The following is a 47,450-nucleotide window of genomic DNA, read 5'->3' as shown; positions in this document are numbered from 1 at the left end:
CCTGCAATCGCCTGAACGCGCGGCGCAGCGCCAGGCCCGCGCCGGCCGGCTGGCCGAGGCGCGCAGCGGCCACGACCTGCTCGAACAGCGCCTGCAAGCCGCGCAGGCGGCGCTGGCAGCGCTGCGCCCCGAGCTGCTGGAACAGGATGCGCTGCGGTTTGAAAAGTCCGCTGCAATCGAGCGCGATGCGCAGCACAAGCGCCATAGCGACATCCAGCAACTGCTGGGCAAGCTGGAGCAGGCCGGCGCGCAGGGCCTGGGCGAACGGCTGTCCGAGGCGCAAGCCGCCTGCGAACGCCTGCAACGCCGCCGCGATGAATTCCTGCGCCGCGCGCAGGCGCTGGACCTCCTGTCTACCTTGCTGGCCGGCAAGCGCGATGCCGCTACCCAACGCCTGCAAGCCCCGCTGGCGCGCCGCCTGGGCCACTACCTGGGCCTGCTGTTCCCGGATTCCGCGCTGCGGCTGGACGACGCGCTGCTGCCTGCGGCCTTGCAACGCGCAGGCGCGGAAGACCCGCTGGATGCGCTCAGCTTCGGCACCCGCGAACAGCTGGGCATTCTGGCGCGCTTTGCCTACGCCGACCTGCTGCGCGAGGCAGGCCGACCGACCCTGCTGGTGCTGGACGACGCGCTGGTTCATACCGACGACGCCCGCCGCGACCTGATGAAGCGCGCGCTGTTCGATGCCGCAACGCGCCATCAGGTGCTGATGTTTACCTGCCATGGCGACGCCTGGCGCGACCTGGGCGTAGAGCAGCGGCGCATCGGCGCGATGGAGACCCCGTGAAAGCCCGACAGCAGATCATCGACGGCTTCGACAGCCTCAGCCCGCGGCTGCAGGTGGCCGCGCGCTTTGTCATCGACCATCCCAACGAAGTCGTCATCGGCTCGATGCGCACGCTGGCCGAGCGCGCGGGCGTGCCGCCCGCCACGCTGGTGCGGCTGGCGCAGCAGTTGGGCTATGGCGGCTGGCCCGAATTGAAGTCGGCGTTTGCCGGCGATCTGGGGCTGAACGGGCAGGGCTACGGCGAACGCGCCCGCAGCCTCGCCCAACGCAGCCGCCGGCCGGATTTGCTGGATGACCTGTTCCGCGCGCAGCAGGCGGCGCTGGCGGCCACCGCCGAGCAATGCCTGCCGTCGCTCAAGGCCGCTGCGAAGCTGCTCAAGCAGGCGCGCCAGGTGCACGTGGCGGGCTTTCGCGCCAGCTTTTCCATCGCTCATTCGCTGGTCTACGGCTACCGGTTGTTCCGCAACAGCGTGCACCTGGTCGACGGCCTGGGCGGCAATCTCCAGATGCAGTTGCGCGCCATCGAACCGCGCGACGTGGTGGTCGCCATCAGCTTTGCGCCGTATTCCAGCGAAAGCCTGGCGGTGGCGGATGCGGCGCGCGCAGCGGGGGCATCGCTGATCGCGCTGACCGACAGCGACGCCTCGCCGCTCGCGCGCGCCGCGCAGGTGACGGTGCTGTATTCGGTGGCTGGCGCCTCGTTCTTCCCGTCGGTCACCGCCGCCATGGGCGTGACTGAAGCGCTGCTGGGCTTGCTGGTGGCCGAAGGCGGCGACGACGTGGTGGCGCGCCTGAAGCGCAACGAACAGGACCTGGTGGAATCCGGCGCCTATCTGCCGTTGGGTTCACGCTATTGACCGTTGCCCGTGCAAACCCGGGATTGCGCCGGGTGGGTGGCTTTGTTAAGGTGTTTTGAAACAAACGTTTCTTGTAAATAAATATAGATTCGTTTGTTTCTTTTCGCTGAAGCCACTTTGCTGAAGCCAATTCCGCTGCAACCAAGGACACACCCACAATGAACAAGCCCTGGCGCGTTGCCATCGCAGGGTTCCATATCGAGTCGGTCAGCTTCCTGCCGATCGAAGCCACCAAGGCTGATTTCGACGCCGTTGCGCTGCGCGGCGAACACATCCTGACCGAACTGCGCGGCACCAACACGGTGATCGGCGGCTTCATCCAGGTCTGCGAGGCCCAGGGCATCGAGATGGTCCCGCTGGTGCACACTGCGCTGGGCGCGGTAGGGCCGGCGTCGGACGAGGCCGTGGCCTGCTACGCCGATGAGATCGCGCAGGGCGTGCGGCAGCACGCCGACACGCTCGATGGCGTGCTGCTGTTCCTGCATGGCGCCTGCTGGGCGCCGTCGTATCCCGACCCCGAACGCCATTTCCTGCGGCTTGTGCGCCAGGCCCTGGGGCCGGACAAGCCGCTGATGGTGGCGTTCGACTATCACGGCAACCTGGACGCCGACACGCTCGAGGGCGTCACCGCGCCGTTCGCCTACCGCCGCTCGCCTCACACCGACACCGGCGAAACCGGCGCGCGCGCGGCCGATTGCCTGGCGCGCACGCTGCGCGGCGAGATCGCGCCGGTGTGGGCCATCGCCAAACCCGACGTGCTGGTGCCCAGCATCTTCAGCGCCACCGCCTTGCAGCCGCTCGCGGACATCATCGACGCCGGCAAGCAGCGGGACGCGGCCTGCGCGGGCTACAGCGATACGTCCGTCATGGCGGGCTTTTCCTATGCCGACGCGCACAACACGGGCTTTTCGGTGCTGTGCGTGCGCGACGCCGACCGCGCGGGCGCGCAGGCCGCAGCCGATGCACTGGCCGGGCAGATCCACGCGCAACGCCATGCCTTGTACCGCCCATTGCCGGTGTACGAGATCGACGCGGCGGTCGACCAGGTGCTGGCGCAATTGCGCCGCGAACCGGCCGCCGGGCGGCCCTATGTACTGCTCGAGCATGCCGACCGCATGAACGATTCGACGTACCTGCTGGACGCGTTGCTGCAGCGGGGCGTGACGCGCGCGGCGGTGCCCTTCATCTGGGACGCGGCCGCCGCGCAGCAAGCGGCTCAGGCCGGCGCGGGCCAATGCATCCGGCTGCGGCTGGGCGCGCACAGTTCGGACAAGGCCGGACCCAAGCTCGAGGTCGACGCCCGCGTGCTGTGGGCCGGGCCGAAACAGTACCGGGTATCTGGCGACTACATGCGCGGCATGCCGGTGGACCTGGGCGTCAGCGCCTTGCTGGACGTGAACGGCATCTCGGTCAGCGTGGTCAGCCATTTCGCCTTCGCGGTCGACGGCGATGCCTTCACGCAGTTCGGCCTGCGGCCCGAAGATTTCGACATCATCGTGCTGCGTTCCAAAACCCATTTCCGCGCGTTCTACGAACCCCTGGCGCGCGACATCCTCATCGTCGACACGCCCGACTATGGCGTGGCGGACCTGCGCAAGCTGCCGTACCGGCATGTCGACGTCACGCGCGCCTTTCCGTTCGTCGATGCGCCTCACGCGGGCGCGTTCCCGGCAGGCGATGCGCCAACCGCCAGCGCCGGCCCGGCTTGACGGCAGCCGGCCGCGCCGGTAGCCTGTGCGGGTTCATTCTCGAACGTCCATCGATCCCCATGCCCGACGTCACGCTTCTCGCCGATTCCGCTTTCGCTGCCCGTGCAGCGGGTGCCGGCACGCGTGCCCGCCGTTGGCATGCGGCATCGCCTCCTGTCTTTTCTCCTGTCGTCTGCACGGTCGTTTCGCCGCCGCAGTCGCCGCCCAGGGCTGTCCGGCCGGTCTTTGTCCGGCCCGTGGCATCGCCGCCGGTGGCACCGCCGCGCGCCGTCGTGACGGGTGTATCGGGTGTATCGGGCGCTTATCCGCCGGTTGCTCCGGTCGCGCCTGTGACGCCCGTCACGCCCGTCGTCGGCTGACCGCCGCAGACTTCCCGCTCCCGCCTCGTTGCCCGTTTCATCCGCGCTGATGCGCCGACGCCTGTGCGTCCGCCGCGCGCCTGACGGTGCATGGCCCGCTTGTGTTTCTTGACTTGTGCGTCCGGACTCGTGCGTCCTGACCTATGCGTCCTGAAGCGCCTGCGGGCCGCGGGAGCCTGTTCCCTTCCTGACAGGTAGAACCCTTCATGTCTTTCAATCGCAATACGTGGACCGCCTATGGGTCCACCACCTTGTTCGTGCTGCTGTGGAGCGGCGGCGCGATCTTCGCCAAATGGGGCCTGGCGCATGCCTCGGCCTTCGGCTTCCTGCTGGCGCGCTTCATCCTGGCCCTGGCCGTGCTGTGCGTGCTGGTGCGGCTGCGGCGCGGGCCGCTGCTGCCCGCGCCGGGCACGCGCGGCATCGTCGCGCTGACGGGCCTCTTGTTGATCGGCAGCTACTCCATCTGCTATCTGCTGGCGCTGGATCACGGCATCACGCCGGGCGTGTTGGCCACGCTGCTGGGCGCGCAGCCCATCCTGACCCTGGCGCTGATGGAACGGCGCTATCCGCCCGCGCGGCTGGCGGGCTTGTTCCTGGCGCTGTGCGGCCTGGTGATGGTGGTGTACCAGAGCATCGGCATGGCGCGCTTTTCGGTGGCCGGCATGGTGTTCGCGTTTGCCGCGCTGGCCAGCATGACGGCGGGCGCGATCCTGCAAAAGCGCGTGCGCCAGGCGCCGATGGACGTCATGCCGCTGCAGTACGCCGTCAGTCTGGCGTTGTGCCTGGTGTTCGTGCCGTTCCAGCCGATCCGCGTGGAATGGAACATCGGCTTCATCGTGCCGCTGCTGTGGATGGGCCTGGTGATCTCGGTGGGCGCCACGCTGCTGTTCTACCGCATGATCCAGGCGGGCAACCTCGTCAACGTCACCAGCCTGTTCTACCTGGTGCCGGCCGGCACGGCGGCGCTGGACTACCTGGTGCTGGGCAATCGCCTGTCCGCGCTGAGCCTGGCGGGCATGGCGGCGATCCTGCTGGGATTGATGCTGGTGCTGCGCACGCCGGCGGCGGCTCGGCCTGCGGGCTGAGGTAGTGTGCGGCGCGGTGTCGTCGGACGACATCGCGCCGCGTTTGTCTGCATTCGGCAGGGTCCGGCGCCGCGCGCAAGAGGGGGCGTTACGCGTGTTCGGTCTGTTCCTGGCCCGCCCAGTGGCCGCTGACCAGCTGGGCAGGCCGCTCGCAGGCTTGAACCCGCGCGCACACGGACCATGCATCGAGCCGCACGTTCAGCCCGGCATATACGCCATGTCCGGCGCCGGCTTCGATCCGCCCCTCGGCGCACACGCCTTCGCCTGCGCGGATCGAGCCTTCCGCGCAGATATCCTCGCCCGCGATCAAGCCCCAGCCCGTGGCCAGGTGGCCGCCGCAGCGAATGGTGGCGCCGGCCTGGATGCCGCTGGCCGCGTCGATGTCCTTGCCCGCCTGCACGTCGCCGCCGGCCTTGATGCCCTGGCCGCATTTCAGGGCGCCTTGCACCTGGATGTCCTGGCCGGCCCGCAGGTGGCCCGTCACGGCCAGGTCCTGCCCGGCGCAGATGTCCCACTTGGCGCGCAGGTTGCCGCGGCAATCCAGCGCCGTCGCAACCTCGATGCCCCATTCGGCCGACACGTCGCCGCCCGCGCGCAGATCGCCCGCGCTGGCGATGTTGCCGCCAGCCACGATGTTTTCGCCCGCCACGATCGATTCCCCGGCGCGGATGCCGCCGCCGGTGACGATGCTGCGCCCGGCGCGCACCACGCTGTCCACCGTGATGCCCATGCGCACCTCCAGTGTGCCGGCAAAGACGATGGCGGTGGCGTCCAGCGTGTCCAGCTTGAGCACCGCGTCGGTCGGGCCGAACTGATCCAGCAGCCAGCAGGCGTCGCCCACGCGCCCGTCGGCCACCAGGGCATCCAGGACGGCCTGGTAGTCCCCCTGTCCGTTGTGGTCCCGCAGGAACCATTTGTAGCCCCCGGCGCAGGGGTTCTTGGCTTTGACGAATTTCTTGGTGAGTTGCATGGCGCTAAATGGCGTTCAAGGCGTGACGCCGCCGCCGGACGAAGCCGGCAGGCGGAGTGGAAACGTGGCCAGGCGCCCGGCCAAATGGCAGGGCGGTCGTGCCGGACGGCATTCGGCCAAGGCGCGCGAACCGTCAGACGGTCAGGCGTACCCAGGGCCGGCGGCAGGCCGGTGGCTTAGAGAGAAAGGGAAGGGCGAAGCCGGCCGATCAGCCGGGCTTGGAGCGCGCGTAGGCGGAACGCGCGGCGACTTCCTGCGAGCTCAACAAGGTCGAGCGCAGGGCGCAGAGGGCGCAGGCAGCGGATGAGAGAAGAGAGAATTCAGTTCGCACGGGGCGAATGGTAGCAGAGAGGTGGTGTAAATTCTCAAGCGCTTCGACGGGGCCGGGGACTGGATTATTCGGCCAAGATTGTCTTCAACAGCTTTGGCACTATGGATAGGAACCCCGGACTTGTAACCGGCCTGGAATGCCGGCTTGCTGATGCGCAGATAGTCGACGAGGCCGCCCGTTTGATGGTGTTGGAAGGCTTGGCCGTCTATTGGCCATCAGATTACTGGCCATCGCTCGCCATCTCCTGGCTGGAAGACGGCTTTGCGCTGGATGACGAAATCGCCGGCCTGCTTGAAGCCGCGTCGGCCAACAAGGGCTGGTCTCAGCAAGTCAGGCACAGGGCATTCGCGCTGTGGGTCAAATGGAAGCGGGCGCGGCCTTAGCACGCTCAAGGGCCGCGGCCCCTCTCGACCAGGCCGGTTGGGCCGCCGGCATCCATCAGGATGCTGCGTCAAATGGAATGGAGACAAAGTGGAAAATCATCGTGCGCAATTGGTCCCCGAATTGCTGGTCACCAACCTATCGGCGAGCCTGAAATTCTGGATCGATGTTTGCGGCTTTTCGGTCATGTACAGCCGGGAGGCTGACGGATTTTTCTATCTCGACCGGGCAGGTGCGCAAGTGATGCTTGTCGAAGCACGCGGAGAAAATGGTTGGATCACCGCGCCGCTGGATACGCCATTGGGCAGAGGCATCAACTTCGAGATCAAGGTGGATGCCGTGGCGCCCGTTTTTGCCGCGCTCGAGGCGGCAGGATACCCATTGTTCCGACCCGTCCAGGAGCAGTGGTATCGCAGCGGCGCCATCGAAATCGGCGTTCGCGAATTCCTGGTCCAGGATCCCGATGGCTATCTCCTGCGATTTTCCGCAAGGATAGGAGAACGGCCGCACTAAGGCGGCCGGATTTTTCTTTATCTGCGGTTTTCACCACGTCCCAGCTCTACAGGGAGCTGAGCCTGGCCAGCCAGCCTTAATTCGTCGACTGGATGTTGCGTTCCTTGGCGATGCGTTGGCGCAGCTCCAATTCACGCTTGATCTGCGCCGCGTACTCGGCCGGCGTATTGCCGTCCACCAGCGAACCGCCGTCGGCCAGGCGCTGGATGATCTTCGGATCCTTCAGCGCCTTGACGGTGGCGTCGTGGATGCGGTCGATCACGGCCTGGGGCGTGCCGGCGGGGGCGACCAGGCCGTACCAGGCCATGTTGTCCATTTCCGGCAGGCCGCCTTCCTTGAACGTGGGCACGTCCGGCAGGGTGGGCAGGCGGCTGGGCGCGGCCACGGCCAGGGCGCGCAGCTTGCCGGCCTGGATGTGGGGCATGGACGAGGGCAGGTTGTCGAACTGGGCGTTGACCTGGCCGGCGATCACGTCGTTCAGGGCCGGGCCCGAACCGCGGTAGGGCACGTGCACCATGTCGGTCTGGGTCAGGGACTTGAACAGTTCGCCGTCCAGGTGGCCGATGCCGCCCGCGCCCGACGAGGCATAGCTGTACTTGCCCGGGTTGGCCTTGAGCAGGGCGACGAACTCGGTCAACGACTTGGCGGGTACCGCGGGGTTCACCGTCAGCACGTTAGGCACATTCACCATATTGGTGATGGGCGCGAAATCCTTGAGCGGGTTGTACGGGTTCTTGGGGTTGGTGGCCGGGTTGGTGGCCATGGTGCTGACGGTAGCCACGCCCAGCGTGTAGCCGTCGGGGGTGGAGCGCGCCAGGGCGTCGGCGCCGATCGAGCCGCCGCCGCCGCCGCGGTTTTCCACGACCACGGCCTGGCCAAGCTCGCGGCCCAGGCCTTCGGCCACGACGCGCGCGACGATGTCGGTGGTGCCGCCGGCCGCGAACGGCACGATCAGGCGGATGGGGCGGTTGGGGTAGGCATCGGCGGCCTGTACGGCGGAACTAAAGCAGACGCCTGCGATGGCGGCGGCCAGGACGGCCTTGGCTTGGGACAGCACGGTCAAGAGTCTTCTCCATATTTTTTGAAATCCGAGCCGGCCGGCTTCGATGGCCGGCGTCGGTGAAGCGCGCCTGGCTCGGATTCTGGCCAGGCCGACGCTTCGTGGGCGCCATTCCACACAGTTCCAGCCAGCGGGTCAATCGGGATTCCCCCGCCCGCCGTGGGGGTATTTATCCCGGCTTGCAAGGTCCCCGAAAATAGGGGCCGAAGCCGGAAAAAACGTATGCTGACAAGAACTTGAACGCTATCGGGGCCAGAACGCATGCGCAATGATTGCGCAGCGATCGTGTCGTCTTTAGCCCGGTACGCGCATAAATCTCTGCATAACTTACAAGAATCTGATATTTTTCGGATGAGATTCTTGGCCGGTCTTGCAAGAAAACTATTGCGTTTGTTTCTGTCTGCGCCGTTCAATGGGCGTTGGTTGATGTCCCCACGGGGCAACGTGTAGTGCAGCGACGCACCGGGCCAGGGTTCCGTCCGTTTTTCAATCCCCGGTCTGTTTCGTCTCTCGCTGCTTGCGCTGGCGGGAGGGGGCCCGGACATTCTCGGAACGCCATGTCGCTGATACTGATCCTCGCTCTGCCGTTCGCCGGCAGCCTGTGCGCCGCGCTGCTGCCTTCCAATGCCCGCAATGCCGAGGCCTGGTTGGCGGGCATCATCGCCCTGACGTGCGCGGTTCTGGTGGGCAGCCTCTATCCTCAAGTCGCCAACGGCGGCGTCATCCGCGTGGACATGCCCTGGGCGCCCGCGCTGGGGCTGCAGTTCTCGCTGCGCATGGACGGCTATGCCTGGCTGTTTGCCCTGATCGTCTCGGGCATGGGCGCGCTGGTGGTGCTGTATGCGCGCTACTACATGTCGCCGGAAGACCCGGTGCCGCGCTTTTTCTCGTTTTTCCAGGCTTTCATGGCCGCCATGCTGGGCGTGGTGCTGTCGGGCAACCTGATCCAGCTGGTCATGTTCTGGGAAATGACCAGCCTGGCCTCGTTCATGCTGATCGCCTACTGGCATCACCGGCTGGACGCCCGCCGCGGCGCGCGCATGGCGCTGACGGTCACGGGCGCGGGCGGGCTCTGTCTGCTGGCCGGCGTGCTCATCCTGGGCCATATCGTCGGCAGCTATGACATGGACCGCGTGCTGGCCTCGGGCGACCTGGTGCGCGCCGATCCCTGGTATCCGGCCGTGCTGGTGCTGGTGGCGCTGGGCGCACTGACCAAGAGCGCGCAGTTCCCGTTCCATTTCTGGCTGCCCAACGCCATGGCCGCGCCCACCCCGGTGTCGGCCTACCTGCACTCGGCCACCATGGTGAAGGCCGGGGTGTTCCTGCTGGCGCGCTTCTGGCCGGTGCTGGCCGGCACCGACGAATGGTTCTGGATCATCGGCGGCGCGGGCCTCATCACCCTGGTGCTGGGCGGCTACGCGGCCATTTTCCAGCAGGACATGAAAGGGGTGCTGGCGTATTCCACCATCAGCCACCTGGGCCTGATCACGCTGCTGCTGGGCCTGAACAGCTCGCTGGCGCTGGTGGCGGCGGTGTTCCACATGGTCAACCACGCCACCTTCAAGGCCTCGCTCTTCATGGCGGCCGGCATTGTCGACCACGAAACCGGCACCCGCGACCTGAACCGCCTGTCGGGCCTGTACAAGGCCATGCCGATCACGGCGACCCTGGCGATGGTGGCGGCGGCGTCCATGGCCGGGGTGCCGCTGCTCAACGGCTTCATCTCCAAGGAAATGTTCTTCGCCGAGACCACCTTCGTCAGCGGCGACTGGGTCACGCGCATGGGGCTGCCGCTGGCGGCCACGGTGGCGGGGGCCTTCAGCGTGGCGTATTCGCTGCGCTTCATCCTGCAGGTGTTCTTCGGCCCGCCGGCCACCGACCTGCCGCGCGCCCCGCACGAGCCGCCGCGCTGGATGCTGTTTCCCAGCGCATTGCTGGTGCTGATCTGCCTGCTGGTCGGTATCCTGCCGGGCGTGACCCTGGGGCCGTTCCTGGCCACCGCCGCGCAAAGCATCCTGGGCAACGACATGCCCGAGTACAGCCTGTCGGTCTGGCACGGCGTGAACCTGCCGCTGGTCATGAGCTTCGTGGCCATGACCTCGGGTGTGGTGCTGTACCTGGCGCTGCGCGCGCACCAGCGCGCCAACCCGGGCCGCGTGCCGTTCATCTACCGGCTCGATGGCCGCCGGTCGTTCGAGACGCTGCTGGACGGCTCCAGCGTGGCGGCCGCCTGGCTGCTGCGCTGGCTGGCCTCGTCGCGCCTGCAGGTGCAGATGCTGCTGATCGTGCTGGGCACGCTGTTCGTGGCCTGGCTGCCGCTTAGGGCAGGGGGCTGGCTGGAAGGCACCGGCCGCATGGCGGATGTCGACCCGGCCTTTGCATTGCTGTGGCTGGTCGGCTGCGTCTGCGCCGTAGCCGCCGCCTATCAGGCCAAGTACCACCGCCTGGCGTCGCTGGCCCTGGCTGGCGGCGCGGGCCTGGTCACCTGCCTGACCTTCGTCTGGTTCTCGGCGCCCGACCTGGCGCTGACGCAGCTGTCGGTGGAAGTCGTGACGCTGGTGCTGTTGCTGCTGGGCCTGCGCTGGCTGCCGCGCCGTATCGAGCAGGACGAAGAAGAAGGCCTGGGCGCCACGCTGCGCGCCCGCGGCCGCCGGCTGCGCGACCTGCTGATGGCGACCGCCGCCGGCACCGGCATGGCCGCGCTGGCCTACGCGGTGCTGGTGCGCCCGCAAGGCGACACCATTTCGTCCTATTTCGTCGACCGGGCGCTGCCCGATGGCGGCGGCACCAACGTGGTCAACGTGATCCTGGTCGATTTCCGCGGCTTCGATACCTTTGGCGAAATCACGGTGCTGGGCATCGTGGCCCTGACGGTCTACGCGCTGTTGCGCCGCTTCCGGCCCGCCGCCGAAAGCGCCGACCTGCCGCGCCAGCAGATCGACCAGGACGGCCCCGTGCCGGCCGCGCCCGACATCAAGGCCCTCGTGCCCAAGGGCTCGATGATGGTGCCGACCGTGCTGGTGCGCCTGCTGCTGCCCACGGCCGCGCTGATCTCGGTGTATTTCCTGCTGCGCGGCCACAACCAGCCGGGCGGCGGCTTCGTCGGCGGCCTCATCTTCGCCACCGCCGTGATCCTGCAATACATGGTGGGCGGGGTGTACTGGGTGGAATCGCGCAGCCGCCTGAACCCGCAGAACTGGATCGGCATCGGCCTGCTGTTCGCCGGCGCCGCCGCCGTCACGGCCTGGCTGGCCTACAAACCGTTCCTGGCCGCGCTGGCCTGGGACATCGCTTTGCCGCTGGTGGGCCACGTGCACCTGTCCAGCGTGCTGCTCTTCGACCTGGGCGTCTACATGCTGGTGGTCGGGTCCACCGTGCTGGTGCTGGTGGCGCTGGCTCACCAATCGCTGCGCGCGCAACGCAAGGCGGCCGCCGAAAGCCAGGCAGCCGCCGCACAAACGGGGGAAGCCTGATGGAATTGATTTACGCCGTCGCGATCGGCGTCTTGGCGGGCTCGGGCGTCTGGCTGCTGCTGCGGCCACGGACGTTCCAGTTCATCATGGGCCTGTCGCTGGTCTCCTACGCGGTCAACCTGTTCATCTTCGGCATGGGCCGGCTCAAGTCTGGCCGCCCGCCGGTGATCGACCCGGCCATGATCAAAGATCCTTCCTGGCACGCCGATCCGCTGCCGCAGGCGCTGGTGCTGACGGCTATCGTCATCGGTTTCGCCACCACCGCGCTGTTCCTGGTGGTGCTGCTGGCCTCGCGCGGCTTGACGGGCACTGACCACGTCGATGGACGGGAGTCCCAATCTTGAGTTTCTGGCTTCAACATCTTCCTGTATTGCCCATCATCACGCCGCTGCTGGCCGGCGCCGTGATGCTGCTGCTGGCCGATACCAGCCGCTACACGCGCGGCGCCATCGCCACGGTCTCGACGCTGGCCCAACTGGTCTGGGCCATTGCGCTGCTGGCCGTGGCCGGCGGCGCGGTGCCGGGCGTCTGGCCCGACGGCGTCGGCGTCTACCTGGTGGGCGACTGGCCCGCGCCGTTCGGCATCGTGCTGGTGGTCGACCGCCTGGCCGCCGTCATGCTGACGCTGACCGCGGTGCTGGGCCTGGCCACGCTCACGTATTCGCTGGCCCGCTGGGACCGTGCGGGCGTGCATTTCCATTCGCTGTTCCAGTTCCTCCTGATGGGCCTGAACGGCGCCTTCCTGACCGGCGACCTGTTCAATCTGTTCGTGTTCTTCGAGGTCCTGCTGGCGGCATCCTACGGCCTGCTGCTGCATGGCTCGGGCGTGGCGCGCGTCAGCGCCGGCCTGCAGTACATCGCGGTCAACCTGGTCGCGTCATTCCTGTTGCTGATCAGCATTGCGCTGATCTACGGCGTGACCGGCACGCTCAACATGGCCGACCTGGCACTGCGCGCGGGCAACCTGACCGGCGCCGACCGCATGCTGTTCGAGGCCGGCGCCGCCATCCTGGGCGTGGCCTTCCTGGTCAAGGCCGGAGCGTGGCCGCTGAACTTCTGGCTGGTCAAGGGCTATGGCTCGGCCAGCGCGCCGATCGCGGCCATGTTCTCGATCATGACCAAGGTCGGCATCTACGCGCTGCTGCGCATCGGCTCGCTGCTGCTGCCCACCGGCGCACCGGCTGCGTTCAGCCTGGACTGGATGTTCGCCGCCGGCCTGGCCACGCTGCTGTTCGGCGGCCTGGGCCTGCTCGCCACCCAGCAGCTGGAAAAGATGGTGGGGTACTGCGTCATCGTCTCGGCCGGCACGCTGCTGACCGCGCTGGGCATGCCCGGCGTGACGCTGACCGGGCCGGCGCTGTTCTATCTGATCAGCTCGGTGCTGACCACGGGCGCGTTCTTCCTCTTGGCCGAACTGATCGAACGCACGCGCAGCTTCGGCGCCAACGTGCTGGCGGTCACGCTCGACGCCTTCGACCTGGATGACCCCACCTCGGTCAATCGGTCCGACGACGTGGTGGGCGTGGCCATTCCGGCCGCCATGGCGTTCCTGGGCCTGGCCTTCATCTGTTGCGCCTTGCTCGTGACCGGCCTGCCGCCGCTGTCGGGCTTCGTAGCCAAGTTCTCGCTGCTGTCGGCCGCGGTGTCGGCCGCCAACGAATCGGCGCCGCCCATGGACGCCTGGATCCTCGTGGCAGCGGTGCTGGTGTCCGGCCTGGCCGGGCTGATCGGCCTGGGCCGTACCGGCATCCGCGTGTTCTGGGCCAGCGACGACCGCAGCACGCCGCGCCTGCGCGTGATCGAAGCGGGGCCGGTTGCCATCTTGCTGCTGCTCTGCGTGGGCCTGGCGGCCGGCGCGGGCCCGGTGTCGGCCTACCTGGACGACGCCGCCCGCTCGCTGGACCAACCCACCCGCTACATCGAAGCCGTCATGTCTGCGCAGACGGTGCGCGCCACCCCGGGAGGAAGCTGATGCGCCGCCTTTACTTCCTTTTCCTGCCCGTCTTCCTGTTCGTCCTGTGGCTGGTGCTGAACGAAAGCCTGTCGGCCGGACAGATCGCCCTGGGAATTGCCCTGGCGCTGTGGTTCACCTGGGCGGCCTCGCGCCTGCGCCCCTTGCGCGCCAAGCCGCGGCGCCTGTGGAAGGTGATTCCGCTGTTCCTGCACGTCACGGTGGACATCATCAAGTCCAACATCGCGGTGGCCAAACTCATCCTGAACCCGCGGCGCAATGATTTTTCGCCCGGCTTCATCATGATTCCGCTGACCATGCGCGAGCCCCACGGCCTGGCCATGCTGGCCTGCATCGTCACCTACACGCCGGGCACCGTGTGGGTCGACCTGACCGACGACCATCGTCTCAAGCTGCACGTGCTGGACCTGCAGAACGAAGACGACTGGATCCGCCTGGTGCAAGACCGCTACGAGCGCCCCTTGATGGAGATCTTTGAATGAACGCCATACTGATGAACAACGTCTTGTACCTGGCGGCGTCCTTTGCCCTGGTGTGCTTCGCGCTGGGCATGGTGTTCGCCGCCATCCGACTGTTGCGCGGCCCCACCGCGCAAGACCGCGTGCTGGCGCTGGACACGCTGTATATCAACGGCATGCTGACGATGCTGGTGTTCGGCATCCGTTCGGGCACGTCGGTGTATTTCGATATCGCACTCTTGATTGCGCTGTTCGGCTTTGTCGGGTCCACCGCCATGGCCCGCTTCCTGTTGCGCGGCGAGGTGATCGAGCCATGATCGAAACCCCCATCCCCCTGTGGGCAAGCATTCCGGCCAGCATTCTCCTGGTGCTGGGCGGCCTGCTGGCCTTGACCGGCTCGGCGGGCCTGTTGCGGTTCCGCTCGTTCTACGCCCGCATCCATGCGCCGACGCTGGGCAACACCCTGGGTTGCGGCAGCGTGCTGGCCGCGTCCATCCTGGTGTTTTCGTCGATGGCGGGGCGGCCGGTGTTTCACGAAGTGATCATCACGCTGCTGCTGGTGGTGTCTTCGCCGGTGACGGCAATGCTGCTGATGCGCGCGGCCACCTACCGTAATCGCCTGACCCGCGCGGATGCCGATCTGGACGCGCGCTGATTTTGCGTCGCAGCATCTGATACTTAGGCTTACGTTTATGGCTTGCCTGACATGTCCCCTTTGAGGCATCGTGGGATAGTTGTATCAAGCAAACGGTGTCGGGTCTTTCGAGGCCGCACCGTTCGGGTTCAATCTCTTTAAGGAGCTGACCATGAATGTACGTCCCATGCATACCAAACGCCTTGCGGCATCCCTTTGCGCGGCGGGCCTGATGCTGGCCGCCGGAGCGGTCCAGGCGGCCGACCCGATCGGCCGCGCGGGCATCCAGGCGCAATACGAACAGGATGTGGCGGCTTGCAAGAACGGCAGCACCGGCCAGGACCGTGCCGCGTGCATGCGCGAAGCCGGCGCGGCGCGCCAGGAAGCCAACCGCAAGCAGCTCAGCGACGGCACCGCCGAGCAGCATCAGCAGAACATGATCGACCGCTGCAATCGCTTGCCGGCCGATTCCCGCCAGGACTGCATCACCGGCATGACGCAACCCACCCAGGTGCGCGGCAGCGTGCAGGGCGGCGGCGTGCTGCGTGAAACCGTGATCCAGGTGCCGGCCAATACCGTGCCGCCGGCGCCGCCGGCCCCGGGCATGGCGCCGGCTCCCGGCATGGCCCCCGCCCCGGGCATGGCCCCGCCGCCGCCCGCGCCGATGCGCTGATGAAGACAGCCTGACCGGCTCATAACGGTCTCATGGCATCCCCTTGAGGGCGACAGCCGCCACATTCAGGCAAAATGGCGGCTGTCGCCCTTACTTACGCATATCCATGTCCGACGTCATCGCCCTGATTTTCGACTTCGACGACACGCTGGCCTCGGACAGCACGTCCGGTTTCCTGGACAGCATCGGGGTGGACACGGCGTCCTTCTGGAAAGACCAGGTGGATCCGCTGCTGTCCAAGCAGGACTGGGACCCCGTTCCCGCCTACCTCTACCAGATGATCCAGCTGTCCCGCGAGGGCAAGCACGGCCTGATCACGCAGCAACGCCTGCAGGAATGGGGCGCGCGGCTCGAACTGCACGACGGCGTCACCACGCTGTTCCAGCGCCTGCGCGCGGCCGTGCGGGCCGAGCAGCCGCAGGTGCAGCTTGAGTTCTACCTGATCTCCAGCGGCATCGGCGATGTGGTGCGGTCCACGCCCATTGCGCACGAATTCACCGAAATCTGGGCCTCGGAATTCGTCTACGGCGACGACGGCGGCATCACGTTTCCGCGCCGCATCGTCAGCTTCACCGACAAGACGCGCTACCTGTTCCACATTCAAAAGGGCATCATCGGCCGCGATTTTCGCAACAAGCCGTTCGAGGTCAACCGCAAGGTGCCCGAAGACCGCTTGCGCGTGCCGTTCGACCAGATGGTGTTCGTGGGCGACGGCTATACCGACATTCCGTGTTTCTCGCTGATCCGCCGCGCCGGCGGTTTCGCCTTTGGCGTGTGGGACCCGAAGCACCGCGACAAGCGCAGCCGCGCCTGGGGCTTCATCGAAGAAGGGCGGGTGTCGAACCTGAACCAGGCCCGCTACGACGAAAACGCCGAACTCTACCAATGGCTCGAAGAAGCGGTCACCAGCCTGGCCGGCCGCATCGCGCTGAAGTCGCGGGTGTACCGTGGTTGATCCGCTTGCCATGGCGGCCGAGCCGCCCTGGACCGCGCAGGACGCCCGCTACATGACGCTGGCGCTGGAACAGGCGCAGTCCGCCTATGACATCGGCGAAGTGCCGGTGGGCGCGCTGGTGGTCTCGGCCCAGGGCGACATCCTGGGGCAGGGCTACAACCGCACCATCATCGACCACGACCCCACGGCGCACGCCGAAATCGTCGCCTTGCGCAGCGCCGCGCGCGCGCTTGAAAACTATCGCCTGCCCGGCATCACTGTGTATGTCACGCTGGAACCCTGCGTCATGTGCATCGGGGCGATGCTGCATGCCCGGCTGGCGCGGGTGGTGTTCGGCGCCTACGACCCCAAGACGGGCGCCTGCGGCAGCGTGCTGGACGTGGGCTCGGTGCCCAAACTCAATCATCACACTTCAGTCACCGGCGGCGTGCTGGCCGAACCCTGCGGCGACCTGCTGCGCCGGTTCTTCCGCGAACGCCGCGCCAAGGAATCCATCGCATGAGCAACACCCACGATCACGACCACGAGTGCGGCGACGCCTGCGGCCACGATCACAGCCATGATCACCGCCACAACGTCCCCGACGCCCGCGGCATCTACCTGATTTCGCCATCGTCGGCCGTGCGCGACCCGCACACCGTCGAACTGGCGCGCGAACGCCTTGCGCAGCAGGGCTTCAAGACCGCGCTGGACCGCACCGCGCTGGCCGAGCACCAGCGCTTTGCCGGCACCGATGCCCAGCGCCTGGCCAGCCTGACGCGCGCCACCAAGCAGAAGCTGCCCATCGTCATGGTGACCCGCGGCGGTTACGGCATGGGCCGGCTGCTGCACGCCATCGACTGGAAGGCCATGGCCGACAGCGGCAAGCGCTTCGTCGGCATGAGCGACTTCACCGCCTTCAACCTGGCGCTGCTGGCCCAGACCGGCGCGGTCAGCTACACCGGCGCCACGGCCATCTATGATTTCGGCGGCAAGAAGGTCGACGACCTGACCGAAGCGCTGTTCGGCGAAGTCATGCGCGGCGAACTGGAAATCCTCAGTTTCGAAACCCAGGACGCCGATCCGGTCGATTGCCGCGGCATTCTGTGGGGCGGCAACCTGGCCATGCTGGCGTCCCTGATCGGCACGCCCTACATGCCGAAGATCCGCGGCGGCATCCTGTTCCTGGAAGACGTGGCCGAACACCCCTACCGCATCGAACGCATGCTGATCCAGCTGTGGCAGGCGGGCATCCTGGGCAAGCAGAAGGCCATCGTGCTGGGCCGCTTCTCGGACTACAAGCTGGCGCCGCACGACAAGGGCTACGACCTGCACGAAGTGGTGGCGTGGCTGCGCAAGACGGTCAAGGTGCCGGTGATCACCGGCCTGCCTTACGGCCACGTGGCCACCAAGGCGACCCTGCCGATCGGCCAGAAGGTGGGCATTGCCACCGAAGACGGCCTGGCCCACCTGGTGCTGGACGAACACCACCATTGAGGCGAGCCGGGCACGGCGCCCGGCCCGTCACTTCACATCACTTCTTGAACAGCTTGTCGACCAGCGACTGCGCCTTCTGTTCGCCGCGGCGCTTGGCCTCGGCTTGCTCGGCGGGGCTTTGCGCCGCCTTGCTGCACGCGCTGGCGTGAGTGGGAAAGCGCGAGCCGCATTCCTGCGCCAGCTTGCGCGCACGGTCCCAGCTGTCGGCCTGTCCGTAGAAGCGGATAGCCTCCGGCCAGGCCAGCGCCGCATCCTTGAAGTAGTCGAATCCCTGGTTCATCACCGTCGTGGCTGGGCCGCGCTGGCCGGCGCCCAGCAGCGTGTTGGCGCGCAAGACATAGATCTGCCAGGCGCGGTCGCCTTCGGACTGCAGGTTGCGGTCCAGCAAGGCGCTGGCGCGCGCGCCAGGCTTGCCGGATTCGCCTTGCGCCAGGCTCAGCGTCAGCAAGGGCAGGGCGTGCTGGGCGGTGGGGCCGGACGCGCCCTGCGCCGCAAGCTTGCGGGCCTGGGCAAAGTCCTGCGCCTGCAAGGCTTGCTGGGCCGCATTGACCGCCTGGTAATTCTTCAGGGTGGCGGCGCTGCGGCGTTGCGCACGGGCTTTGTCCCAGGGCGCGGTCGTGGCCGCGGGCCGCGGCTTGCCGGCCATCAGCGGCGTGACCTGGGCCGTCAGCGACGTCAGCCGGGCCTCGGTGCTGGGGTGGCTGACCGTGAGCTTTTTCCAGAAGTCGTCCAGGCCATTGCGCAGGTCTTCGCCCGCCCCGGCCATGCCGGCGCTCAGCGAGGCCTGCATTTCGGTCAGCGGCGCGATGGTGTTGCCCTTGGCGGCGGCCTGCTTGCGGGTGTCCTGCGCGGCCGCCTGCTTGACCTGTTCGACCATGCGCTTGCGCGAGGCTTCCTGCAGTGTGGCGTTGTCGGCCTCCCAGGTAGCCTGCCGTTCCAGGAAAGCCTTGAAGCCCTGCGTGTACGAGTAGCCCAGCCGCAGGCTGACGGTGGCGCCGAAGCGGTCGGCGTTTTCTTCCTGCTGGCGGCTCCAGGCGGGAATCAGCACATCTTTGCCCAGCGTGTACGAGGCAATCACGCTGTCGACCGGGCTCCAGCCGGCAGCGCTGCCGGCTTTCTGCGCCAGCGCGACGCCCACCGCGGCCAGCGTGGCGACCTGGTCGGTGGTGGCGTTGGCGGATTCCAGCTGGTGGTAGTCCAGGTAGACATGGCCGAATTCGTGGGACAGGATCGCGACGATCTCGTCTTCGGATTCGGCCGACTGCAGCCAGCCGATAGACAGATAGATGTTGCCCGCGCCGGTGCTCTGGGCATCCAGGGCCGGCAAGGCGGTGATGTAGACGCGGCCGGGCCAGTCGGGTACGCCCGCGGCTTCCTTGATGCGGCCCAGCAGGCCGTTCAGGTAGGCCTGCATGTCGGGCATGGACACCAGGCCCATCTGCGCGGCGCGTTGGTTGCGCGCATCGCGTTCGGCATCCGGCCACTGGCGGCCCGTGGGCGGCGGCGGCAGTTCGCCGGTCTTGACGGAAAACGTGCTGCCGCCGGGCAGATTGGCGCAGCCGGCCAGGGCCAGCGCCAACGTCAGGGGAGCGAGCCGCAAGGCGTGTCGGGTAGGCATCGGCATGTCAGCGGCAGGCGTTCTCGCCCGCGCCGGCGGTGGACCCCGTGGGGCCGGGCACGCGCTTGATCACCGGTCCGCACTGGGCCGCAGAATTGCGCGACACGCGCACCTGCATGCTGTCCACCCAATAGTCGCCGCCGTCCACCTTGACGCGGTAGAACTCTTCGCGGGTTTCCAGCACGGGCCAGGGCATGCCTTGCCCGTCGGACTTGGCCGCGGGGGTCGTGCCGCCCGGCTGGGCATAGAGCGGCAAGGGCTTGATGCTGGCGCCGACGATCTGGTCGGCCGCGATGGCCGGCGTGGCAGAGACAGCCAGCACCGCCGCGGTGGCGGCGATCAGGGAGGAAAGCGAGGTCATGCGGGGCTACTCCTGGTGAAGTTTGGCGGAAGGTTCCTGCTGGGGGGCGGGCGGGGGCGCAGCGGGCCGGTCCCCGGGTTTGCCGATAAGAAATTCGGTGATCTTGTTGGTCCAGCCCAGCCAGTGCGCGGCCAGGGCCAGGATCGCCAGGTCGACGATGGGCAGCGTGCCGACATCCACATAGGCCTGGGCGATCAGCACGATGAGCATGACGGCCAGCGACGACAGCAGGATGGTGCCGAGCTTGCGCAGCGCCAGGGCCAGCACGATCACGAGCTTGCCGCCGGCTTTGCGGGCGAGCCAGCGGCGCGACGCCCGATCCGCCGCCGCGCGGGCCAGCAGGCGGGCGCGCGCCGGAAGGCTTGGCGCCGCGGCCAGCGCCGCGAGCGGGGCCGGCAGGAGGGCAGCGGCGCCATCCGGGTTCGTCGCTTCGAAGTTCCACTGCGTCGGCGCCACCAGCCACTGTCTGGCGCGGGCGCTGCGTTCGCGCAGGCGCCGGGCCAGCCACTGGGCCAGCCAATGCAGGAAATGCGCGGCCATTACAACCGGAATGCCCAGCAGCCACAGGATGTTCGGCCAGATATCCCATTCCACCGCGCGCTTGTAGCGGTCCTGGTAGGTCAGCAGGTTGTCCAGCGCCATGGCGTGCATGAACACGCCGGGAATGACGTCATGCACGGGCGACAGCACCGTGTCGTTGAAGCCGCTCAGCGCGCCGCCGATCATGACGTAGCGGCCGCGAAGCAGGTCGTCCAGACGGGCCTCGTCGGCGTCCGCGGCCCGCAGTTCGGACAAGGCCAGCGTGCGGGTGTAGGGGCACACCGGCATGTCCGCATCGGCCTGGCCCAGCAGTCTGCGCAGATAGGCAGGCAGCATTTCGCCGATGCCGCCGCGGGCCAGGCGGCAGTCGGGCGTGAAGCGGCGCTGGTCCAGGTTGTTCACGCCCCAGGTCAGGGCCATGGCGTCGCGCGTCCGGGGCAGGGCGATGCCTGCCGCGTCCTGCGCGATGGCCAGGGCGGCGCTGCGCGTGTCGGGGTCGGACCAGAGCGGGTAGCTCCAGACCAGCCGGTCGACCTTGCTGGGCGCATAACGCACATCCACGAGCGTGAAACAAGGCGCTTGCCCGACCGGGTTGACCAGCCCTGACCGCACCCGCAGCGCGCCGTCAGCGCCGGGCAGGGCCGCCAGGAACACCGGCACGCCCGCATCGCGCAGCTCGCATAGGGCCGACATCAGCTCGGGCAGCGTCGGGTCGTCGCGCTCGCGGTCGAAGGTGATATCCAGGAACAGGGCGCGAGGTTGGTGGATCAGGCCGATATTGCGAAGCCAGCGGGCATGCGTGCGGTAGGGCACGGGCCAGGCGCCTTTTTGCGGGTCCAGCGAATCGTCATCGATCAGCACGACGGTGGTGTCGTTGCGGTGCGCGGGGCTGTAGTAGCCGCCCACCAGCCGGGCCTGCAGGCGCGCCACGGCGTAGGTCAGCAGGTCGGAACTGGGCGCCAGCCGGGGCGTGGCCCAAAGCATGACGATCGCGACGAGCGCGGCGATGACGAGTGACCGGAAATAGAACCTGACGTTTCCGGCGGACGAGGGGGTATCGGTCACGTGGCGGGGAAGGTGGGATCAGCCGGCATGGCCCGCCAGGCAGGCCATGCGATTTTTCGTTGCAATGGTACCCCATTTAATACAAATGTTTACGTTAAGACAACAAATGGTACGGGGACGGATGCGGTGGAGCGATGCCGCGAAGGCCGCGGTACTACCCCGGTCGGCTGGGCTTGGTACACTATCGGGTTTCGCCGGATGCGTCCCTGGACGCCCGCGACCTTCGCAACTCACTTTCCTCCCCCAGCCAAAACCACCGTGATATCCACCGCCAATCTCACCATCCAGTTCGGTCCCAAGCCCCTTTTCGAGAACGTCAGCGTCAAGTTCGGGGAAGGCAACCGCTACGGGCTGATCGGGGCCAACGGGTCCGGCAAGTCCACGTTCATGAAGATCATCGGCGGCGACCTGGAGTCGTCGGCGGGCAACGTGTCGCTGGAACCCGGCGTGCGCCTGGGCAAGCTGCGCCAGGACCAGTTCGCCTTCGAAGACCTGCGCGTGCTGGACGTGGTCATGATGGGCCACACCGAGATGTGGGCCGCGATGTCCGAGCGTGACGCCATCTACGCGAATCCGGAAGCCACCGAAGACGACTACATGCGCGCGGCCGACCTTGAAGCCAAGTTCGCCGAGTACGACGGCTACACCGCCGAAGCCCGCGCGGGCGAACTGCTGCTGGGCCTGGAAATCGCCGTCGACCAGCACAACCTGCCGATGCGCGAAGTGGCGCCGGGCTGGAAGCTGCGCGTGCTGCTGGCGCAGGCGCTGTTCTCGAACCCCGACGTGCTGCTGCTGGACGAACCGACCAACAACCTGGACATCAACACGATCCGCTGGCTGGAAAACGTGCTCAACGGCTACCAGAGCACGATGATCATCATCAGCCACGATCGTCACTTCCTGAACCAGGTGTGCACGCACATGGCCGACGTGGATTACGGTGAAATCCGCATCTACCCGGGCAACTACGACGACTACATGCTGGCCTCGACCCAGGCCCGCGAACGCCTGGTGTCCAACAACGCCAAGGCCAAGGAACGCGTGGCCGAACTGCAGGACTTCGTGCGCCGCTTTGCCGCCAACAAGTCCAAGTCGCGCCAGGCCACCTCGCGCCTGAAGCAGATCGACCGCATCAAGGCCGAGCAGGTCGTGGTCAAGCCGTCGTCGCGCCAGAACCCGTACATCCGCTTCGAGCAGAACAAGGTCATGCACCGCCTGGCCGTCACGGTCGAAAACCTGACCAAGGCCTACGACGCGCCCGTGATCCGCAACTTCTCGGCCATGGTCGATGCCGGCGAAAAGATCGCCATCATCGGCGCCAACGGCGTGGGCAAGACCACCTTGCTGCGTCTCTTGGCCACCGAGCTGGCGCCGGATTCGGGCTCCGTGAAATGGTCCGACAACGCCGATTTGGGCTACATGGCCCAGGACGTGTCCGACCAGTTCCTGCAAACCGACATCAACCTGCTGGACTGGATGGGCGACCACCGCCAGCCGGGCGACGACGACCAGTCGATCCGTTCGGTGCTGGGCCGCCTGCTGTTCTCGGCCGACGACCTGCCCAAGGCGCCCAAGGTGCTGTCGGGCGGCGAAAAGAACCGCATGACCTTCGGCCGCCTGATGCTGGGCCGGCACAACGTCATGCTGCTCGACGAACCGACCAACCACCTGGACATGGAATCGATCGAGTCGCTGCAGTTCGCACTGGAAAAGTACGAAGGCACCCTGGTGTTCGTGTCGCACGACCGTGAATTCGTGTCGGGCCTGGCCACCCGCGTGATCGAAATCCTGCCCACGGGCGAGATCGTCGACTACCGCGGCGGCTACGAAGACTACCTGTCCTCGCGCGGCATCGAGGCCTGATGGCCGGCGTCTGACGCGCGGGCTGGCGGCATCCGGCCCGCTTTTCAGACGGATCCCTGTATTTCCCTGGCGGCAGGCTGAACCTCGTTCAGCCTGCCGCAATCCTGCTGGGCTATCATTCGGGTAAACCCTGGCATCTCTGTCGCGCCAGGCTCCACTCCGGTAGCCATGTCTCCCACACCCCACACTACGCCCGACGGCGCGCCGATCGGGACGTTCGCATTGACCTCGCGCATTGTCGCGATCGCCTTCTTCACCTTCATCTGTTATCTCGCCATCGGCCTGCCGCTGGCCGTGCTGCCCGGCTACGTGCATGGGCAACTGGGCTACGGTTCGGTGCTGGCCGGGCTGGCGATCAGCGTGCAGTACGTGGCCACGCTGCTCAGCCGCTCGCACGCCGGCCGCATGGCCGATACGGTGGGGCCCAAGCAGACCGTCGTCATCGGCATGGCCGCCTGCGCGGCCAGCGGCGTGTTCCTGTTGCTGGCTTACGCGTTTGAGCGCAGCGCCTGGCTCAGCCTGTCCGCCATCATCGTCAGCCGCCTGGCGCTGGGCTTTGGCGAGAGCTGGGTGGGCACGGGGTCTGCCACCTGGGCCATCGCCCGGGTCGGTCCGCTGCACACCGCACGGGTGATTTCCTGGAACGGCATCTGCACCTACGGCGGCCTGGCGCTGGGGGCGCCGCTGGGCGTGTACCTGGAAACCGAATGGAGCATGGGCGCCCTGGGCGGGGCCGTGCTGCTGCTGGGTCTGGCCGGCCTGGGGCTGGCGGTGGCGCGGGCGCCGGTGGCCATTGTCGGCGGCCACCGCATGGCGTTCAAGAGCGTGGTGCTGCGGGTGTTTCCGCACGGCATGGCGCTGGGCCTGGGGTCGGTGGGCTTTGGCACGCTGGCCGCCTTCGTGGCGCTGTACTACGCCAGTTTCTCCTGGGAAGGCGCGGCCCACGCGCTCAGCGCGTTCGGCTGCGCCTTCATCGGCGTGCGGTTGTTGTTCGCCGGCACCATCACGCGGTTCGGCGGCTTCCGGGTCGCGCAGGTGTCTTTCCTGGTCGAGGCGGCCGGGCTGGCGCTGCTGTGGCTGGCCCCCAATCCCACCGCGGCCCTGGTGGGCGCGGCCCTGACCGGTTGCGGTTTCGCGCTGGTGTTTCCGGCCATCGGCGTCGAAGCGGTGGCACGGGTGCCCGCCGGCAGCCGCGGCGCGGCGCTGGGCGCGTATTCCGCCTTCCTGGACCTGGCGCTGGGCGCCACCGGCCCGGTGGCGGGCTACATCTCGGGCGGCTTCGGCTATCCGGCCATCTTCCTGGCCGCGGCGGTGGCGGTGCTGCTGGGCTTCGTGATTGCCTACGGCCTGCAACGCCACGCCAGCCGGGCACAGGCGGCGGCCTAGGGGCCCCGCCTGCGCCGCTCGCCCTTATTCATATAACTGAAAGTCTTAAAGACATTCAATATTGATCGTTGGAGTTCATATAACGAATTGTTAGATTAGGCCCGTTCCCCACGCGCGCACGATTCGTTCCATGAACCTGACCTTCGATCACGTCCACAAGCACTTCGGCGACCTGCCGGTCGTGGATGGCTTTTCCAGCGAATTCAAGACCGGCGAGCTGGTCGCGCTGGTCGGCCCGTCGGGTTGCGGCAAGTCCACCTTGCTGCACCTGGCCGCCGGCCTGGAAAAGCCCACGCAAGGGCAGGTGCTGGCCGACGGCAAGCCCGTGACCGGCCCGCATCCCAGCCGCACGCTGGTGTTCCAGGAACACGCGCTGTACCCCTGGTTGACGCTGGAAGACAACGTCGCGCTGGCCCTGGAATTCCAGAACACTCCCAAGAAACGCGCCCGCCAAGCCGCGCGCGAGTGGCTGGCGCGCGTCAGCCTGGCGGGTTTCGAACACTATTACCCCCACCAGGTGTCCGGCGGCATGCGCCAGCGCGCGGCCTTGGCGCGCGCCTTCATCGCGCAGCCGCAGACCATGCTGATGGACGAACCCTTCGGCGCGCTGGATGCGCTGACGCGCCTGGCCTTGCAGGACGTGCTGCGCCAGCTGATCGCCCAGGAAAAGCCCACCGTGCTGCTGGTGACCCACGACGTCGACGAAGCGCTGTTCCTGGCCGACCGCATCGTGGTGTTCAGCCCGCGTCCGGCCCGGGTGCTGCGCGAATTCAACCTGGCTCACCGCACCAAGACCCACGACCTGTCGGACCTGGCCGCTGAAAAGCGCGAGATCCTGCGGTTGCTGGGCATTGCGGTCGATGGCTCGGCGGCGCACGCCGACCTGGCGCTGGCGGCCTGATCCCTTTCGATTTTCCGGTTTTGCGGACGGCGCCTGGCGGCGCCGGCCATCCCTGATTCCCTGGAGTATTTCCCATGAAATTCAAGCAATGGCTGTCCCTGCCGCTCGCCGCGGCGCTGTTGGCCGCGGCCCCCGCCATGGCCGCCGAGAAGTTCCGCGTCGGCTATCTGCGCGTGATGGATGATGCGCAGGCGATCGTGGCGCAAGAGGGCGGCTTCTACAAGAAGGCCGGCCTGGATTCCGAGCTGATCGAATTCAAGTCGGGCACCGACCTCATCAAGGCCATCGTCGGCGGCCAGCTCGATATCGGCGTGCTGGGCTTCACCAATGCGGTCGCGTGGGCGTCCAAGGGCGCGGACCTGAAGGTGGTGGGCGGCGCGCAGCAGGGCTACCACTCGCTGATCGTGCGCGACGATTCGGGCATCAAGGACATCGCCGGCCTGAAGGGCAAGACGCTGGCTTCGCAAGCCGAAGGCAGCACCGCCGACGTGGTGCTCAAGGGCGTGGTGCTCAAGCAGGGCAACCTGGGCGCCGACGACGTCAACGTGATGGGCGTGAGCCCGGCGGTGGCGGTGCAGTCGCTGGTCGGCAAGCGTGTCGACGCCGCGTTCCTGTTCGAACCCTATGACCGCATTGCGCAGCTGGTGGCGCCGGTCAAGCAGATCTACGAAGTGGGCCAGGCTTGGCCGTTCCCGTGCATGGTGGTGATCACCTCGGGCGAAACGCTGGCCAAGCGCCGAGACGACGTCTGGAAGGCGCTGGACGCGCAGAACCAGGCCATTACGCTGCTGCAGAAGGAACCCGCGCAGGCCTCCAAGCTGATCGCGTCGTACTTCATCGCCGAGCCTACGCTCAAGACGCTGCATCGCGGCGAACTGCCGCGCGAAACGGTCATTGCCGAAGCCATCAGCACTCAGGTGTTCACGCCCAAGCTGACCGACAAGGACACGCGCCGCATGCAGGAAATCGCCGACATCCTGCAGGCCCAGGGTTCGCTCAAGACGCGTGACGGCAAGCCGTACGACGTCTCCAGCATCGTCGACCTGTCCTGGCAAGAGGCTCGCAAGCTTTGAGCGCATCCACTCGTGTCACCGGCGCCCGCAAGCATCTGGCGGGCGTGCTGGGCGTCGTCTTCATCCTGGCACTATGGCAGCTGGCCGCCTTTGCCTTGCCCGATTTCCTGATGCCGGGCGTGCCGGCCGTGGTGCAGCGGCTGATTGAAGACCTGGGCAAGTCCTCGTTCCACCAAAGCCTGATGGGCACGCTGGGCCGGCTGGGCGCGGGCTATGGCCTGGCGCTGGCCGCGGGCATCGGCTTCGGCCTGGTGGCCGCGGTGCTGTTCTTCTTTCGCGAAGTGCTGCGCAGCGCCATCGTCATCCTGCAATCGATTCCGTCGATCGCGTGGGTACCGCTGTTCCTGATCGTGATGGGCTTTGGCAACACGCCCATCATCGTGGTGGTGGCGCTGTCGGCGTTCTTCCCGGCCGCGCTCAGCGTCATGAACGCCACGGAATCGGTGCAGCGCGTGCATGTGTCGGCGGCCCGTGTCATGGGCGCCACGCCGTGGGGCCTGGTCAAGCGGGTCTATCTGCCGGCCGTGATGCCCGAACTGATCACCGGCGCGCAGCTGGCGTTCGGCAACGCCTGGCGCGCGCTGATCTCGGCTGAAATGCTGATCGGCTTCGGCAAGGGCCTGGGCCGTTCGCTGGCGTATTCCGGCGAAATCGCCGACATGACCGGCGTCATGACCAACATCCTGGTCATCGCCGTGCTGGCGGCGGTGATCGACCAGTTCGTGCTTGAACGCCTGAAGCACCGGCTGCTGCGCTACCAGTACGTGTGAGGGCAGGGATGACGCGCCGCTTTCCCCTGGCACTGCTGGCCGCCGGCCTGGTGGCTTGCGTCACCGCTGCCGCCGGCACCGCGGCGGCTGACGGCCTGGCATCGGCGCGCCAGCGCGGCGAACTGGTCGTGGGCGTGCCGTACCTGGCGCCCGCGCCTGTGGCCGGCGCCAAGATCCGCACGCCGGACGGACTGGACATCGCCATGGCGGAAAAGCTGGCGCAGGACCTGGGCCTGCCATTCAGCCTGCGCCAGGTGGCGCCGGCCGATGCCGCGCGCCTGCTGGCCGCGGGCGATGTCGACGTGGTACTGGCCGACCGCAGCCAGCCTGCGGCGAACCCCTTGCCCGCGGGCGTGGCAGCGTTGCCCACGGGCTATGCCGCGCGCCCCAAGGCCGTCATCCGCAGCGATACCGCCATGCGCCAGCCGTCGGATGCGCGCGGGCGCAGCGTCTGCATGGCCGAGGCCGCCGTGGGGGCGCAGGCCCTGGCGCAAGGTTGGGGCGCCGTGGTGCGCACCTATCGCGTGCCATCCGATGCGTTGGTGGCCGTGCGCGAAGGCAGCTGCGACATCGGCCTGGTCGACGATGCGGTGTGGGAACCGCTGATGCGCTTTCCCGAATGGAAGAAATTCTCGGCCACGCTGGCCGCCGACGGTGCGCGCCACGAGCGTGTCTGGCTGCTGCCCGCCGCCGACACGGCGGCGCAGGCCTGGCTGGGCGAACGCATGCGCGAGTGGTCGCGCGCCGGCGCCTGGAAGGCGCTGCCCGCCAAGTGGGCGCGCGACGTGGCGTTCGACGTCTACCTGGATCAGGAAGTGGCCGACTGCCACGGCTGACGTTGTGCCCGCCAGCGCCGGTCCGGCCCCCGCCACCACTTACAATGCCGGGCTATGACGTACACGCTGACCGCCGCCTGTTCCCACCAGGAAGACATCAAGAAAAGCCGCTTTGCCGCCCACGCCGCACCCGTTGCCAGTGTGGACGAGGCCATGCACTTTTTCGCGGCGCACAGCGACCCCGAGGCCACCCACAACTGCTGGGCCTACCGCATCGGGCAGGAATACCGCTTCAATGACGATGGCGAACCGGGCGGCACCGCGGGCCGGCCGATCCTGCAAGCCATCGAAGGGCAGGACATGGACCGCGTGGCGGTGCTGGTGGTGCGCTGGTTCGGCGGGGTCAAGCTGGGGGCAGGCGGCCTGGTGCGCGCCTACGGCGGCTGCGCCGCCAATTGCCTGCGCAACGGTCCGCGCACCGAAGTGGTGGACCTGGCCACCATCTCATGCCATTGCGGCTTTGCCGAACTGCCGCTGCTGAAGTCGCGGCTGGCGCAGGCCGGGGCGTCGATACAGCAGGAAGACTTCACCCAGGACGGCGTGACGCTGCGCTTCACGGTGCCGCGCGTGGCGGTGGCCGAACTGGAAAGCACGGCCGCCAACATCACGCGTGGCCGCGCGGCGTGGGAAGTATTGCGCTGAATGCCGGGCTGAATGCGTCCAGGTGGAATGCAACAAGGGCCCTGGCGGGCCCTTGTGCTTTACGCGTCCTGGCTGTCTTGCGCCGCGGCGATTTCCTGGTGGACCTTTTCCATGTCCACTTCCTTGATCTTGGCCAGCAGCTCATTGAGCTGTCCGCCCGACAAGGCGCCCGGTTGCGAGAACAAGAGGACCTTTTCACGGAACACCATCAGCGTCGGGATCGAGCGGATGCCCAGCGCGCCGGCCAGTTCCTGTTCGACGTCGGTGTTCACTTTGGCGAACGTCACGTCCGGATGCTCGGTGGCGGCTTGCTCGAAGACGGGCGCGAACCCGCGGCACGGGCCGCACCAGGGCGCCCAGAAGTCCACGATCAGGGTGCCGTCCGGCGTAATGGCTTCCTGGAAGCTGTCTTTGGTGAGTTCAACAATACTCATTTTGGAATCCTTGCCGCTGGCGCGGCGCAAAAAAGTCGGTGTCAGAGATCCGGGGGTTGCCTGCCTCGGAGCTGATTCGGCGACGCGGTCTTGCCGGTACCCGCAAGCCCATAGTAGAGCGGGGACCGGTCGCGTCGCAATGGTTGGCGTCAGGCTTTGATCGACGCGACGATCTCGAACGAACGCAGGCGGTCGGCAATATCGTAGAAGTCGGACACGATCATGACTTCATCGGCTTCGGTTTCGGCGACCAGGGCTTCGAGCCTGCGCTTGACGGTGTCGGGGCCGCCCACGATGGCCGCGCCCAGACGTTGATTGACCGCCTCGCGCTCCCATTCGTTCCACAGCCCGTCCATGCTGTCCACCGGCGGCTGCAGCTGCAAGCGGTGGCCGCGCACCAGCGACAGGAACTTGAGCTGCTGCGTGGTGGCCTGGCGCCGGGCGGCTTCGTCGGTCTCGGCGGCCACCACCGGCACGCCGATCATGGCGTAGGGGCGGGCCAGCGTTTCCGACGGCTTGAACAGGTGGCGGTACAGCCGCATTGCGGCCATGCCTTCCGGCGAAAAGTGGCCGGCGAACGAGAATGGCAGGCCCAGTTCGGCGGCCAGGCGGGCGCTGAAATCGCTGGAGCCCAGCAGCCAGATGGGAATGTCCAGGCCTTCGCCGGGAATGGCGCGCACCGGTTGGCCGGGCCGCGACGCGGCCAGGAAGCCGCGCAATTCCTCGACCAGCGCCGGAAACTCCAGGCCGCTGCGCGGACCGCGGCGCAGCGCATGCTGCGTGGCGCCATCGCTGCCGGGCGCGCGGCCCAGGCCCAGGTCGATGCGGCCGGGGTACAGGGTTTCGAGCGTGCCGAACTGTTCGGCGATGATGAGCGGCGCATGGTTGGGCAGCATCACGCCGCCCGAGCCCACGCGCAGCGTCTTCGTGTGCGAAGCGATATGGCCGATCAGCACCGCCGTGGCGCTGCTGGCCACGCCGTTGATGTTGTGGTGCTCGGCCAGCCAGAAGCGCTTGTAGCCCAGGCGTTCGACGTGCTGCGCCACCGCGACGCTGTTGCGGAAGGCGTCGGCGGCATCGCGGCCTTGCACGATCGGGGCCAGGTCCAGCACCGAAAAGGGAATGCGGGCCAGGGTGCTCATGCGCGACGCTCGGCGCAGAAGGCGGAACAGGAAGAAACCATCGGATAGCGGCGCAAAGTTGACTCCATAGTCCTATATACATGGGGAGTGTATCGGCGATTTCAACCGTGTCCGCCAGCAACCATGCGGATGGGCGGGTTGATAGCGGACGTCAATGGCGGCGATTGTCCCGCCAGGCGGACAGGCAGGGCAGCCGTACCGGTATAGTGGTCACTCCCTCGTCCCTGGCGCCTTTTTCGAACACGTTTCATGAGCCGCAACCCGCGCACCGCCCCTCGCGATCAGGACCACCCGCCCGCCGTCGCCGGCCTGACCGGCACCTACCGCGAGGCCTCGCCGTCGGCCCCGTTGCGGGCGCATTTCCTTTGCGCCTGGTCGAGCGAACTGGCGGCCGGGCAGGGCGGCGATGTGGCCGTGCTGCCCGACGGCTGCGTGGATATCCTCTGGGCGGGCGGTCAGCTGAGCGTGGTCGGCCCGGATGTGGTGGCCGCCAGGCCGCAACTGGCGCCCGGCGCGCGGGTGCTGGGGTTGCGCTTTCAGCCCGGCGCCGCCCGCGGCTGGCTGGGCGTGCCGCTGTCTGAACTGGTGGGCAGCCGAGTGGGGCTGGATGCGTTGTGGGGCGACCGCCGCGCAGGCCGCCTGGCGCGGCGCCTGCAGGATGCGGCCACGCAGGATGCGCAGATGAGCGCGTTGCAGCAAGGCCTGATGCTTGAGGCGAGGGCGCAACAGGCACCCTCGGTACACGCCGCAGCGCTGTTTCGCGGCTTCGCAGCGGCGTCCGAACCGTCCGGGGGGCGCGTCGGCGGCTGGCTGGAACTCAGCGAACGCAGCCTGCGCCGCCTCAGCCTGGATCACTTTGGCTATGGACCCAAGATGCTGGAACGCATCCTGCGCTTGCAACGCTTTCTCGGCCTGTTGCGGCAAACGCCGGGCGCAGGCCTGGCCGCGCTAGCCGCAGAGGCCCGGTATGCGGATCAGGCTCACCTGAGCCGCGAAATCCAGGCGCTATGCGGCATGACGCCGTCGCAATTGCGGACGCAAGCGGGCGGCTAGCGGGGCATTGGGCGGGCGAGCGGGGCGATTGGGGCATGGCCGTTTTGTTCAAGACGCGGCGCGCCATTTCGAGGATCATCCGGGTTCCTCTCATTTTCCGCAGGAGACCCGCATGAGCGCCGCCGGCAAGAACCATCAGATCGACAACATCGAATTCAACGTCGCCGACATCGCGCGCAGCAAGCGCTTCTACGGCGATGCGTTTGGCTGGACGTTTACCGACTACGGCCCGACCTACACCGAGTTCACCGATGGCCGCCTGACCGGCGGCTTCACCACGGGCGAGCCCGTGCGCCCCGGCGGCCCGTTGGTGATTCTGTACGCCAACGACCTGGCCGATGCCCAGCGGCGCGTCGAGGCGGCGGGCGGCCGCATCAGCCGCGAAGTGTTCGGCTTTCCTGGCGGGCGCCGGTTCCAGTTCACCGACCTCGATGGCTACGAACTGGCCGTCTGGACCGCCGCGTCATAACGCCGAACGCGTTGCGGCCTTCGGCTTTGGCCTGCCTGGGGCGGCCGTTGCGTTCTGCTTCAGACGGCCTTTCGCCGCCGCCTTGAGCAAGCGCTGGAAGTTGGGGCATTGCGCGTGATTGGGGGCGGGGCACTGCGCGGCATGGCGCAGCCCCTGGCTCATCGCCCGCAGGCGCTTGATGGTGGCGTCGATGTCGTCGGCCTTGGCCAGCAGCACCTGCCTGTCGACCTGCACCACGCCGCCGGGCGACAGCATCGCCCGGATTTCCTCCAGCGACAGGCCGCCGGCCTGGCCCAGCGCGATCAGCGCCAACTGGTCCAGCACGTCCGGCGCAAAGCGCCGCCGCTGGCCGGCCGGGCTGGTTGCCGAGATCAGGCCTTGTTTCTCATAAAACCGCAGCGTGGAGGCTGCCATGCCCGTGCGCCGGGCGACTTCGGAGATGTCCATGTCTTACCCATTGACTTGAAGTTGACTTCAACTTCTATCATGCCTGCATGAGTTGGCTTCATCAACGGAAAAGGAATGGGCATGGCAGGAATGGACGAGGTTGTGAAGGTGATTCTGGTCGGCGTCGGCGCGACGGTGGTCATGGACGTGTGGTCGATGATCCAGAAGGGTCTGGGCATGCCCACGCTCAATTACGCGTTGGTCGGGCGATGGGCGGGGCATCTGCCCCGGGGCAGGTTCATGCATGCCAGCATCGGCCGGGCCGAGCCGGTCATGGGCGAAGCGCCGCTGGGCTGGGCCATTCACTACGCGGTGGGTATCGCATTCGCGGCGTTGCTGGTGGGCATTTTCGGGGTGCAATGGCTGGCGGCGCCCACCGTCTTGCCGGCCCTGCTCGTGGGCATCGTGACGGTGACGGTTCCGCTGTTCGTGATGCAACCGGCCCTGGGCGCGGGATTCGCTTCGTCGCGCACGCCGACGCCGCTGAAGAACTGCCTGCGCAGCGTGGCCACGCATGCGGTGTTCGGGCTGGGCATGTATTGGGCCGCCCTCTTGCTCAACCGCGTATGGGCCTGATCGGCGCGCCATGAAAAAGCCGCCGCGGCCCTGCGTCGGGCCGCGGCGGCTTTGATCGGCGCTACGTGCTTATTCCGGGAAGAACGCGTAGCGGAGCACGAACAGGATCGCCACCAGCCAGGTCGCCGGGTGCACGTCGCGCACGCGGCCCGTGGCCGTCTTGAGCACCACGTAGCTGATGAAACCGAAGGCGATGCCGTTGGCGATGGAGTACGTGAACGGCATGACCAGGGCGGTCAGCGCGGCCGGGGTGGCTTCGCAGACGTCGTTCCAGTCGATGTCGATCAGTTCGCGCATCATCAGGCCGGCCACGTAGAGCAGGGCGGGGGCGGTGGCGTAGGCGGGCACGGCGCCGGCCAGCGGCGAAATGAACAGCGCGGCCAGGAACAGCAGGGCCACGACCAGCGCGGTCAGGCCGGTGCGGCCGCCAGCCTGCACGCCCGAGGCGCTTTCGACGTAGGCGGTGGTGCTGCTGGTGCCCAGCATCGAGCCGGCCACGATGGCGGTGCTGTCGGCGAACAGGGCGCGGCCCAGGCGGTTGGGGCGGCCTTCGGGCATCAGGCCGGCGCGCTTGGCCACGCCGACCAGGGTGCCGGTGGCGTCGAACACCTCGACCAGCACGAACACCAGGATGACGTGCACGAAACCGGTGTGCAGCGCGCCCAGGATGTCCATCTTGAACAGCGTCGGCGCCAGGCTGGGCGGCGCGGCGAAGATGCCCTTGAACTCGTTGTGGCCCAGCGCCATGGACAGCACGGTGACCACCAGGATGCCGATCAGGATCGCGCCGCGCACGCGCAGCGCGTCCAGCGAGGCGATGATGAAAAAGCCCAGGATGGCGAACAGCGGCCCCGGCGCGGTCAGGTCGCCAAGGGTGACCTTGGTGGCGGGGTGCGCCACCACGATGCCGGCGCTGGACAGCGCGATAATGGCCAGGAACAGCCCGATGCCCGCGGCGATGGCGCTGCGCAGCGAATGCGGAATGCCCTTGACCAGCCAGACCCGGATGCCGGAGATGGTCAGGATCAGGAAGATCACGCCCGAGATGAACACGGCGCCCAGCGCCTGTTCCCAGGTGTAGCCCATGGTCTTGACGACGGTGAACGCGAAGAACGCATTCAGGCCCATGCCGGGCGCCATGCCGATCGGCCAGTTGGCGATCAGCGCCATCACCAGCGAACCCAGCGCGGCGGCCAGGCAGGTGGCCACGAACACGGCGCTGCGGTCCATGCCGGTGGACGACAGGATGTCCGGGTTCACGAAGATGATGTACGACATGGTCAGGAATGTCGTCAGGCCGGCCACGATTTCGGTTCTCGCGGTCGTGCCGTGTTCACGCAGCTTGAATAGCTTCTCCAGCATTCTTATCCCCAGGGTGCTTGCAGGCTCAGGTTGTCGGGTGAGGGCGTGGGCGCCCTCGAATATTTGTAAACGGGCGTATTTTCGCATCAGTTGTAAACTCTGCCGCCATGATTATTCTCGGCTTTGAAAGCTCCTGCGATGAAACGGGCGTCGCAGCCGTCTGTACGGAACGCGGCCTGCTCGCGCATGCCCTGCACACCCAGATCGCCATGCACCAGGAATACGGGGGCGTGGTGCCTGAACTCGCCTCCCGCGACCACATCCGGCGCGTGGTTCCGCTGACCCGCCAGGTGCTGGAAGAGGCCGGCCTGGCCATGTCCGACATCGACGCCGTGGCCTATACCGCCGGCCCGGGCCTGGCCGGCGCGCTGCTGGTGGGCGCCAGCGTGGCGCAGTCGTTCGCCTGGTCGCGCCACTTGCCCGCCATTCCCATCCATCACCTGGAAGGCCACCTGCTGTCGCCGATGCTGGCCGACCCGCGGCCCGAATTCCCCTTCGTGGCGTTGCTGGTGTCCGGCGGCCATACGCAGCTGATGCGGGTCGACGGGGTGGGGCGCTATGAACTGCTGGGCGAAACCCTGGACGATGCCGCGGGCGAGGCCTTCGACAAGTCGGCCAAGCTGATGGGCCTGGGCTACCCCGGCGGCCCCGCGCTGGCTCGATTGGCCGCCAGCGGCGACGCCAGCCGTTTCGACCTGCCGCGGCCCATGCTGCATAGCGGCGACCTGGATTTCAGCTTCAGCGGCCTGAAGACGGCCGTGCTGACCCGGGTGAAAGCGGCCGAGCAGCAGGCCGGCGCGCTGGACGACCAGACCCGCGCCGACCTGGCCGCGGCCACCCAGGCCGCCATCGTGGAAGTGCTGGCCGCCAAGTCGATTCGCGCCTTGAAGCAGACCGGACTGCGCCGGTTGGTGGTGGCAGGTGGCGTGGGCGCCAACCAGTTGCTGCGCGCCAAGCTGGCCGCGGCGCTCAAGCCCCTGAAAGCGCAGGCCTATTTCCCGCCGCTGGCGTTGTGTACCGACAACGGCGCCATGATCGCCTTCGCGGCGGCCGAACGGGTCAAGGCGGGGCTGGTGACGCTGGACCCGGATGCGCATTCGTTCACGATCCGGCCGCGCTGGGACCTGGCGGACATCGCCTGAAGCGCGCGGTGGGGAAGGCGACGGCCTGTCAGGACGGCCGGTCAGGACGGCCGGCTAGGGGCGCCTGTCAGGACGACAGGCTGGGACGCCCGCTCAGGGGCGTCCGGATGCCACGACTTACTTTTTCTTGCCGCCGCCGATGCGGCTTTCCGTGCCCTGCACCAGGCGCGTGATGTTGGCGCGGTGGCGGTAGAACAACAGCACGCCAATGACCGCCAGCGCCACGCCCAGGGCGGGCTGGGCGTACCAGGCCATGCCCGAGCCGAACACGTAATAGACCGGGGCGAAAAAGGCCGCCACCAGCGAGGCCAGCGACGAATAGCGGAAGAAGATGGCAATGATCAGCCAGGTGGCCGCCGTGGCGACCGCCAGCCAGGGCTGGATCGCGACCAGCACGCCCAGGGCAGTGGCCACGCCCTTGCCGCCCTTGAACCCCAGGAAAATCGGGTACAGATGGCCCAGGAAGGCCGCCACGACGACGGCCGCCAGCGGCCAGGGCGCAATGCCGGGCGCCAGCTTCTCGGCCAACCATACGGCGAACCAGCCCTTGGCCGCGTCACCCAGCAAGGTCAGCGCGGCGGCAGTCTTGTTGCCGGTACGCAGCACATTGGTGGCGCCCGGGTTCTTCGAACCGTAGCTGCGGGGGTCCTGCAGCCCCATGAGCTTGCTGACCACCACGGCGAAGGGCACGGAGCCGATCAGGTAGGCCAGCAGGATAAGCGCCGCGGTGAACGCCAGGGAGGGTTCGGTGATCGCCATAGGGGGTGAGTGTCCGTTGTCGTTGTGATGTTGTGGATCTTGATGGCTGCGGATTCTACCTCGCCGGCTGGCCGGGCCGGATTCGGGTTATCGATTGGGCAAAGCGGGACAGATTGGCGCGGGGCCATCCGGGCGACGCCTGCGGACGGTACAATCCAGCCGGTTCACCCGCGTTTTATTTTCTTTCGGATGCACAATGCGAATTCTGGTTTCGAACGATGATGGTTATTCGGCCCCCGGCCTCGAGGCGCTGGTAGCGGCGCTGCAGGGCCTGGGCGACCTCACCGTCGTCGCGCCCGAGACCAACCACAGCGGCGCGTCCAATTCCCTGACGCTGAACCGTCCGCTGTCGGTGCGCACGGCCTCCAACGGCTTCATCGCCGTCAATGGCACCCCGTCCGACTGCGTCCACGTGGCCCTGACCGGCCTGATGGACACCCGCCCCGACCTGGTCGTGTCCGGCATCAACAACGGCGCCAATATGGGCGACGACACCCTCTATTCGGGCACCGTGGCCGCCGCCAGCGAAGGCTACCTGTTCGGCATCCCGTCCATCGCCTTCTCGCTGGCCGAAAAAGGCTGGGAACACATCGAATCGGCCGCCCGCGCCGCGCGTCTGGTGGTCGAACGCCAATTGGCCCAGCCCCTGGCCGCCCCAGTGCTGCTGAACGTCAACATCCCCAGCCGCCGCTTTGACGACATGCATGGCTTCCAGGTCACGCGCCTGGGCAAGCGCCATCCGTCGCAGCCAGTGGTGCGCACCACCACGCCGTACGGCGATCCGGTCTACTGGATCGGTCCGGTGGGGCAGGCCGCCGATGCCACGCCGGGTACCGACTTTCATGCGGTGGCGCAGGGCATGGTGTCGGTCACGCCCTTGCGGCTCGACCTGACCCAGCACAGCCAGCTCGACGAGATCCGGACCTGGGCGGAGCCGCTATGCGTCGACGCATAAGCCAGCCGGACGTCTCGCAGGCGGTGCCCGGGCGTCCCAGTCCGGTCCGCTACGACTCCGGCCGGCTCAGCCCGGGCGTCACGCCCGCCAACAGCAACACCCGGGTGTCGGCCGCCACCCTGCAAAGCCAAGCCAAGACGCCCACGCCCGCATCCGGCGGCAATCTCGGCCTGAATTCCGACCGCCTGCGCCAGGCCATGGTGCAGCGCCTGCGCAGCCAGGGCGCCACCGACGAACGCGTGCTCAATGCCATGGCGGCCGTGCCGCGCCACCTGTTCGTCGACGAAGCGCTGGCCAGCCGCGCCTACGAAGACGCGGCGCTGCCCATCGGCCATTCGCAAACCATATCGCAACCCTGGGTGGTGGCCCGCATGATCGCCGCCATCTGCGAAGACCGCACGCCCACCCGCGTGCTGGAAGTCGGTGCCGGCTGCGGCTATCAGGCCGCGGTGCTGGCGCAGTTCGTGCGCGAGGTCCATTCGATCGAACGCATCCGCGGACTCTACGAGCTGGCGCGCGAGCATCTGCGCGCCTTGCGGCTCACCACGCGCATCCGCCTGATCTACGGCGACGGCATGCTGGGCCTGCCCGGCGTGGCGCCGTTCGATGCTATCGTTGTGGCTGCCGCTGGCCTGACCATCCCGCAAGCGTTGCTCTCGCAGCTCGCGCCGGGTGGTCGTCTGATCGCTCCCGAAGGGGGCTCGAACCAGCGCCTGGTGCTCATCGAACGCACCGGCGCGGCCAGCTGGAAACGTACTGAATTAGAGGCCGTGCGCTTTGTGCCGCTACGTGCCGGAATACAATCTTGAGCAAACAGGAGAAACGTATGCTCAACGGGCAGTTGCAACTGACCGATCTGACCATGGGCGTGTCCATGACGCGCCTGCGCCGCCCGATTTTCGTGGCCGGTGTTCTCAGCCTGGCCATCCTGGCCGGCTGCGCATCAAAAGGTACTCGCGCCCCGGTCGTCGACCTTGCCGGCGGCCAGCCGTCCGCCTCGGCGCAACCCGGCGGCAGCTATGTCGTCAAGCCGGGCGACACCCTCTACAAGATCGCCCGCGCCAACAACGTGGACATCGAAAGCGTCAAGCGCTGGAACAACCTCAGCGACCCCAACCAGATTTCGGTTGGGCAGGTGCTGAAGATGTCCGGCGGTTCGGGCGGCGTGGCGCAACCCGCGCCCATCGCCAGCGCCAAGGCGCAGCCGCGTCCGCTGGACCAGCCGGCCGATACGTCCGGCACCGCCGTGGCCTCGTTGCCGCCGCCCACGCCGGCCGCCACCACGCCCACTGAAACCAAGCCTGTTGCACGCGCGGCCGATGCCAGCGTCATCAACTGGGCCTGGCCGGCCGGCGGCCAGATCATGCAGGGCTTCAACAACAACAGCAAAGGCATCGACATCGCCGGCGCGCTGGGCGACCCGGTCACCGCTGCGGCGGATGGCAAGGTCATGTACAGCGGCAACGGCGTGCGCGGCCTGGGCAACCTGATCATCGTGAACCACCAGAACGGCTTCATCACGGCCTATGCGCACAACCGCACGCTGCTCGTGAAGACCGGCCAGGACGTCAAGCGTGGCGCCAAGATTGCCGAAATCGGCCAAAGCGACACCACGTCGCCGCGCCTGCATTTCGAGATCCGCCGCCAAGGCACGCCCGTGGACCCGATGCAGTACCTGCCCACCAAATGACGCCCACCCTGGTTTTCGACCTTGAAACCATTCCCGATGCGGATGGCCTGCGCAAGCTGAACGGCTGGGGTGCCGACGTGCCCGACCAGGAAGTCGTCGAACGCGCGCTCACGGCCCGCCGTGAAGCCGTGGGCCACGACTTCCTGCCGCTGCATCTGCACAAGGTCGCGGTGGTGGGCTGCGTGTTTCGCGACGACCAGGGCTTTCGCGTCAAGACGCTGGGCCAGGCCGACGACCCCGAAGCCGCCTTGCTGGCGGGCTTTTTCAAGACCATCGAACGCTACACGCCCAAGCTGGTCAGCTGGAACGGCTCGGGCTTTGACCTGCCGGTGCTGCACTACCGCAGCCTGATCCAGGGCGTACCCGCGCCGCGCTACTGGGACATGGGCGAAGAAGACCGCGATTTCAAGTTCAACAACTACATCTCGCGCTATCACAATCGCCACCTGGACCTGATGGACGTGCTGGCCAAGTACAACGGCCGCGCCAACGCGCCGCTCGACGAACTGGCCAAGCTGTGCGGCTTTCCCGGCAAGCTGGGCATGGACGGCAGCAAGGTCTGGGAAGCCTGGAGCAGCGGCCGCGCCGACGAAGTGCGCGCCTATTGCGAAACCGACGTGGTCAACACCTGGCTGGTGTATTGCCGCTTTCGTTTCCTGCGCGGCGAGCTGGACCGCACCGCCTACGACGCCGAAATCGCGCTGGTGCGCGACACGCTGTCGGCCAGCGATGCGCCGCACTGGAAGGAATACCTGGCGGCATGGGACGCCAGCTGAATTGCACGCTTTCGCGCTGCACGACAACGGAGCCTTCGGGCTCCGTTTGCACGTCTGGACAGACGCAATCGACTGAAACATAGCTTGCGCAGGCGAAACCCGGATGAAACCGGGCGGATCGCACAATGGCCTCGCTTTCTTCACTTTCAGGAGACCTACATGTCCCGATTCGCTATCCGCTCCAACTTGGCTGCTCTGGCCATGGTCGCCGCCTCGGGCGGTTTGCTGGCCGGCACCGTGATGGCGGCTCCGCCTGCCGATGGCGGGCCCGCTGCGATGCACGAAGGCCGCCACGGTGGCGGTTTCCACAAGGGCATGCGCGACGGCCTGTGGATCCCGGGCCTGGGCCCCGTGTCCAAGGCGCAGGTTGACCAGCTCAAGCTGGACGACAAGCAGCAAGCCCTGCTCAAGACGGCGCAAGACGGCCAACGCGGCCTGCGCGATGCCATGCGCACGTCGGGCGGCCAACGCCACGACCTGCTCAAGGCGCAGCTGGACGCCGGCAAGCTCGACCCGCATGCCCTGGTCGACCAGACCGACAAGTCGCGCGAACAATTCGGTTCGCAGGCCAAGCAGGTGCGCGACCAATGGCTGGCCGTGTGGGATAGCCTGAACGACGCCCAGCGCGCCCAGGTGACCCAGCTGGTCAAGGAACGCCAGGCCAAGATGCAGGAACGCCATGCCAAGATGGAAGGCCGTCATGGCAAGGGCCCGGCCAACGCCCCGGGCGCGGTGCCCCCGCCGCCGCCGGCGCCTCCTGCTGCCAACTAAGCAGCCAACCCGGCGCTGCTGACACCACCCCCGCCGCGCTCGCCGCCGGGTGCACAGCGCCCGACCATCCTCTGAACGAGGATGCGCTTCCCACCCCCGGCCTGCCGAGCGCATGCCGGGGTTTCTTTTTGCCCGCGTGTTGGCCTGGCCCGCAGGCCCCACTTTGATGCACCGCTGCCTGCGTGCGCGCCACGACGCACCAGGGCGGTGCGCGCGCCATGCGCTTTCAGCGCGCCGCCAGCCTTTCGACACGCAATTGAAACCTGGCACGGACCTTGCTTGAAGGAAAGAGACCCGGTTACCCGCCGTTGCAAGACCGGTCTGACGGATGCGTCTCTGGCCATCCTCCTCCTCGTTAAATCCGATCAGGACACCGCACCATGAAGAAGACGTTGCTAGCCTTGCCCGCTGTGCTTGCCGCTTGTTTTGCTGCGACGGCGCAGGCCGAACCTACCGACCTGGGCGGCGGTTTTTCGCTCAGCGGCAATGCCACGATCGCCAGCGACTACCGTTTCCGCGGCTATTCGCAGACGGACTTCCGTCCGGCCGCGCAACTGGGCATCGACCTGACCCACAGTTCCGGCTTCTACCTGGGCAACTGGAACTCGAATGTGTCCAACTTCGTCTTCACCGACGGCAACCTGGAAATGGACTTCTACGGTGGCTGGAAGGGCGACGTGGGCGGGGGCTTCACGCTGGATGCCGGCGTGCTGCACTACTACTACCCGGGTTCCAGCTCGCCCAAGGGCGGCAACTACAACAACACCGACCTGTACCTGGCCGGTACCTACGCCAACTACACCCTCAAGTACTCGTACACGCCCAGCGACTTTTTCAGCACGCCGGACAGCAAGGGCACCTGGTATCTGGACGGCACCGCCAACTTCGACCTGGGCGACGGCTGGGGCCTGGTCGGCCACGTCGGCTACCAGAAGCTGAAGAACCAGGTGAACATGGACGGCGATTCCATCAGCGGCTACGTCGACTACAAGCTGGGCGTCACCAAGGACCTGAAGGGCTGGGTGCTGGGCCTGGCGGCGGTGGGCGCCAGCAAGGACAACTGGCTGCCGACCAAGTACGGCCATCCGTCGGGCCGCCTGGGGGCGGTGTTCTCGGTGTCGCGCTCGTTCTGATTTCCCATCTATCCGTGGCGGCGCCCTGACCGGCGCCGGCTTTGGGGGGCTTGATGGAGACTGCCTGTCGGGCCGTCTCCGGCAAGTCCCCCTTTTTTATGGCGAACGGATAAAAAATATACTGTCGAGGTGCCAATAAGACGTTTGTCATCTCAATGATCGAAACCCGCCTGCTACGCCAATTCATCGCGGTTGCCGAGGAACTGCACTTCAACCGCGCGGCAGAGCGCCTGCACATGGCGCAGCCGCCGCTCAGCCAGGCGATACGCCGGCTGGAAGCCGAGATCGGCGCGCCGCTGTTCGAACGCAACAATCGCAGCGTGGCATTGACGCCCGCGGGCAGTGCTTTCCTGGACAGCGCGCGGCGTACGCTGGCGTCGCTGGAAGAGGGCGTCGCCCATACCCGCCGGGTGTCGCAAGGCATCGACGGGCACCTGACGCTGACCTTCATCAACATCACGCCGTACGAAACGCTGCTGCGCGCCTTGCGCGATTTCCGCACGGCGGCGCCGGCCGTGGCGTTCACCTTGCGCGAGGCGTCCACGCGCGAGCAGGTGGCGGCCCTGGAAAGCGGCGCGGCCGACGTCGGCTTCCTGCGCACCCCGGGTACCACTACGCTGGATTTGAGCTTCCACACGATCCTGCGTGAACCGATTGCGGTGGCGCTGCCGGCGGGCCATCCGCTGTGCGGCCACGCGCAGGTCGCGTTGGCGGACCTGGCCGACGAGGCCTTCGTGGCGTCGCCGCGGGCGTTGGGGCAGGGCTTTCATGACCAACTGGTGCAGCTCTGCCAGACAGCGGATTTTGCGCCCCGGGTGGTGCAGCATGGCCGCCAATTGCAGACCCTGGTGGCGCTGGTCGCCGCGGGCTTCGGTGTGGCCTTGTTGCCGGCCTCGCTGGCTTTGCCGGGTCGTAGCGACATCGTGTTCAAGCGGCTGGCCGCGGATGCGCCGGCCGACCTGCTGCATCTGGACTTGCTGATGGCGTGGAATCACGCACGCATGTCGCCAGTGCGGGACCGCTTCGTCGAGGCGGTGCGAGACGCCATGCCGCTTTGAGATCGGGGCAGGGTGTGCTTCGGCCGGGCAGATAGCCAGGTCGGGGTAAGACGTAAAAGGTCTTATCGAGCGATAAATAAGATATTTTACGAACCAAGCGGCCATCCCTAAGCTGCCAGGCATTGCTCACCACCGGGCTTTTGCCCTGGATCCGCCATGCCGGTCGCCGTCTATGTCTTTTCCCTTTGCACCTTTGCCTTCGGCCTGTCCGAATTCGTGGTGGCTGGCCTGGTGTCGGCCATGGCCGACGATCTGCACGCCCGCGTCGAGGCGGTCGGCACGGCGATTGCCGCCTACGCTTTTGGCGCCGCCATCGGCGCGCCTTTCCTGACGGCCCTGGCCGCGCGCTGGCAAGACCGCCGCACCCTGGGCCTGGCGATGGCCGTCTTGACGGCTGGCAGCGTCATCATCAGCCTGTCGTCCACCTTGGCCGGCCTGCTGGCCATGCGTTTCGTGGTGGGCCTGGCGCACGGCGTCTTCATGGCGGTGGCCTCGGATGCCGCCACGCGCCTGGCGGGGCCGGCGCGGGCGGGCAGGGCGCTCTCGGTGGTATGGCTGGGCCTGACGCTTGCGCTGGCGGCCGGCGTGCCGCTGGGCACCTACCTGGGCAGCGTGTGGTCGTGGCGGGCCGTGTTCCTGGCGATGGCGGCGTTGGGCCTGCTGGGGGCGGGCGGGCTGCTGGCGCTGATGCCCGCCCGGTCCACGGACGCCCCGGGCGCGGGCGCGGCGGCGGCATTGCGGGCCTTGGGGCATCCGCAGTTGCTGATGACGGCGGGCGTCGGCGCGCTGGTCAGCGTGGCCACGTTTTCGTTCTTCACCTTCATTTCCCCCTTTCTGCTGCAGGTGGCCGACGCGGACATCCGCTGGCTCAGCCTGGCGATGCTGCTGTTCGGCCTGTGCTCGATCGGCGGCAATCTGCTGGGCGGCTGGCTGGCCGACGCGGCCCAGCCCGACCGCAGCGCGCAGTGGGCCCTGGCGGCGCTGGCGCTGAATCTGGGGGCGCTGTATGGGCTGCGGCATGCGCCGATTGCCGTGGCCGCGCTGGCCGGCCTGCTGGGCCTGTGCTTTTTCGCCATCGTCACGCTGCTGACCCTGCGGCTCCTGACCCTGGCGCGGCGCTTTGTGCCGGCGTCCACCGCGGCCGCGGCGGGCCTGAACATCGCCTCGTTCAATCTGGGCACCGCCGTGGGCGGGGCGCTCGGCAGCGGGGTGATCGCCGCGGGCGGCCTGGCCTGGCTGCCACTGGCGGGGGCGGCGGCGGCCCTGGCGGCGGCTGTGGCCCTGCGTGGCCAGGCCGCCCGGACACCGCTACGGCAGCCGGCCTGATTCCTTTTACAATGCCGGGTTGCGTGTAAATCTGGACTGCGTGAGATGTCTGACGTTTTGAGTATCGAATCCCTGGATCTGGAAGCCCGGGGCATTGCCCGCCGCGATGGCAAAGTCATATTCGTGGAAGGCGCCTTGCCGGGCGAGCAGGTCACGGCGGTCACCGTGCGCCGCAAGCCGTCCTATGAAATCGCGCGCGTGGACGAAGTGCGCCGGCCTTCGTCGCAGCGGGTCGTGCCGCGTTGCCCCCATTTCGGCGTCTGTGGCGGCTGTGCCATGCAGCACCTGGAACCCAGCACCCAGGTGGCGATCAAGCAGCGTTCGCTGGAAGACACCTTCTGGCACGTGGGCAAGCTGCGTCCGGCACGCATCCTGGCGCCGCTGCAAGGCCCGACCTGGGGCTACCGCTACCGCGCCCGCCTGTCGGTGCGCGTGGTGCCCAAGAAAGGCGGCGTGCTGGTGGGCTTTCACGAACGCAAGAGCAGCTACGTGGCCGACATGCGCGAATGCCATGTGCTGCCGCGCCACGTCAGCGACCTGCTGATGCCGCTGCGCGCCATGATCGCGTCGATGTCCGCACCCGACCGCCTGCCGCAGGTGGAGGTGTCGCTGGGCGACGGCGTCACCGCGCTGGTGCTGCGCCATCTGCTGCCCCTGACCGACAACGACATCGCCGTGCTGCGCGCCTTTGCCGACCAGCACAACGTGCAATGGTGGCTGCAGCCCAAGGGCCCGGACACCGTGCACCCGCTGGTGCGCGAACACGGCGACGCGCTGGCCTACACCATGCCGGAATTCGGCCTGCGCATGCCGTACCGGCCCACCGACTTCACGCAGGTCAACCACGCCATCAACCGCGCCATGGTGTCGCGCGCGCTCAAGCTGCTGGACGTGCAGCCCACCGACCGCGTGGCTGACCTGTTCTGCGGGCTGGGCAACTTCACGCTGCCGCTGGCGACCCAGGCCCGCGAAGCCGTGGGCGTGGAAGGCAGCAAGGCGCTGACCGACCGGGCCTTCGATGCCGCCGCGCGCCACGGCCTGGCCGATCGCACCAGTTTCTCGACCCTGAACCTGTTCGAAGTCGACGCGCACTGGCTGCGCAGCCTGGGGTTCTTTGACCGCATGCTGATCGACCCGCCGCGCGAAGGCGCCCATGCGGTGTCGCAGGCTCTGGCGCAGTTGACGCCGGAAGAGCGGCCGCGCCGCATCGTCTACGTGTCCTGTAACCCGGCCACGCTGGCGCGCGATGCGTCCATTCTGGTGCACGAGGGCGGTTACCTGCTCAAGAGCGCGGGCGTCATCAATATGTTCCCGCACACCGGGCACGTGGAGTCCATCGCGGTGTTCGAATCGCTGGATGCCGCGGGCGTGTTGCAGGTGCAGGAAAACGCGCGCTTGCGCGCCATCCAGCAGGCGGCCGAGACGATGGCGGCGGAAGCCGAAAAGGCCGCTGCCGCCGCCGAAAAGAAGGTGGCCAAACAGGCCGCCACCGACGCGTACCATGCGCGCGTCGCGGCCGAGGCTGAAGCCGCTCAGGCTGCAGCGCCCCAAGTCGAACTGGGCCAGACCGAAATGGCCCAGACCGAAATGGCCCAGATAGAGCCCACCCGGCCGGATCAGGCCTGATGTGAAAAAGGCGGCCCTTCGGGGCCGCCTTGCTTTGTGGTCGCGCTTTTTCAAGGCCGGCCACGTCCACCGAAAACGCGGTTATCCGACCTGGCGCGGCCCGCCCAGGTTCTCCAGGATCGGGCAGTCGGGCCGGTCATCGCCATGGCAATGCTGCGCCAGGTGCTTGAGCGTGGCCGCCATGTCGCGCAGGGCGCAGGCCTTGCGTTCCAGTTCCTCGACGTGTTCCAGCGCAATGCGTTTTACGTCGGCGCTGGCGCGGCTGCGGTCTTTCCATAGCGCCAGCAGCCCGTTCATCTGCTCGACCGAGAACCCCAGGTCGCGCGCCCGGCGCACGAAGCGCAGCGTGTGCAGGTCGTTCTCGCTGTAGACGCGGTAGCCCGAATCCTTGCGCAGCGCCGGGCCGATCAGGCCGATGCTCTCGTAGTAGCGGATCATCTTGGCCGAGATGCCCGACGCTTGCGCGGCTTGTCCGATATTCATGAGATGGCCTCCTTCAAGAGACAGGGTCAGTGGGCCGCGCGCGGCCGAAAGGCTTTGAGCCGCAGCGCGTTGCCCAGCACGAACACGCTGGACAGCGCCATCGCGCCGGCCGCGAAGATGGGCGACAACGACAGCCCGAAGGCCGGATACAGCGCGCCCGCCGCCAACGGAATCAGCGCGGCGTTGTAGGCAAAGGCCCAGAACAGGTTCTGGCGAATGTTGGCCAGCGTCGCGCGGCTGAGCGCGATGGCGTTGGGCACGCCGTGCAGGTCGTCGGCCATCAGCACCACCGAAGCGGCTTCGATGGCGACGTCGGTGCCCGTGCCGATGGCAATGCCGGTATCGGCCGCGGCCAGGGCAGGGGCATCGTTGATGCCATCGCCCACGAAGGCCACCTTGCGCCCGCCCGCCCGCAGCGCGGTGATCGCCTCGACCTTGCCGTCGGGCAGGACCTCGGCGCGCACTTCATCGATGCCCAGTTGCCGCGCCACGGCCTGCGCCGTGTGGCGGTTGTCGCCGGTGATCATGGCCGTCTTCAGGCCCTGCGCATGCAAGGCGGCAATGGCGTCCACGGCCGACGGCTTGATGGGGTCGGTCACGGCGATCATGGCGGCGGCCTGGCCGTCGATGGCGACATAGATGGGCGTCTTGCCTTCGTTGCCCCAGCTTTCGGCGCGCTGGCCGAAGGCGCTGACGTCCACGCCGCGCTCGGCCATCAGGCGGGCGGCGCCGGCCAGCACGCGCTTGCCGGCCACGGTAGCCTCGACACCCGCGCCCGTGATGGCGGCAAAGCCGTCGGCGGGCAGCAGCGCCAGCTTGCGCTCGGCTGCGGCATCGACGATGGCCAATGCAATCGGGTGCTCGGACCGCGCCTGCACCGACGCGACCCACAGCAGCACGTCTTCGCCGCGGTAGCCGGCGGCCGGTTCAAGTTCGGTCAGGGTGGGCTTGCCCAGCGTCAGCGTGCCGGTCTTGTCGAAGGCCACCACGTTGACGTCGCGCAGCGTCTGCAAGGCGTCGCCCTGGCGGAACAGCACGCCCATTTCGGCGGCGCGGCCCGTGCCCACCATGATGGACGTGGGCGTGGCCAGGCCCATCGCGCAAGGGCAGGCGATGATCAGCACGGCCACCGCGTTGACCAGCGCATGCGACAGGGCCGGCGTCGGGCCCAGGAAGAACCAGGCCAGGAAGGTCAGCAACGCGGCCGCCATCACGGCCGGCACGAACCAGGCAGTGACCTGGTCGACCAGCGCCTGGATCGGCAGGCGCGCGCCCTGGGCCGCTTCGACCATGCGGATGATGCGGGCCAGCATGGTGTCCGCGCCGGTGTGGGTGACGCGCAGCGTGAAGCTGCCGGACGTATTGAGCGTGCCGCCGGTGGCCTGCATGCCCGGTTGCTTCTCGACGGGCACCGGTTCGCCGGTCAGCATCGATTCGTCGACATACGAACTGCCTTCGATGATTTCGCCGTCCAGCGGAATCTTTTCGCCGGGGCGCACC

Annotated in this window: 48 protein-coding genes (1 of these 48 running past the window's edge); 36 read left to right on the top strand and 12 right to left on the bottom strand. The window is 67.5% G+C overall.

Annotated elements, in window-relative coordinates; genetic code table 11:
• The 4 genes from HV798_RS21015 to HV798_RS21000 all read left to right on the top strand — a co-directional run.
• Positions 1–787: ATP-binding protein (locus HV798_RS21015; RefSeq protein ID WP_425486160.1), on the top strand; the 787-nt coding region annotated here is incomplete at its 5' end.
• Positions 784–1,644, top strand: a complete 861-nt coding sequence (locus HV798_RS21010; protein WP_175193796.1) for a MurR/RpiR family transcriptional regulator — start codon at positions 784–786, stop codon at positions 1,642–1,644. The genes HV798_RS21015 and HV798_RS21010, both read left to right, overlap by 4 nt.
• Positions 1,645–1,802: 158 nt before the next feature.
• Positions 1,803–3,353 (top strand): M81 family metallopeptidase, encoded by a 1,551-nt coding sequence (locus HV798_RS21005; protein ID WP_175193795.1) that lies wholly within the window; start codon positions 1,803–1,805, stop codon positions 3,351–3,353.
• A 565-nt stretch (positions 3,354–3,918) separates the two neighbouring features.
• Positions 3,919–4,797 (top strand): DMT family transporter, encoded by an 879-nt coding sequence (locus HV798_RS21000; RefSeq protein ID WP_175193794.1) that lies wholly within the window; start codon positions 3,919–3,921, stop codon positions 4,795–4,797.
• Between the two features lie 88 nt (positions 4,798–4,885).
• On the opposite strand, the gene HV798_RS20995 is transcribed toward HV798_RS21000, so the two are convergent.
• Positions 4,886–5,767 carry a hypothetical protein gene (locus HV798_RS20995; RefSeq protein ID WP_175193793.1) on the bottom strand — a complete coding sequence of 294 codons (882 nt, stop codon included), beginning with the start codon at positions 5,765–5,767 and terminating at the stop codon, positions 4,886–4,888.
• Between the two features lie 432 nt (positions 5,768–6,199).
• Here HV798_RS20995 and HV798_RS20990 point away from each other — a divergent pair, with 432 nt between their 5' ends.
• Together HV798_RS20990 and HV798_RS20985 are read left to right on the top strand one after the other, a co-directional pair.
• Positions 6,200–6,481, top strand: coding sequence for a hypothetical protein (locus HV798_RS20990; RefSeq protein ID WP_175193792.1), 282 nt, complete (start codon positions 6,200–6,202; stop codon positions 6,479–6,481).
• A gap of 88 nt (positions 6,482–6,569) precedes the next feature.
• Positions 6,570–6,992 (top strand): bleomycin resistance protein, encoded by a 423-nt coding sequence (locus HV798_RS20985; protein WP_175193791.1) that lies wholly within the window; start codon positions 6,570–6,572, stop codon positions 6,990–6,992.
• A 76-nt stretch (positions 6,993–7,068) separates the two neighbouring features.
• Here HV798_RS20985 and HV798_RS20980 read toward each other — a convergent pair whose 3' ends face one another.
• Positions 7,069–8,055 (bottom strand): tripartite tricarboxylate transporter substrate binding protein BugE, encoded by a 987-nt coding sequence (locus HV798_RS20980; protein WP_175193790.1) that lies wholly within the window; start codon positions 8,053–8,055, stop codon positions 7,069–7,071.
• A 554-nt stretch (positions 8,056–8,609) separates the two neighbouring features.
• On the opposite strand from HV798_RS20980, the gene HV798_RS20975 reads away from it, so the two are divergent.
• The 10 genes from HV798_RS20975 (at position 8,610) to HV798_RS20930 (ending at position 17,693) form a co-directional block, all read left to right on the top strand.
• Positions 8,610–11,525, top strand: coding sequence for a monovalent cation/H+ antiporter subunit A (locus tag HV798_RS20975; RefSeq protein WP_175193789.1), 2,916 nt, complete (start codon positions 8,610–8,612; stop codon positions 11,523–11,525).
• Complete coding sequence (locus HV798_RS20970; RefSeq protein ID WP_175193788.1) at positions 11,525–11,869, top strand: Na+/H+ antiporter subunit C; 345 nt, start codon at positions 11,525–11,527, stop codon at positions 11,867–11,869. Before HV798_RS20975 ends, HV798_RS20970 begins: the two co-directional genes overlap by 1 nt.
• A complete protein-coding gene (locus tag HV798_RS20965; protein ID WP_175193787.1) occupies positions 11,866–13,497 on the top strand; it encodes a monovalent cation/H+ antiporter subunit D in 1,632 nt (543 codons plus the stop codon). Before HV798_RS20970 ends, HV798_RS20965 begins: the two co-directional genes overlap by 4 nt.
• On the top strand, positions 13,497–13,979 hold the full coding sequence (locus tag HV798_RS20960; protein WP_175193786.1) for a Na+/H+ antiporter subunit E: 483 nt from the start codon (positions 13,497–13,499) through the stop codon (positions 13,977–13,979). The genes HV798_RS20965 and HV798_RS20960 overlap by 1 nt, the downstream gene beginning before the upstream one ends.
• 11 nt (positions 13,980–13,990) lie before the next feature.
• Positions 13,991–14,272 (top strand): K+/H+ antiporter subunit F, encoded by a 282-nt coding sequence (locus HV798_RS20955; protein WP_029953605.1) that lies wholly within the window; start codon positions 13,991–13,993, stop codon positions 14,270–14,272.
• Entirely contained in the window at positions 14,269–14,610 is a 342-nt protein-coding gene (gene mnhG / locus HV798_RS20950) for a monovalent cation/H(+) antiporter subunit G (RefSeq protein ID WP_025136406.1), read from the top strand. The genes HV798_RS20955 and mnhG overlap by 4 nt, the downstream gene beginning before the upstream one ends.
• A 151-nt stretch (positions 14,611–14,761) precedes the next feature.
• Positions 14,762–15,262 carry a hypothetical protein gene (locus tag HV798_RS20945; RefSeq protein ID WP_425486159.1) on the top strand — a complete coding sequence of 167 codons (501 nt, stop codon included), beginning with the start codon at positions 14,762–14,764 and terminating at the stop codon, positions 15,260–15,262.
• 106 nt (positions 15,263–15,368) lie between these two features.
• Positions 15,369–16,217 (top strand): HAD family hydrolase, encoded by an 849-nt coding sequence (locus HV798_RS20940; RefSeq protein WP_025136408.1) that lies wholly within the window; start codon positions 15,369–15,371, stop codon positions 16,215–16,217.
• Between the two features lie 10 nt (positions 16,218–16,227).
• Complete coding sequence (tadA, locus tag HV798_RS20935; RefSeq protein WP_175193806.1) at positions 16,228–16,719, top strand: tRNA adenosine(34) deaminase TadA; 492 nt, start codon at positions 16,228–16,230, stop codon at positions 16,717–16,719.
• The gene (locus HV798_RS20930) at positions 16,716–17,693 is read left to right on the top strand and encodes an LD-carboxypeptidase (protein ID WP_175193785.1); all 978 of its coding nucleotides are present in this window, start codon (positions 16,716–16,718) and stop codon (positions 17,691–17,693) included. Before tadA ends, HV798_RS20930 begins: the two co-directional genes overlap by 4 nt.
• Positions 17,694–17,730: 37 nt before the next feature.
• Here the strand turns inward: HV798_RS20930 and HV798_RS20925 are convergent, their stop codons facing one another.
• The 3 genes from HV798_RS20925 to HV798_RS20915 are packed head-to-tail and all read right to left on the bottom strand — an operon-like array spanning position 17,731 to position 21,196.
• Entirely contained in the window at positions 17,731–19,311 is a 1,581-nt protein-coding gene (locus HV798_RS20925) for a M48 family metalloprotease (protein ID WP_246289007.1), read from the bottom strand.
• A 7-nt stretch (positions 19,312–19,318) separates the two neighbouring features.
• Positions 19,319–19,672, bottom strand: a complete 354-nt coding sequence (locus tag HV798_RS20920; RefSeq protein ID WP_175193783.1) for a hypothetical protein — start codon at positions 19,670–19,672, stop codon at positions 19,319–19,321.
• A 6-nt stretch (positions 19,673–19,678) separates the two neighbouring features.
• Positions 19,679–21,196, bottom strand: coding sequence for a CHASE2 domain-containing protein (locus tag HV798_RS20915; protein ID WP_175193782.1), 1,518 nt, complete (start codon positions 21,194–21,196; stop codon positions 19,679–19,681).
• 339 nt (positions 21,197–21,535) lie between these two features.
• Here HV798_RS20915 and HV798_RS20910 point away from each other — a divergent pair, with 339 nt between their 5' ends.
• The 7 genes from HV798_RS20910 to HV798_RS20880 all read left to right on the top strand — a co-directional run bounded on the left by HV798_RS20910 (position 21,536) and on the right by HV798_RS20880 (position 28,748).
• Positions 21,536–23,140 (top strand): ABC-F family ATPase, encoded by a 1,605-nt coding sequence (locus HV798_RS20910; RefSeq protein ID WP_175193781.1) that lies wholly within the window; start codon positions 21,536–21,538, stop codon positions 23,138–23,140.
• 168 nt (positions 23,141–23,308) lie between these two features.
• Positions 23,309–24,526 (top strand): MFS transporter, encoded by a 1,218-nt coding sequence (locus tag HV798_RS20905; RefSeq protein ID WP_175193780.1) that lies wholly within the window; start codon positions 23,309–23,311, stop codon positions 24,524–24,526.
• Between the two features lie 130 nt (positions 24,527–24,656).
• Positions 24,657–25,427, top strand: coding sequence for an ABC transporter ATP-binding protein (locus HV798_RS20900; protein ID WP_025136416.1), 771 nt, complete (start codon positions 24,657–24,659; stop codon positions 25,425–25,427).
• A gap of 74 nt (positions 25,428–25,501) precedes the next feature.
• Positions 25,502–26,500, top strand: coding sequence for an ABC transporter substrate-binding protein (locus tag HV798_RS20895; RefSeq protein ID WP_175193779.1), 999 nt, complete (start codon positions 25,502–25,504; stop codon positions 26,498–26,500).
• Complete coding sequence (locus tag HV798_RS20890) at positions 26,497–27,270, top strand: ABC transporter permease (RefSeq protein WP_175193778.1); 774 nt, start codon at positions 26,497–26,499, stop codon at positions 27,268–27,270. The genes HV798_RS20895 and HV798_RS20890 overlap by 4 nt, the downstream gene beginning before the upstream one ends.
• Positions 27,271–27,278: 8 nt before the next feature.
• Positions 27,279–28,106 (top strand): transporter substrate-binding domain-containing protein, encoded by an 828-nt coding sequence (locus HV798_RS20885; protein WP_175193777.1) that lies wholly within the window; start codon positions 27,279–27,281, stop codon positions 28,104–28,106.
• Between the two features lie 54 nt (positions 28,107–28,160).
• The gene (locus HV798_RS20880; protein ID WP_175193776.1) at positions 28,161–28,748 is read left to right on the top strand and encodes an IMPACT family protein; all 588 of its coding nucleotides are present in this window, start codon (positions 28,161–28,163) and stop codon (positions 28,746–28,748) included.
• 59 nt (positions 28,749–28,807) lie between these two features.
• Here HV798_RS20880 and HV798_RS20875 read toward each other — a convergent pair whose 3' ends face one another.
• Complete coding sequence (locus HV798_RS20875) at positions 28,808–29,182, bottom strand: thioredoxin family protein (protein WP_006388150.1); 375 nt, start codon at positions 29,180–29,182, stop codon at positions 28,808–28,810.
• Positions 29,183–29,331: 149 nt separating this feature from the next.
• Entirely contained in the window at positions 29,332–30,324 is a 993-nt protein-coding gene (locus HV798_RS20870) for an LLM class flavin-dependent oxidoreductase (RefSeq protein WP_175193775.1), read from the bottom strand.
• A gap of 249 nt (positions 30,325–30,573) precedes the next feature.
• Between HV798_RS20870 and HV798_RS20865 the strand changes: the two genes are divergently transcribed.
• Entirely contained in the window at positions 30,574–31,377 is an 804-nt protein-coding gene (locus HV798_RS20865) for a helix-turn-helix domain-containing protein (protein ID WP_175193774.1), read from the top strand.
• 112 nt (positions 31,378–31,489) lie between these two features.
• Complete coding sequence (locus tag HV798_RS20860; RefSeq protein WP_175193773.1) at positions 31,490–31,846, top strand: VOC family protein; 357 nt, start codon at positions 31,490–31,492, stop codon at positions 31,844–31,846.
• Here HV798_RS20860 and HV798_RS20855 read toward each other — a convergent pair.
• Complete coding sequence (locus tag HV798_RS20855; protein ID WP_175193772.1) at positions 31,841–32,293, bottom strand: helix-turn-helix domain-containing protein; 453 nt, start codon at positions 32,291–32,293, stop codon at positions 31,841–31,843. The two genes, HV798_RS20860 and HV798_RS20855, sit on opposite strands and share 6 nt — an antisense overlap.
• A gap of 81 nt (positions 32,294–32,374) precedes the next feature.
• Here HV798_RS20855 and HV798_RS20850 point away from each other — a divergent pair, with 81 nt between their 5' ends.
• Positions 32,375–32,869 carry a DUF2938 domain-containing protein gene (locus HV798_RS20850; RefSeq protein ID WP_175193771.1) on the top strand — a complete coding sequence of 165 codons (495 nt, stop codon included), beginning with the start codon at positions 32,375–32,377 and terminating at the stop codon, positions 32,867–32,869.
• A gap of 69 nt (positions 32,870–32,938) precedes the next feature.
• Here HV798_RS20850 and HV798_RS20845 read toward each other — a convergent pair whose 3' ends face one another.
• A complete protein-coding gene (locus HV798_RS20845; protein WP_175193770.1) occupies positions 32,939–34,231 on the bottom strand; it encodes an NCS2 family permease in 1,293 nt (430 codons plus the stop codon).
• Between the two features lie 107 nt (positions 34,232–34,338).
• On the opposite strand from HV798_RS20845, the gene tsaD reads away from it, so the two are divergent.
• Positions 34,339–35,373 carry a tRNA (adenosine(37)-N6)-threonylcarbamoyltransferase complex transferase subunit TsaD gene (gene tsaD / locus HV798_RS20840; RefSeq protein ID WP_175193769.1) on the top strand — a complete coding sequence of 345 codons (1,035 nt, stop codon included), beginning with the start codon at positions 34,339–34,341 and terminating at the stop codon, positions 35,371–35,373.
• Positions 35,374–35,490: 117 nt separating this feature from the next.
• Here tsaD and plsY read toward each other — a convergent pair whose 3' ends face one another.
• On the bottom strand, positions 35,491–36,132 hold the full coding sequence (gene plsY, locus HV798_RS20835) for a glycerol-3-phosphate 1-O-acyltransferase PlsY (RefSeq protein ID WP_025136428.1): 642 nt from the start codon (positions 36,130–36,132) through the stop codon (positions 35,491–35,493).
• A gap of 196 nt (positions 36,133–36,328) precedes the next feature.
• Between plsY and surE the strand changes: the two genes are divergently transcribed.
• The 9 genes from surE to rlmD all read left to right on the top strand — a co-directional run bounded on the left by surE (position 36,329) and on the right by rlmD (position 45,467).
• Entirely contained in the window at positions 36,329–37,087 is a 759-nt protein-coding gene (gene surE / locus HV798_RS20830; protein WP_175193768.1) for a 5'/3'-nucleotidase SurE, read from the top strand.
• On the top strand, positions 37,072–37,896 hold the full coding sequence (locus tag HV798_RS20825) for a protein-L-isoaspartate(D-aspartate) O-methyltransferase (protein ID WP_025136430.1): 825 nt from the start codon (positions 37,072–37,074) through the stop codon (positions 37,894–37,896). The genes surE and HV798_RS20825 overlap by 16 nt, the downstream gene beginning before the upstream one ends.
• 17 nt (positions 37,897–37,913) lie before the next feature.
• A complete protein-coding gene (locus tag HV798_RS20820) occupies positions 37,914–38,777 on the top strand; it encodes a peptidoglycan DD-metalloendopeptidase family protein (protein WP_025136431.1) in 864 nt (287 codons plus the stop codon).
• Positions 38,774–39,553: a 3'-5' exonuclease gene (locus HV798_RS20815; protein WP_025136432.1), complete on the top strand. Its 780-nt coding sequence runs from the start codon at positions 38,774–38,776 to the stop codon at positions 39,551–39,553. Before HV798_RS20820 ends, HV798_RS20815 begins: the two co-directional genes overlap by 4 nt.
• Positions 39,554–39,712: 159 nt before the next feature.
• Positions 39,713–40,324, top strand: coding sequence for a periplasmic heavy metal sensor (locus HV798_RS20810; RefSeq protein ID WP_025136433.1), 612 nt, complete (start codon positions 39,713–39,715; stop codon positions 40,322–40,324).
• 380 nt (positions 40,325–40,704) lie between these two features.
• Positions 40,705–41,457, top strand: coding sequence for a TorF family putative porin (locus HV798_RS20805; protein WP_025136434.1), 753 nt, complete (start codon positions 40,705–40,707; stop codon positions 41,455–41,457).
• Between the two features lie 155 nt (positions 41,458–41,612).
• Positions 41,613–42,515, top strand: coding sequence for a LysR substrate-binding domain-containing protein (locus HV798_RS20800; protein WP_175193767.1), 903 nt, complete (start codon positions 41,613–41,615; stop codon positions 42,513–42,515).
• Between the two features lie 156 nt (positions 42,516–42,671).
• Complete coding sequence (locus HV798_RS20795; protein WP_175193766.1) at positions 42,672–43,841, top strand: MFS transporter; 1,170 nt, start codon at positions 42,672–42,674, stop codon at positions 43,839–43,841.
• A gap of 45 nt (positions 43,842–43,886) precedes the next feature.
• Complete coding sequence (gene rlmD, locus HV798_RS20790) at positions 43,887–45,467, top strand: 23S rRNA (uracil(1939)-C(5))-methyltransferase RlmD (RefSeq protein ID WP_246289005.1); 1,581 nt, start codon at positions 43,887–43,889, stop codon at positions 45,465–45,467.
• Between the two features lie 81 nt (positions 45,468–45,548).
• On the opposite strand, the gene cueR is transcribed toward rlmD, so the two are convergent.
• Together cueR and HV798_RS20780 are read right to left on the bottom strand one after the other, a co-directional pair.
• Entirely contained in the window at positions 45,549–45,950 is a 402-nt protein-coding gene (gene cueR, locus HV798_RS20785) for a Cu(I)-responsive transcriptional regulator (RefSeq protein ID WP_175193765.1), read from the bottom strand.
• A 26-nt stretch (positions 45,951–45,976) separates the two neighbouring features.
• Positions 45,977–47,450, bottom strand: the 3' portion of a protein-coding gene (locus HV798_RS20780; RefSeq protein WP_175193764.1) for a heavy metal translocating P-type ATPase. The gene runs 806 nt beyond the window's last position; the window shows 1,474 of its 2,280 coding nt (coding positions 807–2,280); its start codon lies beyond the right edge, outside the window; it ends in the stop codon at positions 45,977–45,979.

It is taken from the genome of Achromobacter deleyi (assembly GCF_902859705.1).
In the GTDB taxonomy this organism is placed as follows: Bacteria; Pseudomonadota; Gammaproteobacteria; order Burkholderiales; family Burkholderiaceae_B; genus Achromobacter; species Achromobacter deleyi.
The sequence above is the reverse complement of the archived record's forward strand: the minus strand, read 5'-3'. Positions and strand labels throughout refer to the sequence as shown.

What these genes read in the sequence shown, in the direction of transcription:
- HV798_RS21005 (WP_175193795.1), top strand. Translation starts at nt 1,803, where the DNA reads ATGAACAAGCCCTGGCGCGTTGCCATCGCAGGGTTCCATATCGAGTCG.
- HV798_RS20990 (WP_175193792.1), top strand. Translation starts at nt 6,200, where the DNA reads ATGGATAGGAACCCCGGACTTGTAACCGGCCTGGAATGCCGGCTTGCT.
- HV798_RS20860 (WP_175193773.1), top strand. Translation starts at nt 31,490, where the DNA reads ATGAGCGCCGCCGGCAAGAACCATCAGATCGACAACATCGAATTCAAC.
- rlmD (WP_246289005.1), top strand. Translation starts at nt 43,887, where the DNA reads ATGTCTGACGTTTTGAGTATCGAATCCCTGGATCTGGAAGCCCGGGGC.
- HV798_RS20875 (WP_006388150.1), bottom strand. Translation starts at nt 29,182, where the DNA reads ATGAGTATTGTTGAACTCACCAAAGACAGCTTCCAGGAAGCCATTACG.
- HV798_RS20900 (WP_025136416.1), top strand. Translation starts at nt 24,657, where the DNA reads ATGAACCTGACCTTCGATCACGTCCACAAGCACTTCGGCGACCTGCCG.
- HV798_RS20895 (WP_175193779.1), top strand. Translation starts at nt 25,502, where the DNA reads ATGAAATTCAAGCAATGGCTGTCCCTGCCGCTCGCCGCGGCGCTGTTG.
- HV798_RS20850 (WP_175193771.1), top strand. Translation starts at nt 32,375, where the DNA reads ATGGCAGGAATGGACGAGGTTGTGAAGGTGATTCTGGTCGGCGTCGGC.
- HV798_RS20945 (WP_425486159.1), top strand. Translation starts at nt 14,762, where the DNA reads ATGAATGTACGTCCCATGCATACCAAACGCCTTGCGGCATCCCTTTGC.
- HV798_RS20815 (WP_025136432.1), top strand. Translation starts at nt 38,774, where the DNA reads ATGACGCCCACCCTGGTTTTCGACCTTGAAACCATTCCCGATGCGGAT.
- HV798_RS20820 (WP_025136431.1), top strand. Translation starts at nt 37,914, where the DNA reads ATGCTCAACGGGCAGTTGCAACTGACCGATCTGACCATGGGCGTGTCC.
- HV798_RS20800 (WP_175193767.1), top strand. Translation starts at nt 41,613, where the DNA reads ATGATCGAAACCCGCCTGCTACGCCAATTCATCGCGGTTGCCGAGGAA.
- HV798_RS20810 (WP_025136433.1), top strand. Translation starts at nt 39,713, where the DNA reads ATGTCCCGATTCGCTATCCGCTCCAACTTGGCTGCTCTGGCCATGGTC.
- HV798_RS20955 (WP_029953605.1), top strand. Translation starts at nt 13,991, where the DNA reads ATGAACAACGTCTTGTACCTGGCGGCGTCCTTTGCCCTGGTGTGCTTC.
- tsaD (WP_175193769.1), top strand. Translation starts at nt 34,339, where the DNA reads ATGATTATTCTCGGCTTTGAAAGCTCCTGCGATGAAACGGGCGTCGCA.
- HV798_RS20925 (WP_246289007.1), bottom strand. Translation starts at nt 19,311, where the DNA reads ATGCCTACCCGACACGCCTTGCGGCTCGCTCCCCTGACGTTGGCGCTG.
- HV798_RS20940 (WP_025136408.1), top strand. Translation starts at nt 15,369, where the DNA reads ATGTCCGACGTCATCGCCCTGATTTTCGACTTCGACGACACGCTGGCC.
- HV798_RS20905 (WP_175193780.1), top strand. Translation starts at nt 23,309, where the DNA reads ATGTCTCCCACACCCCACACTACGCCCGACGGCGCGCCGATCGGGACG.
- HV798_RS20995 (WP_175193793.1), bottom strand. Translation starts at nt 5,767, where the DNA reads ATGCAACTCACCAAGAAATTCGTCAAAGCCAAGAACCCCTGCGCCGGG.
- HV798_RS20920 (WP_175193783.1), bottom strand. Translation starts at nt 19,672, where the DNA reads ATGACCTCGCTTTCCTCCCTGATCGCCGCCACCGCGGCGGTGCTGGCT.
- plsY (WP_025136428.1), bottom strand. Translation starts at nt 36,132, where the DNA reads ATGGCGATCACCGAACCCTCCCTGGCGTTCACCGCGGCGCTTATCCTG.
- surE (WP_175193768.1), top strand. Translation starts at nt 36,329, where the DNA reads ATGCGAATTCTGGTTTCGAACGATGATGGTTATTCGGCCCCCGGCCTC.
- HV798_RS20825 (WP_025136430.1), top strand. Translation starts at nt 37,072, where the DNA reads ATGCGTCGACGCATAAGCCAGCCGGACGTCTCGCAGGCGGTGCCCGGG.
- HV798_RS20960 (WP_175193786.1), top strand. Translation starts at nt 13,497, where the DNA reads ATGCGCCGCCTTTACTTCCTTTTCCTGCCCGTCTTCCTGTTCGTCCTG.
- HV798_RS20865 (WP_175193774.1), top strand. Translation starts at nt 30,574, where the DNA reads ATGAGCCGCAACCCGCGCACCGCCCCTCGCGATCAGGACCACCCGCCC.
- HV798_RS20930 (WP_175193785.1), top strand. Translation starts at nt 16,716, where the DNA reads ATGAGCAACACCCACGATCACGACCACGAGTGCGGCGACGCCTGCGGC.
- HV798_RS20880 (WP_175193776.1), top strand. Translation starts at nt 28,161, where the DNA reads ATGACGTACACGCTGACCGCCGCCTGTTCCCACCAGGAAGACATCAAG.
- mnhG (WP_025136406.1), top strand. Translation starts at nt 14,269, where the DNA reads ATGATCGAAACCCCCATCCCCCTGTGGGCAAGCATTCCGGCCAGCATT.
- HV798_RS20845 (WP_175193770.1), bottom strand. Translation starts at nt 34,231, where the DNA reads ATGCTGGAGAAGCTATTCAAGCTGCGTGAACACGGCACGACCGCGAGA.
- HV798_RS20795 (WP_175193766.1), top strand. Translation starts at nt 42,672, where the DNA reads ATGCCGGTCGCCGTCTATGTCTTTTCCCTTTGCACCTTTGCCTTCGGC.
- tadA (WP_175193806.1), top strand. Translation starts at nt 16,228, where the DNA reads ATGGCGGCCGAGCCGCCCTGGACCGCGCAGGACGCCCGCTACATGACG.
- cueR (WP_175193765.1), bottom strand. Translation starts at nt 45,950, where the DNA reads ATGAATATCGGACAAGCCGCGCAAGCGTCGGGCATCTCGGCCAAGATG.
- HV798_RS20970 (WP_175193788.1), top strand. Translation starts at nt 11,525, where the DNA reads ATGGAATTGATTTACGCCGTCGCGATCGGCGTCTTGGCGGGCTCGGGC.
- HV798_RS21000 (WP_175193794.1), top strand. Translation starts at nt 3,919, where the DNA reads ATGTCTTTCAATCGCAATACGTGGACCGCCTATGGGTCCACCACCTTG.
- HV798_RS20870 (WP_175193775.1), bottom strand. Translation starts at nt 30,324, where the DNA reads ATGAGCACCCTGGCCCGCATTCCCTTTTCGGTGCTGGACCTGGCCCCG.
- HV798_RS20915 (WP_175193782.1), bottom strand. Translation starts at nt 21,196, where the DNA reads ATGCTTTGGGCCACGCCCCGGCTGGCGCCCAGTTCCGACCTGCTGACC.
- HV798_RS20975 (WP_175193789.1), top strand. Translation starts at nt 8,610, where the DNA reads ATGTCGCTGATACTGATCCTCGCTCTGCCGTTCGCCGGCAGCCTGTGC.
- HV798_RS20805 (WP_025136434.1), top strand. Translation starts at nt 40,705, where the DNA reads ATGAAGAAGACGTTGCTAGCCTTGCCCGCTGTGCTTGCCGCTTGTTTT.
- HV798_RS20885 (WP_175193777.1), top strand. Translation starts at nt 27,279, where the DNA reads ATGACGCGCCGCTTTCCCCTGGCACTGCTGGCCGCCGGCCTGGTGGCT.
- HV798_RS20855 (WP_175193772.1), bottom strand. Translation starts at nt 32,293, where the DNA reads ATGGACATCTCCGAAGTCGCCCGGCGCACGGGCATGGCAGCCTCCACG.